The organism is Actinomadura graeca, from assembly GCF_019175365.1.
Lineage (GTDB): Bacteria > Actinomycetota > Actinomycetes > Streptosporangiales > Streptosporangiaceae > Spirillospora > Spirillospora graeca.
In genome coordinates this window covers 3643201-3699201 of the sequence record NZ_CP059572.1, presented here as the reverse complement: position 1 = coordinate 3699201, position 56001 = coordinate 3643201, and the positions used below count along the sequence as shown (strand labels likewise).

At 73.7% G+C, this 56001-nt stretch carries 51 protein-coding genes (2 of these 51 cut by a window edge); 29 read left to right on the top strand and 22 right to left on the bottom strand.

What is annotated here, in order from left to right:
* The 3 genes in view from AGRA3207_RS16230 to AGRA3207_RS16220 are tightly spaced (at most 7 nt apart) and all read left to right on the top strand, a layout consistent with a single transcriptional unit that may run on beyond the window.
* On the top strand, positions 1 to 761 hold the final stretch of the coding sequence (locus AGRA3207_RS16230; protein ID WP_231335472.1) for a phosphotransferase. Its footprint begins 1627 nt before the window's first position; the window shows 761 of its 2388 coding nt (coding positions 1628–2388); its start codon lies off the left edge, out of view; it ends in the stop codon at positions 759 to 761.
* On the top strand, positions 751 to 1572 hold the full coding sequence (locus AGRA3207_RS16225; RefSeq protein WP_231335471.1) for a hypothetical protein: 822 nt from the start codon (positions 751 to 753) through the stop codon (positions 1570 to 1572). Before AGRA3207_RS16230 ends, AGRA3207_RS16225 begins: the two co-directional genes overlap by 11 nt.
* Positions 1573 to 1579: 7 nt before the next feature.
* Positions 1580 to 2245, top strand: coding sequence for a DUF6182 family protein (locus tag AGRA3207_RS16220; protein WP_231335470.1), 666 nt, complete (start codon positions 1580 to 1582; stop codon positions 2243 to 2245).
* Positions 2246 to 2257: 12 nt separating this feature from the next.
* On the opposite strand, the gene AGRA3207_RS16215 is transcribed toward AGRA3207_RS16220, so the two are convergent.
* The 3 genes from AGRA3207_RS16215 to AGRA3207_RS16205 form a co-directional block, all read right to left on the bottom strand.
* A complete protein-coding gene (locus AGRA3207_RS16215; RefSeq protein WP_231335469.1) occupies positions 2258 to 3064 on the bottom strand; it encodes a VOC family protein in 807 nt (268 codons plus the stop codon).
* Positions 3065 to 3195: 131 nt separating this feature from the next.
* The gene (locus AGRA3207_RS16210) at positions 3196 to 3519 is read right to left on the bottom strand and encodes a MerR family transcriptional regulator (RefSeq protein ID WP_231335468.1); all 324 of its coding nucleotides are present in this window, start codon (positions 3517 to 3519) and stop codon (positions 3196 to 3198) included.
* Positions 3520 to 3611: 92 nt separating this feature from the next.
* Positions 3612 to 4052, bottom strand: a complete 441-nt coding sequence (locus AGRA3207_RS16205) for an Hsp20/alpha crystallin family protein (protein ID WP_231335467.1) — start codon at positions 4050 to 4052, stop codon at positions 3612 to 3614.
* A 169-nt stretch (positions 4053 to 4221) separates the two neighbouring features.
* On the opposite strand from AGRA3207_RS16205, the gene AGRA3207_RS16200 reads away from it, so the two are divergent.
* Genes AGRA3207_RS16200 through AGRA3207_RS16190 form a run of 3 tightly spaced genes read left to right on the top strand, consistent with a single transcriptional unit; the run spans position 4222 to position 7681 of the window.
* Positions 4222 to 5040: a carotenoid biosynthesis protein gene (locus AGRA3207_RS16200; protein WP_231335466.1), complete on the top strand. Its 819-nt coding sequence runs from the start codon at positions 4222 to 4224 to the stop codon at positions 5038 to 5040.
* Entirely contained in the window at positions 5028 to 6485 is a 1458-nt protein-coding gene (locus AGRA3207_RS16195) for a phytoene desaturase family protein (protein WP_231335465.1), read from the top strand. Before AGRA3207_RS16200 ends, AGRA3207_RS16195 begins: the two co-directional genes overlap by 13 nt.
* A complete protein-coding gene (locus tag AGRA3207_RS16190) occupies positions 6482 to 7681 on the top strand; it encodes a glycosyltransferase family 2 protein (RefSeq protein WP_231335464.1) in 1200 nt (399 codons plus the stop codon). The genes AGRA3207_RS16195 and AGRA3207_RS16190 overlap by 4 nt, the downstream gene beginning before the upstream one ends.
* On the opposite strand, the gene AGRA3207_RS16185 is transcribed toward AGRA3207_RS16190, so the two are convergent.
* Positions 7572 to 8213 (bottom strand): glycerol-3-phosphate acyltransferase, encoded by a 642-nt coding sequence (locus tag AGRA3207_RS16185; RefSeq protein ID WP_231335463.1) that lies wholly within the window; start codon positions 8211 to 8213, stop codon positions 7572 to 7574. The genes AGRA3207_RS16190 and AGRA3207_RS16185 overlap by 110 nt on opposite strands.
* Between AGRA3207_RS16185 and AGRA3207_RS16180 the strand changes: the two genes are divergently transcribed.
* Complete coding sequence (locus tag AGRA3207_RS16180; RefSeq protein WP_231335462.1) at positions 8170 to 8904, top strand: spheroidene monooxygenase; 735 nt, start codon at positions 8170 to 8172, stop codon at positions 8902 to 8904. The two genes, AGRA3207_RS16185 and AGRA3207_RS16180, sit on opposite strands and share 44 nt — an antisense overlap.
* Before the next feature lie 5 nt (positions 8905 to 8909).
* Here the strand turns inward: AGRA3207_RS16180 and AGRA3207_RS16175 are convergent, their stop codons facing one another.
* The 7 genes from AGRA3207_RS16175 to AGRA3207_RS16145 all read right to left on the bottom strand — a co-directional run bounded on the left by AGRA3207_RS16175 (position 8910) and on the right by AGRA3207_RS16145 (position 17218).
* On the bottom strand, positions 8910 to 9959 hold the full coding sequence (locus tag AGRA3207_RS16175; RefSeq protein ID WP_231335461.1) for a phosphate acyltransferase: 1050 nt from the start codon (positions 9957 to 9959) through the stop codon (positions 8910 to 8912).
* A gap of 46 nt (positions 9960 to 10005) precedes the next feature.
* On the bottom strand, positions 10006 to 10911 hold the full coding sequence (locus tag AGRA3207_RS16170) for a phytoene/squalene synthase family protein (protein WP_231335460.1): 906 nt from the start codon (positions 10909 to 10911) through the stop codon (positions 10006 to 10008).
* Entirely contained in the window at positions 10908 to 12395 is a 1488-nt protein-coding gene (locus AGRA3207_RS16165; protein WP_231335459.1) for a phytoene desaturase family protein, read from the bottom strand. Before AGRA3207_RS16165 ends, AGRA3207_RS16170 begins: the two co-directional genes overlap by 4 nt.
* A gap of 78 nt (positions 12396 to 12473) precedes the next feature.
* Positions 12474 to 13994, bottom strand: coding sequence for an SDR family oxidoreductase (locus tag AGRA3207_RS16160; protein WP_231335458.1), 1521 nt, complete (start codon positions 13992 to 13994; stop codon positions 12474 to 12476).
* Positions 13995 to 14037: 43 nt separating this feature from the next.
* Positions 14038 to 14457 carry an STAS domain-containing protein gene (locus AGRA3207_RS16155; protein ID WP_231335457.1) on the bottom strand — a complete coding sequence of 140 codons (420 nt, stop codon included), beginning with the start codon at positions 14455 to 14457 and terminating at the stop codon, positions 14038 to 14040.
* On the bottom strand, positions 14454 to 15560 hold the full coding sequence (locus AGRA3207_RS16150; RefSeq protein WP_231335456.1) for a cobalamin B12-binding domain-containing protein: 1107 nt from the start codon (positions 15558 to 15560) through the stop codon (positions 14454 to 14456). The genes AGRA3207_RS16155 and AGRA3207_RS16150 overlap by 4 nt, the downstream gene beginning before the upstream one ends.
* On the bottom strand, positions 15557 to 17218 hold the full coding sequence (locus tag AGRA3207_RS16145) for a PP2C family protein-serine/threonine phosphatase (protein WP_231335455.1): 1662 nt from the start codon (positions 17216 to 17218) through the stop codon (positions 15557 to 15559). The genes AGRA3207_RS16150 and AGRA3207_RS16145 overlap by 4 nt, the downstream gene beginning before the upstream one ends.
* A 250-nt stretch (positions 17219 to 17468) precedes the next feature.
* Here AGRA3207_RS16145 and AGRA3207_RS16140 point away from each other — a divergent pair, with 250 nt between their 5' ends.
* Together AGRA3207_RS16140 and AGRA3207_RS16135 are read left to right on the top strand one after the other, a co-directional pair.
* Positions 17469 to 17909, top strand: coding sequence for an STAS domain-containing protein (locus AGRA3207_RS16140; protein ID WP_231335454.1), 441 nt, complete (start codon positions 17469 to 17471; stop codon positions 17907 to 17909).
* A gap of 138 nt (positions 17910 to 18047) precedes the next feature.
* Positions 18048 to 18500, top strand: coding sequence for a hypothetical protein (locus AGRA3207_RS16135; protein ID WP_231335453.1), 453 nt, complete (start codon positions 18048 to 18050; stop codon positions 18498 to 18500).
* Positions 18501 to 18522: 22 nt separating this feature from the next.
* On the opposite strand, the gene AGRA3207_RS16130 is transcribed toward AGRA3207_RS16135, so the two are convergent.
* Positions 18523 to 19293 carry a hypothetical protein gene (locus AGRA3207_RS16130; RefSeq protein WP_231335452.1) on the bottom strand — a complete coding sequence of 257 codons (771 nt, stop codon included), beginning with the start codon at positions 19291 to 19293 and terminating at the stop codon, positions 18523 to 18525.
* A 638-nt stretch (positions 19294 to 19931) separates the two neighbouring features.
* Here AGRA3207_RS16130 and AGRA3207_RS16125 point away from each other — a divergent pair.
* Complete coding sequence (locus AGRA3207_RS16125; protein WP_231335451.1) at positions 19932 to 20789, top strand: hypothetical protein; 858 nt, start codon at positions 19932 to 19934, stop codon at positions 20787 to 20789.
* 10 nt (positions 20790 to 20799) lie between these two features.
* On the opposite strand, the gene AGRA3207_RS16120 is transcribed toward AGRA3207_RS16125, so the two are convergent.
* Complete coding sequence (locus tag AGRA3207_RS16120; protein WP_231335450.1) at positions 20800 to 21882, bottom strand: sensor histidine kinase; 1083 nt, start codon at positions 21880 to 21882, stop codon at positions 20800 to 20802.
* Between the two features lie 13 nt (positions 21883 to 21895).
* Here AGRA3207_RS16120 and AGRA3207_RS16110 point away from each other — a divergent pair, with 13 nt between their 5' ends.
* The 9 genes from AGRA3207_RS16110 (at position 21896) to AGRA3207_RS16070 (ending at position 36279) form a co-directional block, all read left to right on the top strand.
* On the top strand, positions 21896 to 22825 hold the full coding sequence (locus AGRA3207_RS16110; RefSeq protein WP_273700049.1) for a M15 family metallopeptidase: 930 nt from the start codon (positions 21896 to 21898) through the stop codon (positions 22823 to 22825).
* Positions 22822 to 23898 carry an endonuclease/exonuclease/phosphatase family protein gene (locus AGRA3207_RS16105; protein ID WP_231335448.1) on the top strand — a complete coding sequence of 359 codons (1077 nt, stop codon included), beginning with the start codon at positions 22822 to 22824 and terminating at the stop codon, positions 23896 to 23898. The genes AGRA3207_RS16110 and AGRA3207_RS16105 overlap by 4 nt, the downstream gene beginning before the upstream one ends.
* Before the next feature lie 416 nt (positions 23899 to 24314).
* Entirely contained in the window at positions 24315 to 25241 is a 927-nt protein-coding gene (locus AGRA3207_RS16100; protein ID WP_231335447.1) for a pentapeptide repeat-containing protein, read from the top strand.
* Positions 25242 to 25389: 148 nt separating this feature from the next.
* On the top strand, positions 25390 to 26448 hold the full coding sequence (locus tag AGRA3207_RS16095) for a pentapeptide repeat-containing protein (protein WP_231335446.1): 1059 nt from the start codon (positions 25390 to 25392) through the stop codon (positions 26446 to 26448).
* A 1297-nt stretch (positions 26449 to 27745) separates the two neighbouring features.
* Positions 27746 to 30541 (top strand): class IV lanthionine synthetase LanL, encoded by a 2796-nt coding sequence (gene lanL, locus AGRA3207_RS16090; protein WP_231335445.1) that lies wholly within the window; start codon positions 27746 to 27748, stop codon positions 30539 to 30541.
* Positions 30538 to 32412 (top strand): alpha/beta hydrolase family protein, encoded by a 1875-nt coding sequence (locus tag AGRA3207_RS16085; RefSeq protein WP_231335444.1) that lies wholly within the window; start codon positions 30538 to 30540, stop codon positions 32410 to 32412. The genes lanL and AGRA3207_RS16085 overlap by 4 nt, the downstream gene beginning before the upstream one ends.
* Positions 32413 to 32417: 5 nt before the next feature.
* Entirely contained in the window at positions 32418 to 32573 is a 156-nt protein-coding gene (locus AGRA3207_RS16080; RefSeq protein ID WP_231335443.1) for a VenA family class IV lanthipeptide, read from the top strand.
* Between the two features lie 146 nt (positions 32574 to 32719).
* The gene (locus AGRA3207_RS16075; protein ID WP_231335442.1) at positions 32720 to 34564 is read left to right on the top strand and encodes an ABC transporter ATP-binding protein; all 1845 of its coding nucleotides are present in this window, start codon (positions 32720 to 32722) and stop codon (positions 34562 to 34564) included.
* Positions 34561 to 36279, top strand: a complete 1719-nt coding sequence (locus AGRA3207_RS16070) for an ATP-binding cassette domain-containing protein (RefSeq protein ID WP_231335441.1) — start codon at positions 34561 to 34563, stop codon at positions 36277 to 36279. The genes AGRA3207_RS16075 and AGRA3207_RS16070 overlap by 4 nt, the downstream gene beginning before the upstream one ends.
* 43 nt (positions 36280 to 36322) lie before the next feature.
* Here the strand turns inward: AGRA3207_RS16070 and AGRA3207_RS16065 are convergent, their stop codons facing one another.
* Complete coding sequence (locus AGRA3207_RS16065) at positions 36323 to 37234, bottom strand: effector-associated domain 2-containing protein (RefSeq protein WP_231335440.1); 912 nt, start codon at positions 37232 to 37234, stop codon at positions 36323 to 36325.
* Between the two features lie 316 nt (positions 37235 to 37550).
* On the opposite strand from AGRA3207_RS16065, the gene AGRA3207_RS16060 reads away from it, so the two are divergent.
* Positions 37551 to 38456: a helix-turn-helix domain-containing protein gene (locus tag AGRA3207_RS16060; RefSeq protein ID WP_231335439.1), complete on the top strand. Its 906-nt coding sequence runs from the start codon at positions 37551 to 37553 to the stop codon at positions 38454 to 38456.
* A gap of 94 nt (positions 38457 to 38550) precedes the next feature.
* On the opposite strand, the gene AGRA3207_RS16055 is transcribed toward AGRA3207_RS16060, so the two are convergent.
* Positions 38551 to 38784, bottom strand: a complete 234-nt coding sequence (locus AGRA3207_RS16055; RefSeq protein ID WP_231335438.1) for a DUF397 domain-containing protein — start codon at positions 38782 to 38784, stop codon at positions 38551 to 38553.
* Between the two features lie 151 nt (positions 38785 to 38935).
* Between AGRA3207_RS16055 and AGRA3207_RS16050 the strand changes: the two genes are divergently transcribed.
* Genes AGRA3207_RS16050 through AGRA3207_RS16020 form a run of 7 tightly spaced genes read left to right on the top strand, consistent with a single transcriptional unit; the run spans position 38936 to position 46834 of the window.
* Positions 38936 to 40243: an AfsR/SARP family transcriptional regulator gene (locus AGRA3207_RS16050; RefSeq protein ID WP_231335437.1), complete on the top strand. Its 1308-nt coding sequence runs from the start codon at positions 38936 to 38938 to the stop codon at positions 40241 to 40243.
* A 33-nt stretch (positions 40244 to 40276) separates the two neighbouring features.
* Positions 40277 to 42676, top strand: a complete 2400-nt coding sequence (locus AGRA3207_RS16045; protein WP_231335436.1) for a hypothetical protein — start codon at positions 40277 to 40279, stop codon at positions 42674 to 42676.
* A gap of 44 nt (positions 42677 to 42720) precedes the next feature.
* Positions 42721 to 43797: a hypothetical protein gene (locus tag AGRA3207_RS16040; RefSeq protein ID WP_231335435.1), complete on the top strand. Its 1077-nt coding sequence runs from the start codon at positions 42721 to 42723 to the stop codon at positions 43795 to 43797.
* 6 nt (positions 43798 to 43803) lie between these two features.
* Positions 43804 to 44844, top strand: coding sequence for a hypothetical protein (locus tag AGRA3207_RS16035; protein ID WP_231335434.1), 1041 nt, complete (start codon positions 43804 to 43806; stop codon positions 44842 to 44844).
* Complete coding sequence (locus AGRA3207_RS16030; RefSeq protein WP_231335433.1) at positions 44841 to 45827, top strand: protein kinase domain-containing protein; 987 nt, start codon at positions 44841 to 44843, stop codon at positions 45825 to 45827. The genes AGRA3207_RS16035 and AGRA3207_RS16030 overlap by 4 nt, the downstream gene beginning before the upstream one ends.
* Before the next feature lie 39 nt (positions 45828 to 45866).
* Complete coding sequence (locus AGRA3207_RS16025; RefSeq protein WP_231335432.1) at positions 45867 to 46568, top strand: vWA domain-containing protein; 702 nt, start codon at positions 45867 to 45869, stop codon at positions 46566 to 46568.
* On the top strand, positions 46565 to 46834 hold the full coding sequence (locus tag AGRA3207_RS16020) for a hypothetical protein (RefSeq protein ID WP_231335431.1): 270 nt from the start codon (positions 46565 to 46567) through the stop codon (positions 46832 to 46834). Before AGRA3207_RS16025 ends, AGRA3207_RS16020 begins: the two co-directional genes overlap by 4 nt.
* A gap of 727 nt (positions 46835 to 47561) precedes the next feature.
* Here the strand turns inward: AGRA3207_RS16020 and AGRA3207_RS16015 are convergent.
* The 4 genes from AGRA3207_RS16015 to AGRA3207_RS16000 all read right to left on the bottom strand — a co-directional run bounded on the left by AGRA3207_RS16015 (position 47562) and on the right by AGRA3207_RS16000 (position 50215).
* Positions 47562 to 47948: a hypothetical protein gene (locus AGRA3207_RS16015; protein ID WP_231335430.1), complete on the bottom strand. Its 387-nt coding sequence runs from the start codon at positions 47946 to 47948 to the stop codon at positions 47562 to 47564.
* 108 nt (positions 47949 to 48056) lie between these two features.
* Complete coding sequence (locus AGRA3207_RS16010) at positions 48057 to 48566, bottom strand: SRPBCC family protein (protein WP_231335429.1); 510 nt, start codon at positions 48564 to 48566, stop codon at positions 48057 to 48059.
* Positions 48563 to 48922: an ArsR/SmtB family transcription factor gene (locus AGRA3207_RS16005; protein ID WP_231335428.1), complete on the bottom strand. Its 360-nt coding sequence runs from the start codon at positions 48920 to 48922 to the stop codon at positions 48563 to 48565. The genes AGRA3207_RS16010 and AGRA3207_RS16005 overlap by 4 nt, the downstream gene beginning before the upstream one ends.
* Before the next feature lie 42 nt (positions 48923 to 48964).
* On the bottom strand, positions 48965 to 50215 hold the full coding sequence (locus tag AGRA3207_RS16000) for an alpha/beta hydrolase family protein (RefSeq protein WP_231335427.1): 1251 nt from the start codon (positions 50213 to 50215) through the stop codon (positions 48965 to 48967).
* Between the two features lie 166 nt (positions 50216 to 50381).
* Here AGRA3207_RS16000 and AGRA3207_RS15995 point away from each other — a divergent pair, with 166 nt between their 5' ends.
* Both AGRA3207_RS15995 and AGRA3207_RS15990 read left to right on the top strand, forming a co-directional pair.
* Complete coding sequence (locus AGRA3207_RS15995) at positions 50382 to 51944, top strand: alpha/beta hydrolase (RefSeq protein ID WP_231335426.1); 1563 nt, start codon at positions 50382 to 50384, stop codon at positions 51942 to 51944.
* On the top strand, positions 51941 to 53128 hold the full coding sequence (locus AGRA3207_RS15990; protein WP_231335425.1) for a serine hydrolase domain-containing protein: 1188 nt from the start codon (positions 51941 to 51943) through the stop codon (positions 53126 to 53128). The genes AGRA3207_RS15995 and AGRA3207_RS15990 overlap by 4 nt, the downstream gene beginning before the upstream one ends.
* Here AGRA3207_RS15990 and AGRA3207_RS15985 read toward each other — a convergent pair.
* The 3 genes in view from AGRA3207_RS15985 to AGRA3207_RS15975 are tightly spaced (each overlapping or abutting the next) and all read right to left on the bottom strand, a layout consistent with a single transcriptional unit that may run on beyond the window.
* Complete coding sequence (locus AGRA3207_RS15985) at positions 53041 to 54240, bottom strand: LLM class flavin-dependent oxidoreductase (RefSeq protein WP_231335424.1); 1200 nt, start codon at positions 54238 to 54240, stop codon at positions 53041 to 53043. The genes AGRA3207_RS15990 and AGRA3207_RS15985 overlap by 88 nt on opposite strands.
* On the bottom strand, positions 54237 to 55448 hold the full coding sequence (locus AGRA3207_RS15980; RefSeq protein ID WP_231335423.1) for an LLM class flavin-dependent oxidoreductase: 1212 nt from the start codon (positions 55446 to 55448) through the stop codon (positions 54237 to 54239). Before AGRA3207_RS15980 ends, AGRA3207_RS15985 begins: the two co-directional genes overlap by 4 nt.
* On the bottom strand, positions 55445 to 56001 hold the 3' portion of the coding sequence (locus AGRA3207_RS15975; protein WP_231335422.1) for an NtaA/DmoA family FMN-dependent monooxygenase. Its footprint extends 790 nt past the window's final position; the window shows 557 of its 1347 coding nt (coding positions 791–1347); the start codon falls outside the window, past its right edge — the gene reads right to left on this strand; it ends in the stop codon at positions 55445 to 55447. Before AGRA3207_RS15975 ends, AGRA3207_RS15980 begins: the two co-directional genes overlap by 4 nt.

The window sequence follows — 56001 nt, the reverse complement described above, 5'->3', positions numbered from 1 at the left end:
CCGCCCGCGAGGCGTACGTGATCCTGATGGAACGGCTCGGCCCCGACGTGATCCTGATGGACGCCGCCGACCGCCCCGGGCTGTGGCGCGGTGAGCACGTCCGCGCCGCCGTCCGCGGGATCGCCCGCGTCCATGCCGCCTGGCTCGGCCGCGAGGACGAGCTGACCGGCCTCGGCTGGCTCGGCCGCGTCCAGTCCGCCCGGCGGATGGCGGCGATGGGCCCGCTGTGGACGGCGCTGGCCGAGCACAACGCCGCCGAGCACCCCCACTGGATCACCCCGGGCGTCCTGCGCCGCCTCCTGCGGATCATCGGCTCCGCCGGCGACTGGTGGGCGCGCCTCGAACGCCTGCCGCGCACCCTCGTCCACAACGATTTCAACCCGCGCAACATCGCGCTGCGCGCCGCCGACCTCGACCTGGTCGCCTACGACTGGGAGCTGGCGACCCTGCACGTCCCGCAGCGCGACCTGGTCGAGCTGCTCGCCTACGTCCTGCCCGCCGACGCGGGGGAGGACGACGTGGCGGACCTCCTCGACCTGCACCGGGAGGCCGTCCGGGACGCGGGCGCCGCGGTGCCGGGCCGCGCCGCCTGGCGGGAGGGGTACCGGCTGGCGCTCTGGGACTTCTCCATCACCCGGCTCCAGATGTACCTGATGGCGCACACGCACCGCGAGCTGCCGTTCCTGGGGCACCTCGTCCCCGCGGCCCTGCGCCTGCTGGAGCTGGAGGACCGCGCGGAGGAGGCCGTCGGTGCCCGCTGACGTGCTCCGCGCCGCGCTGGTCGGCATCGACGGGTCGGGGAAGTCCACGGTGCTGCGGCTGCTCACCGGCGCGCGGGCGGGACGGCGCGGCGACCGCGCCGCCCTGTCCTGCCTGCGCGCCCACGAGAACCCCGACGGCCCGCTGCACGGCCTGTCCCGGCATCTGGAGTCGCTGTCGCGCGACGCCGACCGGCTCGGCGCGCCCGAGCTGAAGCTCGCCGTCCTCTATCTCCAGATGTGCACCTTCGCCGTGACCGAACGGTTCTTCGTCGGCGAGATGGGCGCGCGGGTCGTCCTGTCCGAGCGGCACCCGGTCGTCGACGGCCTCGCCTACCTCCCGATGTACCGGGACGCCATCGGGCGCGTCACCGGCCCGGACCGCCCGGCGCGGCTCCGCGGGCACCTGGCGTCCCTGGACCCGGCCGACGTCGCGGCGGCCCTCGCCTGGTGCGAGCGGCTCGGGCGGCGGCTCGGCGGCGCGCCCGACCTCACCACCGTCGCCGCCGGCCTCGTCCGGCTCGCCGACCTCCCGGCGGCCGAGCGGCCGGCGGCGCTCGCGGCCCGGCTCGGCGTCTGCCTCCCCGACGTCGTGATCCACCTCGACGTGGACGTGGCGGAGGCGCGGCGGCGCGTCCGCGAGCGCGGCAAGCCCGCCGAGCTGCACGAAAGCCACGACCTGTTGTCGCGGATCCGCGACGGCTACGACTCCGCCCTGACGTCCCTGGAGACGGTGCGCGTGCACCGGGTCCGCGCCGACACGGCCTCCCCCGCCGAGCTGGCGGCGGAGATCGACCGGCTCATCACCGAATGAGGTTTCCATGTTCGATCAGCAGACCCTGCGAGAGGTGCTCGGCGGCCGCGTCGCGCGGGCCCGTGACGCCTGGCCGTCCGGAGACGCCGGCATCGGCGCCGTCGCGGTGCTGCGGGACTTCACCCCCGCGGGCTTCGCCGGCTCGGCGGTGGCGTTCGCCGGCCGGCTGTCGCCGCGGGAGCGCGCCCTCTGGTACGGCAGCTTCACCAGGACGGTCTTCCTCGCCGGCGACCCGCGCAACCTCGCGGAGCGGTTCCGTCCCGCCCATGTGTCCGAGGACGGGGCGATCGCCTGGTACGGGCCGGGGCCGCTGGCGGAGCACGCGACCCTGCGGCGGCTGCTCCGCCCCGTCCGGGGGACCACCGACCCCGGCTGGGCGGGCGCCCTGCACGTCGCGCTGAGCGAGGCGCAGCCCACGAGCGGGAAGGTCGCGCGCCTGCGCGTCGCGGTGCGGGACATGACGCTCCCGGACTACCTCGTCCACGTCAACCACACCCTCGCCGAGGCGGTCCTGGACGGCCTGCTCACCGCCGCGGACGTCCTGGAGATCGAGCACGTGCCGCATCTTCCCGACGACCCCGGCCCGTACGAGGCGCTGCGCGTCTCGTCCGATCCCCTGCGTCCCGGCAGCCTCCGCGCCTATGCCGCCCTCTCCCTGGACACCGCGCCGTGACGGCCCGGCCGGTCAGAGGACGCGGTGCGGGGTGACGAGGGCCAGGCGCGCGCCGACCGGGTCGTTCAGGACGGCGAGGCGGGCGTCGGGGACGCTGGTCGGCGGGATCCGCAGCCGCGCGCCGAGATCGACGGCCCTGGCGGCGGACGCGTCGGTGTCGGCGACCGCGAAGTACGGCATCCAGTGCGTGGGATGGTCGGCCGGCCAGAACTCGTCCATGGGGATCATGCCCGCCACCGGCTGGTCCCCGATCTTCCAGAGGGTGTAGCCGGTGGGGACCTCCTCGCCCCCGGCGCGGTAGTACGGGCGGTCCTCGAACTCCCAGCCGAAGACCTCGCCGTAGAAGCGCCGGGCCACCTCGACGTCCGGGGCGACCAGCTCGACGTAGGCGACCGTGGACGGCTCGTCCCACAGCTCGGCGCCGTGGAACTCGAACGGCTCCCACACGCCGAAGTCGGCACCCCGCGGGTCGGCGAACTGGGCCATCCGTCCGAGCTGGGCGACGTTGCGCGGCTCCGCCTGCTCCTGCCCGCCCGCGGCCAGCACGGTGAACACCGACTCCCGCGCGTCGTCGGTCTTGAAGTAGCAGGTCCAGCTGGGCTCCTCGGTGCTGTCGAGGAGTGTCCGCATCGCCGCGACCTCGGGGCCCTGCAGCCCGCCGAGCGTGAAGATCTCGTAGTCGCCGAAGGTGTCGACGGTGAGCGTGTACGAGGACCAGCCGAACAGCCCGCGGTAGAAGTCCTTGGTCGCCTCGACGTCGGGGCTGGCGAGGTCCACCCAGCAGGGGGCCCCGGCGGAGTAGCGCGTCACCTCGGGCATGGACCCCACGCTACGGACGGACGCGCAATCGCAGCGGCGGCGGGCGTGATCGAATTCCCCAAGATCGCCCAAATCATGACCAAATCGGGCCCGGGGTCCCGGCCCCTCCGAGGGCCCGGGCCCCCCGGCCCTCAGGACGCGGGGCCGGGGGAACGCTCGGTGAGGCGGCGGGCCAGCTCGTCGTACTCGCGGGTGAGTTCGGCGAGCTGGTGCTGGAGTTCGAGGATGCGCCGGATGGCGGGCAGGGTCATGCCCTCGCCCATCATCGTGACGACCTCCTGGACGCGGCCGATCTCGTGGCGGCTGTAGCGCCGCTGCCCGCCCGCGGAACGCCGCGGCGAGACGATCTCGTGATCGTCGATGCGGCGAAGGAACGCCTGCCGCACGTCCAGCATCTGCGCCACCTGGCCCACCGTGAACAGGGCGGCGTGCTCGTCGTCGAAGGGCAGATTCATAGCGTTCTCATCCTGCCTCGTGCCGGCGGCCGGGTGCCAGGGCGAGGACGCCGCGCCCGGGGCGGGGCCCGGGCGCATGCCCTTGCCGCCGCTCAGTTCCGGATCGCCTTGGGTCCGTCACCGGTGTGCTGGATGGCGACCTTGCGCGGCTTGGCCTTCTCCAGCACCGGGATGCGGACCGCGAGGACCCCGTTGTCGTAGGCGGCCTCGATGGCCTCGGCGTCCAGATGCTCCGACAGGTAGACCCGGCGCGTGAAGGTGCCCATCGTCCGCTCGCGGACGAACACCCGCTCGTTCTCGCCGTACTCCTCCTCGCGGCGGGCGGAGACCGACAGCACCCCGCGGTCGACGGTGACCTCGATGGAGCCCGGGTCGGCGCCGGGCAGGTCGAACCGCAGGACGACGTCGTCGGCGCGGCGGATCCCGTCCATGGGCATCCCGGCGCCGCCGTTCTGCCCGTTGAACTGCCGGACCGCCCGGTCGAACTGGCGTTCGAACTCCTGCACGAACGGGTCGATCGACGTCAGCAACATGACCATCACCTCCGAAGACCCTCGGCGCCCCGCCGGCGCCGAACTCACCTGTTCCCCGTACAAGAGGAAACCTACAACTGAAGTTATAAGTAAGCTCCGAGCCGATGTCAAGGGGGTGCGTGGCGGCCGACGGTGCATCCGCGGCGGTGCCCGCGTCCGAAGGGTGTGTATGGGACAGGTGCGGGACGAGCCGGCCCGGCGGCGGGGGACGGCCGCCCGGCGCCGGCCGGGGGTATGGGCGCCGGTGGGGTCCGCGTTCCTGGTCGCGATGGTGGCCGCGCAGGTCGCGTCGGGGCTGCGGCCCGGGTCGATCCGGCTGACCGGGGTGGTCGTGGTGCTGCTGGCGGCGTGCGCGGTGGCGTTCCTCGCGGGCGCGCACGGGCCGAAACCGGCGCTCGGGGCGTTCGGCGGGACGGTGCTCGTGGGGTACGCGGCCGAATGGATCGGCGTCCGGACCGGCGTGCCGTTCGGGGACTACTCCTACACGCCGCTGCTGCGGCCCCAGCCGGGAGGCGTGCCGGTGGTCGTGGCCCTGGCGTGGGGCGGCATGGGGCTGGCCGCGCACGCGGTGGCCTCCGCGATCGTCCCGGCGGGAGGGCTCGCGCGGTGGGCGGCGGGCGCGGCGGCGCTGACGGCGTGGGACCTGTTCCTCGACCCGCAGATGCTCCGGCTCGGGCTGTGGACGTGGGCGGACGGCGGCCCGTACCGGGGCGTGCCGCTCACCAACTTCGCCGGATGGCTGGCGGTGTCGCTGCTGGTGATGGCGGTGGTCGACGCGTGGACCGGGACCGGGACGAGGCCGGGCGCGGCGGCCGCGTCCCGGGGGCTCGTCGTCCTCTACACGGTGATGGCGGCGATGGAGACGCTGGCGTTCGCGGCGGTGTTCGAGCCGCCCGACCGGACGGTGGCGGTGGCCGGAGGGATCGCGATGGCGGCGTTCGCCCTGCCGGCCTGGAGCGCGGTCTGGAGGCGCCGGTGGCCGAGGTGATCGTGGTCGGCGGCGGCGTCGGCGGGATGGTCGCGGCGCTGCTGCTGGCGCGCGAGGGCCACCGGGTGCGGCTGCACGAGCGGCTGGACCGGCTCGGCGGGAAGCTCGCCCAGCACGAGCGCGACGGGTTCGCCTTCTCGATCGGGCCGTCGCTGCTCACGCTGCCCGGCCTGTTCCGCGACCTCGGTGTGGGGCGCGAGCTACTGGCCCTGGACGAGCTGTGCCGGTACCGCTTCGCCGACGGGTCGGAGCTGCGCGCCCCCCGCGACCCCCGGCGGATGGCGGCGGAGGTCGAGCGGCTCGCCCCCGGGCAGGGCACCGCGTGGACGGCCTTTTACGGCTGGGCGGACCGGTGCCTGGCGGCGGCGCGGCGGACGTTCTTCGCCGGGCCGCTGATCCGCAGGCCCGAGGACGCGCGGATCGGCGACCTGCTCGCGGTCGCGCCGGGCCGGACGCTGGACGGGCTCGCGCGGCGGTTCTTCAACGATCCCCGGCTGCGCCAGTACGTCGGCCGGTACGCGACCTACGCGGGGTCGGACCCGTACCGGGCGCCCGCCGCGCTGGGCTGCGTCCCTGCGATCGAGCACGGCGACGGCGGCTGGTACGTCCCCGGCGGCCTGCCCCGGATCGCCGACGACCTGGCCGTGCTGCTCGTCGCCGCGGGCGTCGAGGTGCACACGGGCAGCGCGGTGGCCCGGCTGATCGCCGGCCGCGAGGCGGTGTCGGGCGTGGTGCTGGAGTCGGGCGAGCGGGTGCGCGGCGACGCGGTGGTGGTCAACGCCGACGCCGCGTCGCTGTACGGCCGGCTGCTGCCGGACGGGCGGCGGCTGCGGCGCATCTCCCGCCTCGGCCCGTCCTCGTCGGCGTTCCTGCTGCTCGCCGGGGTGGAGGGGCGGACGGAGGGGCTCGCGCACCACTCGGTCGTCTTCTCCGCCGACTACCGGCGGGAGTTCCGCGACATCTTCGGGCTGCGGGTGCCGCCGCGCGACCCGACCGTCTACATCGGCTGCTCGGCGGTCGACGACCCGTCCCAGGCGCCGCCGGGGACCGAGAACTGGGTGATGCTGGTCAACGTCCCCGCCGGGGACCCGGCGCGGTGGCCGATGACGCCCGATTCCTACCGTGACCTGGTCCTGGAGCGGCTGGCGAAGCGGGGCCACGACCTGTCGGGGCGGCTGCGGTTCGTCGAGACGCTGACGCCCGCGGATCTGCGCGACCGGTACGGCGCGTGGGGCGGCGCGATCTACGGCACCGCGTACCGGGGACGGTTCGCCTCGTTCCGCAGGCCGGGGAACCGGGGGCCGAGGCGCGGGCTGTACCTGGTGGGCGGGTCGGCGCATCCCGGCGGCGGGCTCCCGCTGGTGGCCATGGGCGGGCGGATCGTCGCCTCGCTGGTCGCCGAGGACATGGCGCGGCGGCCCGCCGGGCGCGGGGCGGCGCGATGAGGCCGCTGACCCTGGCCCAGGCGGCGGCAGCGGCGGTGGTCGCGGCGCGGCTGGCGCGGGGCAGGGACCGGCCCGCCCCGCTCGTCCCCGGCACGCCGCCGGGGAACCCCCACACCCCCCGGAGCGGACCGGTTTCGGTGGTCGTCCCGGCGCGGGACGAGGAGCACCGGATCGCGGGCTGCCTGGCGCCGCTGCTCGCCGACCCGGACGTCGGCGAGGTGATCGTCGTGGACGACGAGTCGCGCGACGGGACGGCCGAGGCCGCCGCGCGGCTCGGCGCGACCGTGGTGCGGGGCGCGCCGCTGCCGGACGGATGGGTCGGCAAGCAGTGGGCGTCGCACCAGGGCGTGCGGGCCGCCGCCGGGCCGTACGTGGTGCTGCTGGACGCCGACGCCCGTCCCGCGCCGGGCCTGTGCGGGGCGCTCGTCGCGCTCCTGGACGGCTGTGACCTGGTGTCGGCCGGGCCCCGGTTCGTGTGCGGCGGGCCGGTCGAGCAGGCGCTGCACGCCTCGTTCCTCGCCGGGCTGGTCTACCGTCTCGGGCCGATCGGGCCGGTGCCCGCGTCGCCGGACCGGCTCCTCGTCAACGGGCAGTGCATGGCGTTCCGCAAGGCGCCGATGGTGGAGGCCGACGGGTTCGCCCGCGTCCGCCGTCACCTCACCGACGACGTGGCCCTCGGGCGGCTGCTCGCGCGCGACGGCTGGCGGATCGCCTTCCGCGACGCGGGCGGCCTGCTGGAGGTGGACATGCACGCCTCGGCCGCGGACGTGTGGCGCGAGTGGGGCCGGTCGATCGCGCTGCGGGACGTGACCGGCGTGCCCGCGCTGGCGGGGGACCTGGCCGTCGTCTGGCTGACCATGGCCCTGCCGGTGCTGCGGACGGCGGCGGGACGTCCGAAGCCGCTCGACCTCGCCCTGCTCGCGCAGCGGATGCTGCTGGTGGCGGCGCTGCGCGGCAGCTACACGCGGCCCGGCCCGGGGCTGGCGCTGTCGCCGCTGCTGGACGTGGCGGCCGCGGCGCGCCTGACGTGGTCGGTGCTGCGCCCGGCGCGGACGTGGCGGGGCCGCGTCTACGGCCGCGCGGCGGTCAGGCCCGACGCCCGGCCCGACGCCCGGCCGTCCTTCCGGGCCCCCGCCCGGCCCGCTGCCCGGCCCGCCGCCCGGTCAGGGCGGCCTGGCCGAAGCGCAGCCCGATGAGGCACATCAGCGCGCCCGTCCCCGCCACGTACGCGGCGGGCGCGAAGGCCAGTTGCAGCGCGGGCAGGGAGAACACCGCCACCCGCGTCCCCCACGCGAACGACCGCAGGAGCAGGCTCGTGGCGACCAGCAGCACGACGCCCAGCACGAAGGCCGGGAGGCAGATCACGGCGAACCCGCCCGCGAACGTGAGGATCGAGCGTCCGCCGCGCCCCCCGGCGAACACCGGCCAGGCGTGCCCGATCATCGCCGCCGCCACGGCCGCGTACACCGGGAGGACGTCTCCGCCGCCCGCCGCGAGCCCGGCCAGCCCCGCCGCCGTCCCCTTGAGCATGTCGCCCGCGAAGACGGGCACGGCGGCCTTCCAGCCGAGCCGTTCCCTCACGTTCCAGAAGCCGGGATTGCGGTCGCCGACGTCGCGCGGGTCGAAGCCGTGCGCGCGTCCGACCAGGACCGCGACCGGCACCGAGCCGAGCAGGTAGCCGCCGATGACCGCGACCAGCACGGGGACCATCGCCTCGTTCCACCTCATCAGGTATCCGGGCCGGGACGCCATGCGGTACATGGCGTTCGACCGGCCGGTGCTGCGGGGCACCGGCGGGCTGGCGTTCTGGCGGCTCCTCGGGACGGGCCGCGGTGACTCGATGACCCTCGGCGCCGACCTGCGCCGCTGGGCGCTGTTCGCCGTGTGGGACGGCGAGGACGCGCTGGAAAGGTTCCTCGCGCGCTCGCCGGTCGCGGCGCGGTGGTGGGAGAGGGCCGAGGAGTCATGGCATGTGCGTCTCGTGCCGGTGTCGTCCCGGGGCGCGTGGGGCGGCCGTGATCCGCTGGCCGCGGCGCACGTCCCGCACGCCCGGGCCGCCGGGTCCGCCGGACCCGGCGACGGCCCGGTGGCCGTCCTGACCAGGGCGTCGATCCGCCCGCGGCGGCTGGCCGCGTTCTACCGGTCGATCGCGGACGTCGACCGGGAACTGCGGCGCGGGCCCGGCCGGCTGGCGTCGGTCGGCGCGGGGGAGTGGCCGCTCGCCCGGCAGGCGACGTTCTCGCTGTGGGAGGACGAGGACGCCGCGTCCCGTTTCGCGTACCGGACGGCCGCGCACCGTGGCGTCGTCGCGCGCGTGCGCCGCGAACGCTGGTACGCCGAGGAGATGTTCGCCCGTTTCGTCCCATACGGAAGCCAGGGGACGTGGGACGGGCGGGACCCGCTGCCCGGCCCGGGGTGAGCGCCTCACGGGACCGCCCGCGCCGCCGCCCGGAGGCCCGCCGGACCCGACCCGGCCGCCGGACCGGACCCGGCCGCGGGACCGGACCCGGCCGCGGGACCGGACCCGGCCGCGGGATCGGACGCCGCCAGGCCGGACGCCACGGCGCACGCCCGCGCGATGGCCGCGGGCGTGGACGAGCCGTGCGCGACGACGACCGTCCCCGCCAGCCCGAGCAGCGCCGCGCCGCCGTGGGTGTCCGCCGCGTAGAGCCGCGCGACCTCGTCCAGCCCGCCGGGCCGGGCGGCCCCCGTCCGGGCGACCATCTCCAGCGTGGTCCGGACGCAGCCCTCGATGTTCTTCAGCACGACGTTGCCGGTGAAGCCGTCCGTCACGACCACGTCGACGGTCCCGGCGAGCACGTCGTGGCCCTCGACGTTGCCGTGGTAGCGGACGGGCAGGTCCGGCAGCAGCCCGGCGGCCTCACGGGCGAGCCGGTTGCCCTTCCCCGGCTCGGAGCCGATGGACAGCAGGCCCACCGACGGGTCGTCCACCCCGAGGACGGCCCGCGCGTAGGAGGCGCCCAGCAGCGCGAACTGCGCGAGCATCTCCGCCGTCGGATCGGCGGTGCCCCCGGCGTCGACCAGCACCGTCGCACCGGACGGCGTCGGCAGCGCGACCGCCAGCGCCGGGCGCAGGACCCCGGCGCGCCGTCCGAAGACGCGGACCGCGCACGTCACGACCGCGCCCGTGGAGCCCGCCGAGACGAACGCGCCGCCGTGCCGCCGCGCGGCCTCGCACCCGACCATGAGGCTCGAACCGGCCCGGGCGGCGGCGCCCGCGCCCCGTTCGGCCATCGGGACGACGTCGCCCGCGTCCAGCACGCCGACCTCGCCGTCGCCGCCGTGACGCCGCAGGAGCGGCCGCAGCTCCGCGCTCCGCCCGACGAGGAGCACCGGCACCCCGTGCTCGCGGTGCGCCGCCAAGGCCCCCGGCACCGTCACGGCCGGCCCGCTGTCGCCGCCCATCGCGTCCAGCACCACAAGCCGGTCATGTGCGGCCGCACGACCCCCCACACCCCCCGAACCAGCCCCGTGACTTGTGGGGTCCCCGACACCCATGTCAGGCGGACCCCGACGGCACGCGCCGCTCGGCCCGCCCCGCGGCGGACGCGGCCACCAGGTGCCGCGCGAAGATCGCCGCCCGCCGCCGTCGCGGCACCCGCGCCCGCGCCTCCAGCACCTCGTGCCCGGCCGCCGCGATCCGGCCGAGGATGCCGCCGTACAGCTCGACGGCGGCGCGGATGCACGGCCGGGACGACGGCGCCAGCAGCTCCACCCCGGCGAGCGCGCGGCGGTAGTGGTCGCGGGCGCGGCCCGCCTCAAACGCCACCAGGTCACGCAGCCCGCGGGTGCTGGAGCGGGCGGCGAGGTCGGCCTCGTCCACCCCGAACTTCGCCAGGTCCTCCAGCGGCAGGTAGACGCGGCCGCGGGCGAGGTCCTCGGCGACGTCGCGGAGGAAGTTGGTGAGCTGGAACGCCCGTCCCAGCTCGCGGGCGGGCTCGCGGGCGAGCCGTCCGGCGCCCGGGACGGTCTCCAGCACCGGGAGCATCATCAGGCCGATCGCGGCCGCCGACCCCTCCATGTACGCCAGCAGGTCCTCGTAGGTGTCGTAGCGCGTGACGGTCAGATCGGCGCGCATCGACCCCAGGAACGCGTCGATGTCGTCCCGCTCAACGCCGAACGAGCGGACGGTGTGCGCGAACGCGGGCAGCACGGGGTCCTCGGGGATCTCGCCCGCGAGGCAGGCGTCCAGGCGCGCCGTGATCCCGTCGAGGGCGGCGGCGCGGCCCGCCGCGCCGGTGGACCCGCACTCGTCCACGATGTCGTCGACGTGGCGCGCGAACCCGTACAGCGCGTGCACGTGCCTGCGCTTCCACGCGGGCAGCAGCAGCGTCGCGAGGTAGAAGGAGCGCCCGTGGCGGGCGTTGAGGCGGCGGCAGTGCTCGTAGCTCGCGGTCAGCGTCATCGGCCGTCCTCCATGATCCGGCCGGCGGCCAGCCGCCCGGAGATCAGCGCCGGGGGGACGCCCACGCCGGGGGCGGTGTACATCCCCGCGGCGTGCAGGCCCGGGACCCGGCGGTAGCGGCCCTGTGGCCGGAACCAGCCCGTCTGGCGGAAGCGGTGGTCGAGGGCGAACGGGGTGCCCGCCGAGTGGCCCAGCCGCGCCCAGCCCGGCGGGTCGAACGTGATCCGCGGCGCGGCCGACAGGTCGCCGTAGCCCAGCTCGTCCAGGCGGCCGAGCAGACGCCGCTCCAGCCGCGGCGCGAGGTCGTCCCAGTCGGCTCCGGTCGCGAGGTTGGGCGCGGGTTCCAGCACGCTCAGCGTCGGGTACGCGCCCGCGCCGCCGTCCCCGTCCTCGCTCGCGGCGTCGTCCTCGCCGGGGCAGGTGACCAGCAGGCTCGGGTCGGGTTGCGGGCGCCCGGCCGCCAGCGCGGAGAACGTCGCCTCCCACTCCCGCCCGAAGTGCAGGGTGTGGTGTGCCTGGCCGGGCGGACGCCGGTCGAGCCCGAAATGCAGGACCATGCAGGACGGCGAGTACCGGGGACGGCGCGTCCGCCAGCCGTCCGCCGCGTCCCCGGGCAGCAGCCCGCCGCGCGCCCGCATGAGGTCGGCGGCGACGACCACGTGGCCTGCCCTGAGCCGCTCGCCGGTCTCCAGCCGCACCGCCGTCACGCCCGACGCGTCCGTCTCGATCCGCTCGGCGCGCACCCCGTACCGGAACCCGGCGCCCGCCTTCTCCGCCACGTCGGCGAGGGCGCGCGGAATGGCGCGCATTCCGCCGGACGGGAAGTACACCCCGCCGACGGTGTCCATGTGCGCGACGACGGCGTAGATGGCCAGCGCCTTCGACGGGGCGAGCCCCACGTACAGCGCCTGGAACGTGTGCGCCCGGATCAGCCGCTCGTCGGTCAGATGGCGCGCCACGAACCGGTCGAGCCGCCGGAACCCTCCGGCGGCGGCCAGCTTGAGCAGCGCGTACGGGCGGGCCATGTCGCGCAGCCGCGTCATGTCCGCGTCGATGAACGACGACCACTCCGCCTCGAACATCGCCCCGAGCCGCTCCCGGAACCTCAGGTACCGGGCGGCCTCGCCGGGCCCGCACAGCGCGCGGACGTTGTCGGCCATCCGATGGGCGCCGTCCACGACGTCCAGCCGCGAGCCGTCATGGAAGGCCAGCCGGTAGAAGGGGTCGAGGCGCCGCAGCGGCAGCACGTCCTCCATGTCCACACCGGCGGCGCCGAAGACGGAGCCGAGCGTGCCCGGCATCGTCAGGACGGACGGCCCGGTGTCGAACCGGTAGGGGCCCGCATCGGCCGACCCGCAGCAGCCGCCCGGCTCGTCCCGCGCCTCGACCACCACGACCTCGCGGCCCCGCGCCGCCAGGTGCACCGCCGCCGACAGCCCGGACAGGCCCGCCCCGACCACGACGACCGGGCCGTGGGTCCCCATCAGCCTCCCCCATCGCCGGCGCCGAGTTCCGTCCCGCAGGTTCTCTTCAGGTCTTCGGCGCGCGGATACCGATCGGTTTCACCCGGTCCGGACGACCGCGGGGGGACGGTCCTCCTCGGCGGCGCGGGCGATGCCGCGGCACATCACGCCGAAGATGCGGTCGTGGAACGGGCGGAACGCCCACCAGTACAGGTGGCCCGCCAGCCCCCGGGGGTGGAACAGCGCCCGCTGCGTGAGCACGGCGCGTCCGTCCTCGCGTCCGTCCTCGCGGGACACGCCCAGCTCCAGCCACGCCAGCCCGGGCAGCCGCATCTCCGCGCGCAGCCGCAGCAGCCTCCCGGTCTCCTTCTCCTCGACGCGCCAGAAGTCGACCGTCTCGCCGATGCGCAGCCGCCGCGGGTCCCGGCGCCCGCGCCGCAGCCCCACGCCGCCCACCAGGCGGTCGATGAGGCCGCGCGCCCACCAGGCGACCGGGAAGGAGTACCAGCCCCGCTCGCCGCCGATGCCCTCGACGACGTCCCACAGCCGTTCCGGCGGGGCGTCCGCGCGGCAGGTCCGCTCGTCGGTGTACAGGCTCCCGCCCGCCCAGTCCGGGTCCGTGGGCAGCGGGTCGCTGGGCGCGCCGGGGACGGCGGCCGACGACCAGCGCGTGGCGACGTCCGCGTCGCGGACGCGGCGCAGCGCCAGCGCCACCGACCGGTCGAACCCGATCGGGCCCTCCGGCGGCGGCGGGACGTAGCGGGCGATGTCGTTCTCCGAGCACACCACCTCGTTGCGCAGCGACTCCACCAGCGGCCGCGCGAGCGCGCCGGGGACGGGGGTGATGCCTCCGACCCACAGGCTCGACAGCCACGGGCTCAGCAGCGGCACCGGGACGATCACCCGCCGCTTCAGCCCCGCGACCGCCGCGTACCGGCGCATCATGTCGGCGTAGGTGAGGATGTCGGGGCCGCCGATGTCGAACCCGCGGCTGACCTCGGCGGGCAGGGTCGCCGACGCCACCAGGTAGTGCAGCACGTCCCGGATCGCGATCGGCTGGATGCGGGTGTGCACCCACTTCGGCGTGACCATCACCGGCAGCCGCTCGGTGAGGTAACGCAGCATCTCGAACGACGCCGACCCCGAACCGATGATCACCGCGGCCCGCAGCCACACCGCGGGGACACCGCTGCCCAGCATGATCTGGCCGACTTCGGCGCGGGACCGCAGGTGCGGCGACAGCTCCTCCTCGGGGTCCATGCCGCCGAGGTAGACGAGCCGCCCGACCCCTGCGTCGCGGGCCGCGGCGGCGAACGTGCGCGCGGCCTTGCGGTCGGTGTCGGCGAAGCCGCCGTTCCCCCCGATCGCGTGGATCAGGTAGTAGGCGACGTCCACGCCGTCCATTGCCCGCGCGGTCGCCTCGGGGTCGGTGGCGTCCGCCTCCACGATCTCCACCCGTCCCGCCCACGGGTGGTCGCGCAGCCGCCGGGCCGAACGGACCATGCACCGGACGGTGTGGCCGGCGTCCAGCAGTTCGGGGACGAGGCGCCCGCCGATGTACCCGCTGGCCCCGGTGACCAGGCACAGGAGCCCGCCGTCGTCGTCCGTGCCGCGGTCCATGCGATGCCCCGCCCTCTTGAACGGCCCCGAGATCAGCCGCGTCCTACCCGCCGTCGCGGGTCGCAAGCGGCGTTGACCGTTCCTTGGTCCCGCTGTGGCGCACTTCCTTCCCGTCCTCCGCGTCCGCGGCGGGCTCGCCGGTGAGGTGGCGCAGCGTCCCCGTCAGGTCCAGCATCCGGTCCAGCCGCGCGCTCCGGCCCGTCATCCGGAGCCGGACGCCCGCGGCGTCCGCGCGGCGGCGGACCATGAGCAGCGCCGCCAGCCCGGCCGAGTCGCAGACGCCCAGGCCCGCGCAGTCCAGCTCCAGCTCGTCGGCGCGGCCGTCCAGGTGGGCCTCCACGGCGTCCTGGAGGGAGCCGGCGGTGAAGAAGTCCAGGTCCCCCCGGATCTCGATCCGCAGCGATCCGGACCCGGACGCGGTCGCGACCAGGCGCAGGGGGGTGTCGGGAAAGTGGGCGGTCATCGGGTCCTTCCTGGTCCGGGGGCGTCCGGCGTCGTGAGCCGGAGTGCGTCGTGGGCGCGTGACAGCTGCCCGGCGGCGCGCGGATAGTCGACGAGCTGCTCCGCGAGCATGTCGAGGGCGGGCAGCAGGCTGTGCGCGGGCACGTCCCGCGCGGTCAGGATCCCGGCCGTCCACGTCAGGAAGCCGGTGAACACGTCCGGGTCGTCCAGGTAGAGGGCGGCGCCGAGGAAGTCGACGATGTGCGCGACGTCCTCGGCGGTGTGGCGGCGCTGCTGGTCGGTGTAGGCCGCCATCGCCGGGAAGCGCGACCGGAGACCGTCCAGCACCCGCCGGACCAGCGTCTGCGCGGACCGGGTGACGTGCGTGTACTCCTGGTCGCCCAGGTGGGGCAGGTCGTCGATGGCCTGGTGGACGGGCGGCGGCTTGGGCAGCGGCCCCTCCGCCAGCCGGTCGGCGAGGGTCCGCGCGTCGGCGGCCCACGCGTCCGCGCCCAGCCGGGACGCCTGGCGGCCGCCGGGCCCGTAGGCGGCGCCGCCGACGGCGACCGGGGTGCCGGTCGCCTGGCAGGCCGTGACCGCGGCGTGCGCGGCGGGCAGCCGGGTCGCGATCGACGACGACAGCGCCACCACCGCCGGGCCCGTCCGGTGCAGGTGGGAGATGAGGTGCGGGGTCGGCACCTGGGCGCCGAGGTAGTCGACCTCCCAGCCCCGCAGCCGCAGCACCTCCGCCACGATGCGGGCGGGCAGCGCGTGCCACTCCCCGTCGATGCACGCCACCGCCACGCGCCCGCGCGGCACCTCGCCGCGCCGTTCCCGCTCACGGCGGACGGCCGGGTGGCGTGCCAGCGCGCCGATGACCCGCTCGTTGACGGCGGTCGCGGTGTGCTCCTGCGCGACCGTCAGCCGGTTCGCCGCCCATTCGCTGCCGACCCGCGCCTGGAGCGGCGCGATCACGTCCAGCAGCAGGGACTCGGCGTCCATCCCGTCGTCGAGGGCGGCGACCGCCGCGTCGGTCGCGGCGTACTCGTCTCCCGCGAGGACCGCGTCCCACAGCCCGGGATCGGGCACGCCGTGCGGGGCGGACCGCTCCAAAGCGCCCGTCACGCGGTGAACCTCCCGGGGCCCTGCCCCCCGACGGCGCTCAGGTGGAAACGGCGGGGGGCGGTGATGGCGACCATCGCCATGTCGTCGTGCGGGCCGCCGCCGACCCACTCGGACGCCAGCATGTGCACGCGTTCCACGAGCGCCTCGGGCGGCATCCCGCCGCACCGTCCGAGCTCGGCGTGCAGCCGCTCCTCACCGAACATCTCGTCGCCCAGCGGGCCGCCCATGGCCTCGGTGATGCCGTCGGTGTACAGCAGGCACGTGTCGCCCGGCTCCAGCGCGACCACCGCGGTGACGGAGTCGATCTCGTCCAGCACCCCGATCAGCGAGCCCCGCGTGTCGGCGGCCTCGACCTCGCCGCCGGCCCGCACGATCAGCGGCAGGGTGTGGCCGGCGCTGGTCAGCCGCAGCCGCACCTGCCCGCCCCGCCGCTGGACCGACGCCAGCACCAGCGTGACGAACCGGGTGGACTCGATGCTCAGCAGCGTCCCGTTCAGCAGCTCCAGCACACGCTGGTGGTCACCGGACAGCGGCAGCAGCGCCCGCAGCGTGTTGCGGATCTTGCCGGTGAGGACGGCGGCCTCCAGCCCCTTCCCGCACACGTCCCCGAGGACGACCAGCGACTCCGGGCCCGTGTCCGGCGCGTCGTCCTCCCGGGCGGCCGGATGGAGGTCGTAGAAGTCGCCGCCGATGCGCTCCTCGTCGCCCGACGGGCGGTAGCGGGCGGCGAGCTCGACCCCGTCCAGCTCGCTCGCGCGCGGCGGCAGCAGCTCCCGCATCAGCGTCTCGGTGATGGACGCCTGCTCCGCGTACACCCGGGCGGCCGACATCGCCGCGCCCGCCCGCGCCGCGAACAGCCGCGCGAACATCTCCTCGCCGTCCGAGAACGCCTCCTGCCCGGCGCGCCGCAGCAGCACCAGCGCCCCCGCCGGGACGCCGTGCCCCGGCAGCGCGGTCACCACCATCGCGCCCGGCTCCGCCAGGCCCCGCCGCGCGATCCAGTCGGGCGCGGCCGCGGGGTCGATCCAGCGGGACGGCACGGGCGGGAACCCCTGCATCGCCTCCGCCAGCCCGGGGACCTCCTCCGTGTCCACCAGCAGCTCCTGGTGCTCCACCTCGCCGTCCGGCCCGCAGTAGGCCACCGGGTGGGCGCGCCCGGTGCGAGGGGCGATCACCAGCGCGGCGTCCGCGAGATGACGGGCCGCCAGCCGCACGGTCACCTCCATGCACCGCTCCAGGTTCAGCGACGCCAGCAGCTGGCCGGACGCCTCCGCCAGGAACGCCGTCCGCTCCCGCTCGGCGGCCAGCTCCCGGCCGAGCCGCCGGTTCTCGGTGACGTCGAACAGCCACCACACCGTCCCGCCCGGACCCGCCGGGCCGCCTCCGCCGTCCGGGATCGCATGGGCCTCGAAGAACCGCTCGCCGATCAGGCCGTGCGCGACCGGGCCGCCGGGGACGGCCGGCGCCGGCGACCGGTGCGCCTCCGCCAGCCAGGCGGGCACCGCCTCGGACAGCCGGGCCCCCGGCTCCGCGCCGATCAGCGACCAGGCCGCGCGGTTGAGCCGGGCGAGCCCCCCGGCCGCGTCGACCGCGAACGCCGGATACGGCACGGGCCACGGCACAGGGTCGAGGACGTGCGGTTCTTGGGTGACTTCCATCGCGACAGAGCCCGCGGCGGGACTATCTCCCCTTCTTGAGCGAGGCCGCCATTCGTAGATCTTGCTACTTCCTGCACTGTAGCCGGACGAAACAGACACCCGCGGGGCGCCTCCGGCCCCACGGGTCCCGTCGTCGGTACCCCCTCCGCGCCGAAACATGCCACGCGTCCATGCCGGGCCTCCGGCGGCCAGGTCACAGGAATGAGGCGCCCGATGACGGGTACCCAGGACCGCATCGGGAGGTGAGACCATGACGATGAGCGCGGTGCGGGACGGTGATTCGCTATCGGAGCCGCAGTGGCGCGACCCCCGGGATCGCATCCGAGTCCGAGCCGAACACCGGGACTCCGCCCTTGTCGCCTACGCGGAGGGCGAACTCGACTACCTCGTGTCCGAGCCCTTTCGGGACTACGTACTATCACTGGCCTTTCCACCCTGGCAGATCATCCTCGATCTGGAGAGGGTTAGTTTCTGTGACTCCTCCGGACTGGGGGCGATGGTCGGGATCTGGAAAGCGGTCAGGACCCGGCGCGGAAGGCTGGTGGTGAGCCGTCCCAGCGGGCTTTGCAGGCGCATTCTGCGGCGCACCGGGCTGGACGAGCACTTCACCGTGAGCGCCACCCTCAACCACGCGCTGACCCAGTTCGCCAAGCCCCCCGGCCAGAACGGGATGTCCGTCCGCAGCCGGTGATACATGGGGTCCGGATCGCGTCCACCCCTATATCACCCGACCCTGTGGCCGATGGCGGACATGGTCATCCGCTTGATATGACGGCCTCAAGATCGTTCACTCGATTGAGGTACGTCATATCACCACGGGGAGAAACACATGCAATTACGGGGAACCCATCGCCTGGCCGCGCTCGCGGGGGCCGCGGCGCTCGTCCTCACCACGATGAGCGGCCCGGCGTCCGCCTCCGCCCGCACCACGGAAACCCTCTGCGGTCCCGAGGTCGAACTCAGCGCCGTCGTTTATCAAGCGTGCAGTGACGTCCTCTCGGTAGAGGAAACCCAGTACGGCACGATGCCGTACCTGTACGCGAAGAACCGCGGCATAGGCTCGGTCAGCATCACCGTGACGATCGAACACTGGAACTACGCGACGAGCGCGTGGGTGACCGACTCAACGGGCCCCCGGACGATCGGCGCAAGCTCCGACACCCGCTACTTCGGCCCCTCGCACCTCTGGTCATGCGGCCAGAACGCACGCGAACGCGCCCGCGCCACCAGCACCGTAGGCACCGGCGCCTGGTCCGAAGTCGTAACCCCCGCACCCTGCTGACAGCCCACCTCTGAACTCTCGCTCACCGCCGGGGCGGCACAACCCCGCCGCCCCGGCCACCCAGCATCCGGCTGAGGGCGGCCACCTGCTCCAGCATCCTGCCGCGAGTACGAGATGCCCTGCATGGCTGGACCTGAGCCTCCACCACCAACGTCCCGCTTCCGTCCACGTGCCACTCGAACGGAAGTCTGTGATGAAGGACCGCCTGGCGCAGATCGGCACTCGGCGCGAACGACGCATCACAATCATAAAGGTCGCGGAACAGATCAAGGGGTATAGGGGTGTCCGCGTACTTCCGACGCTGCCGCCGTAGCTCCCGCTTGGTCAACTGGGCGGTCCGAGTGATCGAAACATGGCTCAGGCTCGCCGGAACATGCGTGAACGCTTTCAAGATCAAGGTATCGCTGGACTGGGTGCCCATGACCAAGGTCACCGGTCGTGCGTCGATCGACCCCTTGACGACACACAGCACTCTGGTCGTGACCCTTCCGATGTCGAAGAGGCCACCGGTTCGAAGCTCCGCCACCCCGCCGAGTCCTTTGAAGCACCGCCAGCCCCGCCGCGCCGCCCATGCCATGAGGGCGGCAGACTGCCAGCGAAAGTTCACGAAGTACGTCGGTACTAAACTTGCGAAGGCAATGACCCCGCCCATGATCAGAGCGAAACCGAGACCCGGCTGAGTTCCCTCAACGAAAATACAGAAGCCGTATACGCCGACTAGAACGCCTGCGGCCGCCGCCGCACAGCATGCGGTCACTGTGAGGGCCCATGCGAATGAACGTGCGGCGACCAAGTGAGTCATCCCCTCTCTCGCCTTCGTTGCCGAACCTAGGGCATGGATGTGGAAGGCAGAAGTACAAGGGCTGCGGGACGTTGTCCAGATCCGGCGTTCCCCGCGCGACCTGGTAGAAGATCTCTTCCCTTCTGCCTCCGAAGGCCCGTCGTCCGGTGGCGGCGAAGGCGATCGTGGCGGCGGCGCCGAAGACGCCGACCTCCGGACCGGGGCGTGATCCGGGTCAGGTCGGCGGTGGTGGCGAGCCCGGAGTCGATGATCGTGGGTCTGCACTCTGGTCGGCCAGGGCACGTCGCGTCAGCGCTGCCGCACACATCTCCGTAGCCTCTCAAGCCGAGCCTGCGTACCCTCCGATAGTCCTCGATCTTCGGCGACCGTCGGAGCGGACTTGGACGACACCGAGCCACGTCAGGACGACCGCGGTGGGGCGTGGTCGTCCGCGGCGGACCGGAGTTTCAGATGGCTGCGAAGGCCGGAAATCCGGGGCCCTTGGCGCCGTGGAGAGGCGGTGAGACGCTCGCCGCCCACCGGATTCCGACAGCAGGGTCCGGCAGCGGTGCCTTCCCGGAAAGGAGACCGTTCCGTTGTCTCGACGCTCCCTTGTCAGCCTCCCGGCCCGGCGCCCCCGCCGCCGCGCCATGGCAGCCGCACTCGTGGTGACCGCCGCCGTGACCATTGTTGGCAGCTCGTCCTCCGCCGCCCCCTCCACGGCCGTCCCGGCCTACGGTGTGAGAGTCCCGCACCGCCTGGCCGACCTGGAGATGGTGCGAGGCAGCGGGCAGGTCTTGCCCTCCGAGGCCAGGACCGCCCGCTGTCCCCAGGGAAAGCAGCCGTTGGGAGGCGGCTTCGAACTTCCCGAGGGCCACAGCGTGGCCGCCTCCTTCCCCATCGCCGATTCGGGCTGGCAGGTCAGGGCCCGCTCCGACACCGGCGACACCGCCCCCTTCGACATGACCTGGTACGCCATGTGCGCCACCCCGTCGCCCGGCTACCGCGTCGTCAAGCTGACGGCGACCGTTCCCAACCAGCAAGGCGTCGGCGGCCTGACCTGCTCGACCATCTCGGCCCCGTACGAGTACATGGCGAATGTCGGAGCCGACGCCAAGGGCCCCACCGCGGCGCTGATCAGTAACGACATGTGGACCAACCCGTCCAGCGCGATCACCTACGCCAGCGCGAGCGGCGCCCGGAGCGACGCCGACGCGGTCGAGATCGATCTCTATGCGATCTGCATCAAGGTCTTCGACGGCAGCACCGACTGGTATGGGCAGGCGTGGAGTTCCCATCCGAACGGCGACGGACCCACTTGGACCTGTCCGGCGGGCAAGAGCAGCGTCGGTGTCACGTTCAACGGGAACGGCTACCTGACATCCAGCGAGCCCCATGCCACCAGCAGCGGCAACTGGAGACTCACCGGCGTCAATCCCAGTGGACCCGACTACGGAATAAAGGGGGGCATCGTCTGCGCCCCGCTCAACACGTCTCCCTGGTTCTAGGGTTTGGGGCTTACCAGCGTGGGGCTGTTGTGGGGAGTTCCACGGTGACGCGCATTCCGCCTGCGGGACGGGGGGTGAGGGTGAGTGTTCCGTCGTGTGCCTGGGTGATGGTCTTGACGATCGCCAGGCCGAGGCCGACGCCCGCGTGGTCGGTGTGGATGCGCTCGGTGCCGCGCTGGAATGGTTCGGTGAGCGTCGCGACCAGCTGCGGGGTGAGCTTCTCGCCGGTGTTCTCGACGGTGAGGACGACGGTCCTGGCGCGGACGCTGGTATTCACCCACACGGTGCCGTCCTCGGGCAGGTTGTGGACGATCGCGTTCTGCATGAGGTTCATGTTCAGTTGCAGCAGGAGCGTTCGCGATCCGACGACGGGGGTGATCTCACCGGACGTCTCGATGGTGATGCCGCGCTTCTCCGCCAGCGGGAGGAGCGTCTCGGCGGCTTCTTCCGCCAGGAGGGACAGGTCGACGTTCTCGCGGACGAAGGACCGCTGGTCGGCGCGGCTGAGCAGGAGCAGGGCTTCGGTGAGGTCGATCGCCCGGGTGTTGACGGTGTCGAGGCGTTCGATGACCTCGTCGGTGTCACAGTCCGGGTCGGTGCGCGCCACGTCCAGAAGGGCCTTCGATATCGCCAGCGGTGTGCGCAGTTCGTGAGAGGCGTTGGCCGCGAATCTGCGTTGTTCGGCGACATGCGCTTCGAGTCGTGCGAGCATGCCGTCGAAGTCGTCGGCGAGTTCGCGGAACTCGTCCCTGCGGCCCGGTAGCCGGATCCGGTGGGAGAGCGAGCCGCTCGTGGCCAGGCGCGTGGCGTTCGTGATGCGGTTCAACGGGGCGAGCATCCGGCCGGCGAGGAGCCATCCGCCGCCGAGGCCGACCATCAGCAGGATGAACAGCTCGACGCCCGCGGCCGACGCGAAGTCGTGCATGAGGGTCGAGCGGATCAGCACTCCTCCGGGGACGCCCGTGTACTCGGGCAGGTTGCGCAGGATGAAGACCCAAACCGACGCGAGCAGCATGACGCCGGCGAGCATGAGGAATCCGGCGTAGCTGAGGGTGAGCCGGAGGCGGACGCTCAACCCGGGTGCTCTCTCCACGGTCTTCTCCCTCGTGTCCGGCCTCTGGCCGCGTGCCGATGCGGAGCCGACGCCGGGAACGGTGGCGGCGATCCAGGGGCCGCCGAGACGCTTGCGCAGTGCCGAGGTCGTCATGCGCACGGCGTTGATGAACGGGCCGGCGTTCTCACAACACCCGCATACGATCGATGCTACGGGACGGCGTATATCGTCGGTGTATCGAAAATTCGATACGCGGTGGCAACTTCGCGCGGGCTTGACTGCCAGTATGCCTCAAATACCGGCCTCACCCCGAAAAGCGTCCCGCAAGTTTTACTGGATCTTTGGCGTCGTCCTGATACTCGTCATTGTGATGACCAGTGTGGTCCTTGGCCACCAGTTGCGGAACTCCTCGCCCTCCGCGGCGGCGTCGTGGTCCGTTCCGACCGCATCGCCGCCGAAGGTTCCCCGCAGTGCTCAGCGCGGTGCGCCCGGTGAAAGCGGTCTTCGCGGTGAACGCCGTGGTCCGCTTGGCGAGGCCGACGGTGTCGTCCCCGACGGTGTCACGGTTTTCGACGACGAGGTTCCCGCCGTGGCCAACCTTGATCCCGCCCTCCTGAGGGCCCTCCGCCGGGCCGCGGCGGACGCCGCGAATGACAGAATCACCTTCTATGTCAATAGCGGGTGGCGTTCCCCGGCGTACCAGAACAAGCTTCTCCGCGAAGCGGTCTCCAAGTATGGCTCCAAGGAAGAAGCCGCCCGGTGGGTGTCCACCGCGGCGACCTCGCTGCACGTGAAAGGAAAGGCGGTCGACATCGGCCGCTCCAATGCCACCGAGTGGCTATCGGAACACGGGGCCGAGTACGGGCTGTGCCAGATCTACAGGAACGAGACCTGGCACTACGAACTGCGTCCCGACGCGATCGATCGCGGCTGCCCGCCCATGTACGCCGACCCGACCCAGGACCCGAGGATGCGAAAGTGACCGACACGATGCAAGGACAGGCGCTGGAGGACAGGGCCGAGCCCGGTCAGGGCGACGTCGGCCGCTGGCGTTCGGGCGTCCGCCGGGCGGTCCTGCTCGGCGCCCGGCCGGAGCCCTGGAGGCGCGGCCTGGTGCTCGCGGCGCTGGCACTGCTGCTGGGCCTGCTCCTGCTGCTGCACGCGCTGATCCCGAACCGGATCGGGAACCTCGGCAGCCTGGTGGAGACCTTCCTGCCGTGGTTCGGGCTGGGCGTTCCGGTGCTGCTGGCCGGTGCGCTGTGGCGCCGCTCCGGCTCCGCGGTGGCCGCGCTGATGCTGCCGGCCGTGGTGTGGACGCACCTCTTCGGCGGGCACCTCATCGACAAGTCCCATCCGGGTGCCGACTTCACGGTGGCCAGCCACAACGTCGGCGCCGCCAACCCCGATCCCGCCGGCACCGCCCGCGCCCTGGCCGCCTCGGGGGCGGACGTGCTGGCACTGGAGGAGCTGGTTCCGCAGACCACGGGCACGTACGAGAAGGAATTGGTGAAGACCTACCCCCATCACACGGTGGTGGGCACGGTCGGCCTGTGGAGCAAGCTGCCGCTGTCGGACCCCCAGCCGATCGACATCGTGAACTACGGGCCGCTGGCGAAGATCGCAGCGGCCAAGCAGAAGCTCGCCCCGAACCGGGCACTGCGCACCACGGTGGCCACGGACCACGGGCCATTGACGGTGTATGTGGCCCACCTGGGGTCCGTACGGGTGAACCCAAGGGCGGGCTTCTGGACGGGCTCGCGCAACATCGGCGTGCAGGCGATCGGCAGGGCCATCGCCGCCGAGAAGAACCAGCGGGTGGTGTTGCTCGGCGACCTGAACGGGACCATGGACGACCGGGCGTTCGACGACATCACCTCACGACTGCGCCCGGCCCAGGACGCGGCCGGAGACGGCTTCGGCTTCACCTGGCCGGCGTCCTTCCCCGTGGTCCGGGCCGACGAGATCCTGCTCCGCGGCGTGGAGCCGAAGAGCTCGTGGGTTCTGCCGGCCACCCGCAGCGACCACCGTCCAGTGGCGGCCGGATTCGACTGGTGAAAGCCGTCCCGCGCTGGCATCGGAACCGGCACCCGTCCGTGCTCACGTCGTCTACTACTTGGGCCGGGTGTCGGGAGACTCTCGACCCCAAGCCAGGACGGCTGCGCGCCGCGGACGTGGTGTCGAGTTCCGGTGCGACCGCGTCACCTCCGAGGGGCGCGACTGGATGGGACCGCTAGGCCGTCGGGCCGCACGGAACGCCCGGTTCCGTCCCCGCTTGTTGCGGGGGATCCGGGGCGGTGAAGCGGATCCGCGTCGACGACCGGAGGAGGGGAGGGTTGTCGCTCTCGTTCGTGTCGGCTGGCGTTGGCCGCGTGCGAGTGTCGGCGGGTGATGGCCTGTGTCTCCTGTGCACGGTGACGGCATGGCCTACGGTCGATATGTGCAGGCTCTGACAGCGCGGCAGGCGGCGGCCGGTGGATGAGACCGGGACCGAGATCGCACCCGGCATCATTCGGGATCACATCCACCCTTACGCCGGCCTGCTCGGCGCGAACCTGGCTCAAGCGGATCTGACCCGCGCCAACCTCACCGGCGCGATTCTGACCGATGCGTCCCTGTCAGGCGCCGATCTGACCGGCGCACGCCTGTCCGGCGCGGACCTGACCCGAGCGGACCTGACGGGCGCGAGGCTGGCAGGCGCGAAGCTGATCGGTGCTCACCTGAACAGCGCTGCCCTGGACCGCGCGGACCTGACCGATGCGGATCTGACAGGTGCGATCCTGACTCGCGCGGCCCAGAACGACGTCGACCTGACTGGCTTGACCAGGGCCGTCCGGGACAACCTTTACCCGGGCCCAGCCTTCCGAGATCTGCGCGCCGCGACCCTGACCGGTGCGGACCTGACCGGCGCCAATCTGTCCGGCGCGGACCTGTCCAACGCGGATTTGTCCGACACGCGCCTGACTGCCGCGAATCTTGTGCATGCGGACCTGTCCGGCGCGATGATGAACGGCGCACGCCTGTCCGCCGCGAACCTGACCGCCGCGACGATGTACGGCACGGAGATGACCGGGGCCGACCTGACCGGCGCGAGCTTGGTCGGCGTGGTACTGATCAGCGCGGATCTGGAACGCGCGGACCTTTGCGGTGCGGACCTGACCGACGCGGACTTGAACCCGGCCGACCTGCGGCAGGTGCGCTGGTCGCGGCCCGAGGGGACGACCGGTGGTGAGTCCGGCGACAGGGAGGGCGTCGGAAGCGACCCGGCGGGGAGGCCGACGAGGTGGCCCGTGCTCTGGGAGGTTGTGATCGCGCAACGGTCGGTGAAGATCGCGCCGGGTGTGTACCAGGTCGTCGACGGTTGGGAGGATCGCGGCTTTGCGGCGATTTTTGCCACCTGAACGGGTCGCGTGGCGCGGACGTCCCGCCGGGCCTGACACGTGGGCGGGTCGGCACCGGTCTCCGCCGTACGGGCCGCCGTCGCGTGCATGGTGCCGGTGCGGCTCTACAGTCAGCGTGTGCAGCCGCTAGTGAGGCGACGGGAGTGCGGTGGATGAGGTCGCGCCCGGCATCGGCCGGGACCGTATCCACCCCTACGCCGACCTGGTCGGCGCGAACCTGGTCGGCGCTGACCTGGTCGGCGCGAACTTGGTCGGCGCACATCTGGCAGAGGCGGAGCTCAGCGGCGCGAATCTGAGCGGCGCGAGGTTGAGCAGCGCGGATATGACCGGCGCGTCCTTGGACGATGTGGTCCTGGACGATGCGGTCTTGGCCGGAGCGACCCTGAACGGCGCGGATCTGACCGGCGCGATCCTGGTCCGCGCGGATCTCACCGGTGCGAATCTGACCGAAGTGCCCAGGACCGACACTCGTCTGAGCGCTCGGTACCCCCATCCCACGCGCCTGATCCGCGCGGATCTGACGGACGCCAATCTGAACGGCGCGGACCTGGCCCTCGCGGGACTGCCCGAGGCGACCTTGGCCCGCGCGACACTGAGGGCCGCGGATCTGAGCGCGGCATCCCTCGGAAGCGCGGACCTGAAGGGCGCGGATCTGACCGGCGCGACCCTGGCCCGCGCGTCCCTGAACAGTGCGGACCTGAGCGAGGCGATCCTCTTCGGCGCGGATCTGACCGGCGCCACGATGATCGGTACGACGTTGAGGGGCACGGTACTGACCGGGGCGAACCTATCCGGCGCGTCCCTCATCGACGCGGTGCTGGCCGGTGCGGCGCTGATCGGCGCGGACCTGACCGCCGCCGGCCTGATCGGCACGGACCTGTCCAATGCGACCTTGGCCGACGCGGACCTGTCGAGAGCGAACCTGGTCGGCACGACCCTGGCCGGTACGGTCCTGACCGGCGCGACCCTCACGGAGACGAACCTGGTGGGCATCGACCTGATGAAGGTGCGGTGGGGGCGGGACGAGCCGGCCGACACCGGAATCGGCGACGGGGAGGAGAGCGAGAGCGACCCCGCATGGAAGCCGACGACATGGCCCCAGGGCTGGGACGCCCGGATCCTGCAACGGTCGAGGCGGATCGCGCCGCGCGTGTATGAGGTGGTGGTCGCCGACGACCACGGCCGGACCACGGAACAGGCCACCTGAGCCGATCACGCCGGGCAGGCCCGTCCTGCTGTGCACGTTGGACGACGCCTGACCGCGCCACTCGCCTGAGGCCGGGCCCACTACGACGGATCTCTGAGCGTTATCGCCGGTGAGGCGGAGGTCATCGGTGGCCGACCGGCGACCTCCGTGTGGCCGGTCTGCCTTCTCCGACGACGTCTCCGGTGCGGGTGGACGAGTGGCCCGCCGCCCCTACGGTCACTGCCCCGGCTACCGGTCCCGGGCCCGTCACCGTCGCGGAACTGACGAGCCTGGCCGTCGAAGCGGGCCCGCTGCCATCGAGTGACCCTTGGGAGGGCAGTGGACGAAGGCGCTGTCGGCCTACCGGAACCGGGCGGCGTCGCCAGGCGACACAGGACGGCTGGCTCGCGTGCCTCCGTACCCGGGGGCGAAGAACACGAGCGCGGGTTTCGTCCTGCCGCTCGGCCCATGGCCCAGACCTTGATCACTAGGACGGACGACCCGTCCTCTCGCGGTGACGGACCTTCGGCGTGTGCTGCTGCGCCTGTACGGCCTGGAGGATTCGGTCCCCTGACCGAATAGCCCGCAGGGAGCTCGGTGCGGCCAACCCGGCCGTGCCCGGCGGTGCCGTGCTCGGGCGGGCTGTACCCGGCGAGGCGTGCGGGGGCGGTCGCCTCCTTGAGGGGTGCGCGGGCGGTGAAACGGCGCGGTTCGGGGGGCGTCTCGACTGCCCGGGCTGTCGCCCGCCTAAGCCTTCGCAGTTAATGCGGGGGAGCGGACTGCTCGTTGACTCGTCCTTCCGGCGCTTATCGGATCATCGGCGCGATGGCATCGGTGAGCGAATAGACATTGCAGAAGATTCGGACATACAGGGCAATTGCCTGGTCTGTGCGGGGGTGTTCACGGATTGGGTGGACGGCATTCCAAGGGGGCTGCGGCGGAAGGTTCGTGATCCATTGCGGAGAAGCAGGCAGAGTTCAACGGACCCGGCGAACTAATTTAATTTTCTGTGGTCAAGATCGAAGTTCAGAATGTCCGGGAGTCAAGGGGATAAAGGACCTCATGTGGCCATTTATTTGCAACTGTAGTCACATGGGTCACATGAGTCACAGCGCAAGATCTGTAGCGAATGATTTCCCATCAACTTAGTAGGTTTGGTTGAGAAATTGCCTCTGGATTTTGCGTTGGTTCGTGGTTAGCGTGTCCAACCGAACGAGGCATTGCGGCTCGGATGCGGTGCTCTAGAGGGACGTTTGTTCCGATCTTCTGGAGGGCTCGCCGACGAATGTCGGTGGCGATATGGGAGCGGAGATCGTTCATGGCGGATTTCAATTTCAGTGTCTTCGGCGCGGCGTCGGCCGCGGACTCCGGGGACACGGCCCTCATGGACGTCCTCGCGCACGGGCTCGCCCGCTCCTCGTCCCCGGCGCGGTGGCGGACGGGTCGCTCCGGAGTCTGGCTGTCGGTCGCACCGGAGGACGCGGTACGGCGCCCGCAGGGCTGGAAGCTGCACGTTTCCGCTACTCAGGCGTCCGCGGAGGAGGTGCTCCGCCGGTCCCTGGAGGTGCTGCTGGAGGCCGGCTCGGCGTTCAAGTTCGCCGCCACGCTCGACCACGTCGCGGCGCTCAATGGGCGCAACACCTCACGCGGCCATTCCGGCAAGTTTATAACAATCTATCCGCGCGGTGACGACGAGGCGGTCCGGCTGGCCGCTGAACTGCACCGTGCGACGGCGGGTCTTCCGGGCCCCCGGATCCTTTCCGATCGGCCCTATTCCCGGGACAGTCTCGTCCATTATCGGTACGGTGCCTTTGTCGAAGAGCGCCGGATGACCAATGACGGGTTCTACGCCTGGATGATCCTCGATCCCGACGGGAATCCGGTCGAGGACCGGCGCACGGGAACGTACACGCCTCCCTCGTGGGTGAGGTGTCCCTTTCCTGACAATGGTATGAATGTCGCCCGCCGGAGCGGTGGTGGCGGGGACGAGGTCCTGATCGGGTCACGCTTCGCCGTCAAGGAGGCGATCCGCCACACCAACAAGGGTGGCGTGTACCGGGCGGTGGACGCCGAGACGGGCGACCCGGTGGTGATCAAAGAGGCGCGTCCGCACGTGGCGGCCGATCGCGAGGGACGCGACACCCGGGACCGGCTGCGTGCGGAGTTCAGGGCGCTGGAAATGGTCCAGGAACTGGGGCTGGCCCCCCGTCCGATCAAGCTCTTCACGCAAGGCGGGCATCTTTTCCTCGCGGAGGAGATGATCCCGGGCTCGACCCTGCGGCAATGGGTCGTCGACCTCATCGGCGCCGAGGGCTGGGGCCCGCACCTGGCCCGGGCCTCGGAGATGGCGCGCCGCCTCGCCGGCCTGGTGATCGGCGCGCACGCCGCCGGGCTCGTCGTCCGGGACTTCAACCCCAACAACGTCATGGTGCGTCCCGACGGCACCCCGGTCATGATCGACCTTGAGCTGGCCGTGACCGCCGACGACCCCCGGGACGAGCCGACCGCGGGTGTCGGGACCCTCGGCTTCGGCGCGCCCGAGCAGATGGACGGCGCGCCGCCCCGCGCGACGGCGGACTACTACGGCCTCGGCGCCACCCTGTGCTACGTCCTCACCGGCGGACCGCCCTACTTCCTCGCGGACCGTCCGCCGAACAGGCTCGTGGCGGACCGCCTGGCCGAGTGGCTGACGGCCCGCACCCAGGACGTGGAGCTGCCCGCCTCCCTGACGGCGATGCTCGTGGGGCTGATGGCGGACGAGCCGGAGCGGCGCTGGACCCCGGAGCGGGCGGTCGAGGTGCTGGCACGGTGTACCCCGTCCACCGGGCCGGGGCAAGGCGCGGGCCTCGTGTCCCTGGACGCCGGCGGGGACGAGGACCGTCCCGAGCCCGGGTGGCTGCGCGCGGCGTGCGACCGGGCCATCGAGGGGATCACCGACCAGCTGCTCGCGACCATGCAGCCCGAGTCGGCGCAGACGCTGTGGCCGGCCTCCTGCGCGCATGGCGCCCCCGACCCGTGCAGCCTTCAGCACGGTGCGGCGGGATGCCTGGGGGCGCTGGTGCGCTGCTACCAGCACACCGCCGATCCGCGCCTTCAGGAGGGGATCGGCACGGGCGCGCGCTGGATCCTTGAGCGGCTGGAGACGGACGCCAAGCGTCCGCCGGGGCTGTACTTCGGCACGGCGGGCGCCGTGTGGGCGGTGCTGGAGGCGGGCCTGGCGATCGGCGACAACGGCCTGGTCGACGCCGCCGTCGCCGTGGCGGAGGGCCTGCCGCCCTCGGCGCCCGGCCCCGATGTGACCCACGGGACGGCGGGGCTCGGCATGACCGCGCTGCACCTGTGGGACCGCACCGGGCGGGGGGAGTTCGCCGACCGCGCGGGCGCCGCCGCGGACGCGCTGATCGCCTCGGCCGAGGAGCGGGCCGGCGGGCTCGCGTGGAGGATGCCCGCCGACCAGGACTCCAAGCTGGCCGGCAAGTCCTACTACGGGTTCGCGCACGGCATCTCGGGCGTCGGCTACTTCCTGCTCGCCTACGGTGAGGCGGCCGGACGCCCCGACTGCCGGACCCTGGCCGTCCGCGTCGGGGAGCATCTGCTGGACGAGGCGGTCATCACCCCGCGCTCGGCGATGTGGGGGGCCGGATCCGGCGACGCGCCCACGGCGCCGTACTGGTGCCACGGGTCGTCCGGCATCGGGACGTTCCTGATCCGGCTGGGCAGTGCGACGGGCGCAGCGCGTTTCACGCGGACCGGTGAGATGGCCGCGCGGGCGGTCGCGGGCAACGCGTGGCGGGCGGTGCTGGGGCAGTGCCACGGGCTGTCCGGCAACGGTGACCTGCTGCTCGACGTGGCCGCTTTCACCGGCGACGCCCGGTACCGCGCCGCCGCCTGGCGGTTCGGCCGCATCATCCTCGCCAACCGCGCGCACCGCGACGGGCGCGTCGTCCTCCCCGACGAGCGGGGCGACGTCACGACGACCTGGGGCGACGGCCTCAGCGGCATCCTGGCCTTCCTCGTCCGGCTGCGCCACGGCTCTCCCAGGCTGTGGATGTCCGACGCCGCCCTGCTCGGCACCGCCGCCTCGCTGGCCGGGACCATGGGACGGACGTCATGACGGCGGCCGTGCCCGACCTTCCGGGCATTCCCAGCCGGTTCGGCTTCGCGTTCTCCGGCAACGGACGGTGGGCCACGTGCCTGAGCGCCGTCCAGGAGCAGGTCACGCTGGAGCGATGGGACCTCGCCTCCGCGGAGCCGTCCCGCCGGGCGCTCGGTGACCCCGCGCGCGGGGAAGGGGACGGCGGCGAAGCCGTCGTGGACCGCCGCAGCCGTCCCCTGCCGCTCGACGACGGCCGCGTCCTGGTGGCGCGCGCCGCGCCGGGCGAGGACGGCACGCCGGCCGGGCACGGGACGGTGGTCGCGGCGCGGCCGGACGGCGGCGGGCTGGCCGTCACCCGCTCGTGGCCGGTCCCGTCGATGCTCGCCGGGCACCTGCTGGCGGCCCCGGGAACCTCCGGGACGGTGGTCCTCGTGGTGGTGGAGGACGACCGGCACTCGCGGATCTGGCGGCTGTCGGACGGCCCGCCGTCGCTGGAGCCCGTCCTGCGGATCCCCGGCGTGCTGTCGGGCGGCGTCTGGCTCGACGACGGCCGGACGCTGGCCCTCGACCACACCGGCGCCGGCCACCGGACCGACGCGATCGTGGTGGACCTGCGCGAACGCACCTGGCGGCGGGTCTGGTCGGTCGCCGGGACGACCACGGACCGGATCGTGGCCTACAGCCCGCGGTCGCGCGTCCTGGTGGTGACCACCAGCGCGCCCGGCGACCAGCCGGCGGGCGCCCGGCGCATCGGGCTGTGGTCCCCGGGCGGCGGGCCGGTGCGGTTCCCCGAGTCCCTCAACCGGTCGGCGTGCTCCAGGACGCCGCTGACCTTCGACGAGAGCGGCGACCACCTGCTGATCGGCGAGGTCCGCGGCGCCACGTCCCGCCTCGCGGTCTACACCCCGGCACGCGACCGGCTCGAGCCGATGCCCGGCCCGCCGGGGACGCTGTGGCCGCCCGCCTCCTGGACGGGCGACCGGATCCACCTCCGCTTCTCGGCCCCGCACCAGCCCCCGACGCTCGCGACGGTCCGCCGTCCCGCCTCGGGCTGGTCGATGGCCGGGCGCCCGCCCGGCGCGTCGGCGGGCTGGATCGGCGCCGAGCTCGTCGAGCTGCCCGGACCGGCCGGGCCCATCGAGGCGATCGTCTACGGCGGTCCCGGCTGGCGCCGGAGCCGGCGCCTGGTGATCGCGTTGCACGGCGGCCCGCTGTCGGCGTGGCGGTTCGAGTTCGATCCGCTCCTCCAGCACCTGGCGGCGGCCGGGGTCGCCGTGGTCGCGCCGAACTACCGGGGCAGCACCGGCTACGGCGAGCGGCACCTGCGGGCGGTCATCGGCGACTGGGGCGGCCCGGACCTGGAGGACGTCCTGCATCTCGCGGACGCCATCGCCGGATCCCGCGGCGGCGGGCTGCCGGGCCCGGTCCTGCTCGGGGGCAGCTACGGCGCGTACCTGGCGCTGCTGGCGGCCTGCCACAGCCCGCGGCTGTGGTCGGGGTGCGTGGCGCTGGCGCCGTTCACCTCGGCCGCGAGCCTGCATCGCGCCGCCGCCGCCCCGGTCAGGGAACGGGTGGCACGGCTGAACCGGCTCGACGACGACGAGTCCCGCGCGCGACGCGACGTCCTGCGCCTGTGCGGGTCGCTGGACGCGCCGCTGCTGCTGGCGCACGGCGTCCGGGACAAGGTCATCCCGATCGGGCAGTCCAGGGCGCTGCGGCGGCGCCTCCTCGAACTCCGCGGCACCGGAGGGCCCCGCTTCGACTACGTCGAGGTGGACGACGACCACACGAGCGTGGTCGAGGCATGGCCCCCGGCGCTGCGAACGGCTGTGGTCCGCTTCTGCCTCACGGCGGAGCGGACCGTGGACGACGACCAGGAAGGGAGGTGAACGCAATGAACATCTTCGAAGGTGACCTCGTGGCGGCTCTGCAGGAGCTGCCCGAGACCGACCCCGTCGAGATCGAGGGGATCCAGCTCGGCGAGACGTGTGAGTGCATCGGCCTGCTCACGCTGCTGAACACCATCTGCATCGGCATCTCCTGCGCGTGATGCGGATAGCTCATGCGGACCAGGTATAGGTGACCACCCCCCGGTTCGCAGAATCCCGGTCACGGGCCGGCCAAGAGGCCGGTCCGTGACCGGACCCACTCGTCATTCTAGCGAACGCGCGCCGAGACCGAACGGAGCCGACGAGCGTGGCATCGACCGAGTCCGCCGATGACGACGGCTCCGCCCCCCTCGCCGGACCACGCGCCGCCTCCGCCGCCCAGCGCGCCGGGGGCAGGCGGCTGCTGCGCGCCGCCGCCCGCCGCGCCCGCTACCCGATGGCGCTGCTCGCGGTGCTCACCGCGATCCGCGTCGCGGCGATGCTCGCGACACCGGCGATGCTGGCCCGGGCGGTCGACGCCGTCCGCGAGGACGGGAACGTGGGCGGCGCCATGGCCGGCCTCGCCGTCGCGCTCGCCGTCGCCGCGTCCGCCGACACCGCCAAGGACGTGGTCGGCTCCTACTGCGGCAGCGGCATCACCGCCTGGCTCCGGCACCGCCTGATCGGACGGATCCTGGAACTCGGGGTGCCCGGCCTGCACCGCTTCCCCGCGGGGGACGCCCTGTCCCGGCTCACCGAGAGCGCCGGGGGCCCTGCCGCGTTCCCCGCACTGCTGCTGTCGGTGGTCGCGGCCCTGGGGACGGGACTCGGCGCCGTGACGGCGCTCGCCCTGATCGACTGGACGCTCGCCGCGGCCTTCGCGGTCGGCGTCCCGCCCGCGATCCTCGTGATCCGGCTGTTCGTCGTCCGGGCAAGCGAGCCGTTCGCGCGCTACCAGCGGCTCCAGGCGGCCATCGCGACACGGCTGCTCGACGCGCGGCAGGGCGCCCGCACGATCCGGTCCGCCGGGACCGCCGCCCGTGAGGCCCGCCGGATCCTGCGGCCGCTGCCCGAGCTGCGGCAGGCGGGTCACCTCACCTGGACCGTGCAGGGGCAGGTGAGCTGGCGGCTGTCGCTCCTGGCGCCCGCGATCCAGATCCTGGTGGTCGCCGTCGCCGGGACGCGCCTCGCCACCGGCGCGATCAGCACGGGCGAGCTCGTGGCGGCCGTGTCCTACACGTCGATGGCGCTCGGCGTGGTCGCCCTCTTCGACACCTTCGTCACCCTGCTGAACTGCGAGGTCGGCGCCGGGCGCATCCAGGAGCTCCTCGGCGCCGACCCGGCCGTCCGGCCGCCCCCCTGCCCGATGCGCCTGCCGGACGGCCCCGGCGAGCTGCGGCTGAGGGAGGTCACCGTCCGCGTCGGCGACCGCACCGTCCTCGACCGTCTCGACCTGACGGTGCCCGCGGGGACCTGCGTCGCGGTCGTGGGCGTCTCCGGGACGGGCAAGAGCGTGCTCGTGTCGACGATCGGGCGGCTCCTCGACCCCGCCGGGGGATCCGTCGAGCTCGACGGCGTCCCCGTCACGGACGTGGCGCTCCCGGCTCTGCGCCGCGCCGTCGCCTACGCCTTCGAGCGGCCCGCGCTGCTCGGCGCCACCGTGCACGACACGATCGCCTACGCCCGCCCGGACGCGACCCGCGAGCAGGTGCGCCGCGCCGCCCGCGCCGCGTCCGCCGACGACTTCGTCCGCGCGCTGCCGGCCGGGTACGACACGCCCCTCGACCGCGCGCCCCTGTCCGGTGGCGAGCTGCAACGGCTCGGCCTGGCGCGGGCGGCCCTGACCGACGCCCGGGTCCTCGTCCTCGACGACGCCACCAGCAGCCTCGACACCGCCACGGAGATGAAGGTGACCCGCGCGCTGAGGAGGCTCCTGGCCCACCGCACCAGCCTGGTGGTGGCACGCCGCCCGGCCACCGCCGCCCGCGCCGACCTCGTCGCCTGGCTGGACGCAGGACGGATCCGCGCCCTGGCCCCCCACGCCGACCTGTGGCCCGACCCCGCCTACCAAGCCGTCTTCGCGGTGGACGGGGATGGCGACTTGGGGGCGGGGTCACCTGATTCCGGCGCGGCGACCCGTCCGGACACGGTCGAGCCTCGGACCCGGGCATGAGGCTTCCTCCTGCCGCGCGCCTGCTGCGCCGGCATTTGCGCGGGCAGGGGCCGGCGCTGCGCCGTCTCGCCGCGTGGTCCGTCCTGGAGAGCGTTCCCGCGTTCGCCTCGGGCCTGCTGCTCGCCCAGGCGATCGACCGGGGCTTTCTGGACGGCGAGCCGCTCACCGGGCTGTACTGGCTGGCGGCGCTGGCCGTCCTGCACGTGCTCGGGGCCGTGGGCACCCGGCAGATCTACCCGTGGCTCGCCGCGACCGTCGAGCCGCTGCGCGATTCGCTGGTCACCGGCGTCGTCACCGCCGCCCTGGAGCGGATGGCCGACCAGGCGGGCGACACCGCGGGCGCCGGGGTGTCGCAGCTCACCGAGCAGGCCGAGGCCGTCCGGCTGCTCATGGGCACCGCGTTGCGCAACGCGCGGCAGCTGCTGACCGCCGCGGTCGCCGCGCTCCTCGGCCTGGCCCTGCTGTCACCGCCGCTGGCCCTGGCCATCGCCGTGCCGGTGGCGCTCGCCGTGGCGCTGTTCGCCGCGCTCCTCGGCGTCCAGGTCCGCCGCTACCGCGCCGTCGTGCGGCAGGCCGAACGCATCGGCGAGACCGCCACCTCGATCGTCGAGGGCGTCCGCGACGTCGTCGCCTGCGCCGCCGAGGACCGCGCGGCGCGGACGGTCGGCGAGGCGATCGACGCGCAGGCCGCCGCGCTGCGCGCCTTCGCCCGCTCGCGCCTGGCCCGCCTCCCCGTGATCATGCTCGGGGTGCATCTGCCGCTGCTGGTCCTGCTCGCCCTGTCGCCACGCCTGACCGCGCACGGGCAGCTGACCGCGGGGGAGGTGGCCGGAGGTGCCGGGTACCTCGTCACCGGGCTCCAGCCGGGGATCGTCCTGCTCGTCGACGCGGGCGGCACCCTGCTGCTGAGCCTCGCCGTGATCCTCGGCAGGCTCGCCGAGATCTGCGCCGGGTCCGGCGGGACGTCCCCGGACGCCCCGGCCGCCGTCCCCGCCACGTCCTACGACATCGACGCCGACCATGTGACGTTCGCGTACTCGCCCGGCGCCGAGCCCGTGCTCACCGACCTCACCCTGCACATCCCCGAGGGCACCCACCTGGCCGTGGTCGGCCCCAGCGGCACGGGCAAGTCGACGCTGGCCAACGTGTTCACCGGCCTCGCCCGGCCCCAGAAAGGCGGCGTCACGCTCGGGAAGGTGCCGCTGGACGACGTCGGCGCGGCGCGGCTCCGGTCGACGATCACGCTCATCCCGCAGGAGAGCTACGTCTTCGCCGGGACGCTGCGGGAGAACCTCGCCTACCTGCGGCCCGACGCCACCGTCGCGCAGATGGACGAGGCCGTCGACGCCGTGGGCCTGGCCCCGGCCCTGAGCCGGCTCGGCGGGTACGACGCCGAGGTCCCTCCCGGCGGGGGCGCGCTGTCCCAGGGCGAGCGGCAGCTCATCACCCTGGCCCGCGCGTACCTGTCCCCGGCGCCCGTCATCATCCTCGACGAGGCCACCTGCCACCTGCACCCCGCCGCGGAGGCCCGCGCCGAGCAGGCCCTAGCGGGGCGCGGAGGGACACTGATCGTCATCGCGCACCGCATCAGCTCCGCCCAGCGGGCCCACCAGGTCCTGCTCCTCGACGCCGCGGCCCCGCTCGTCGGCACCCACCACACGCTGCTCTCCCTCAGCCCCCTCTACGCCGAACTGGTAGGCCATTGGCAGCAATGACCGGCGTTAGGCCCTGGGGACGACGCCGGGCGGCCCGGCCGATTCAAGCGAGCCAGGGAAGCGCGGTGAGGGCCTGTTCGAATCGTCCGAGAGGCGTGCCGGGAGAAACGCGCCGTAAAGCGGCGAGGAACGCGGCGGCATCGGCGCTGTTCTCCACGCACGGGCGCAGAATGCAATAGGCGTCCATGATCGGCGCGCTTTCCCGGCGGATACGGCCTGAGAGGCCGTCGGGAAGGCTGCCGACCAGGCTGGTCCGCATGTCCTGAGTGGCGGCGGACGGGAGCCTGAGCAGTTCCTCCGCGAGCGAGAGCACATCGTCGGGGACGACCCCGGGCCGTGCCCGGGTGCTGTCGGGAACGCCGAAGAACCGTACCCAGGCCCAGGTTCTCGTCTCTTTCAGCTCGACCCAGAGCCGCTCGTGGTCCGCCGGGTCCGCCTTCCCGGAGTCCGGCAGGACGACGTCCTCATAAAGGCGGTGGGAAATGATGGTGCCGAGTCGGGCCCCTGATTCGTGCATCCGCCGCTTGAAGCCCGGTGCCTCAAGGAGCCGGAAGGTCTGGACGACGGCCTTTCCGACCACGCCGTAACGGTCCGAGCGCACCGGGCCGACGTTCAGGGCGACGCGCAGCCGCATTCTCGCGCCGGGCCGGGCGATGTCGTTCTGCCTGCGGATCTCCGCGTCCAGGTCCTGGAGCACCGGCGTCACCAGGACGTCCAGGTCCGCGCCGGGCTGGAGCACGAGAAGGAGCCCGTCACCGCGATCTTCGCGGTAGCAGTCGTCGAAAGGGATGCCCGAGCGGCCGAGGGCGCGCCGCACCCGGGAATAGAGCTCCTCCCGCAGGTGCGCCTGAACGTGTTCAGGAGATCGTCCGCCGAAGCCGACGATGTCGCCCGCGACAATAGCGCGGTTGCCGGACGGTGGGGTGCCTTCTCGCGAAATTGTCAAAAGGATCATGTCCTTGTCGCAGGTGCCCCTCGGAGAGGGACCTATTTCCCGGAATCTCGGAAGGAACTAGGGGATCTGTGGCAATCTCGGCGATCGTCGAGGACGCGGGCCGCCGCGTCGGAGACCGTGGCCGCGCCCTCGGGCGGGGCGGGCGGCCGGACGCCGGGGGCGGCCGCGGGCCGGTGGCCACGCGGGGCGGGTGGTCCTTCGAACGCGAACCGCTTGACGCGGGGGCATCATGGTTGGAATCATTCTGGGTCGTATTTAATCATCATGCATCGCGGGGGAGCGCCCCCGTACGGGGATGGGGTCGAGTGGGATGGCCGTGGCCGGCAGCCATGAGGACGAGGCGCGCGGTACACGTGAGCGGCTGGCGTCCGAACTGCGGCGGCTGCGCGCCCTGTCGGGCCTGTCGGGCAGGGACATGGCGGGGCGGCTCGGCATCAGCCAGTCCAAGGTGTCGCGCATCGAGTCGGGTGCGACGATGCCGTCGCTGCCGGAGGTGACCGGGTGGGCGCGGGCGGTCTCCGCGCCGGACGAGACGGTGCGGCGGCTGGTCGACATCACCGAGCAGGCGTTCACGGAGGTGGAGGCGTGGCGCACCGCCATGCGGGACCGGCCCCACCTTCAGGACGAGGTTCAGGAACGTGAGAACAAGACGTGGTGGACGCAGACCTTCCAGCCGTCGGTGGTCCCCGGGCTCCTCCAGACCGCGGAGTACGCGCGCCGCGTCTTCTCGCTCTTCGACGAGGTGCCCTATGGGAAGGAGGAACTGGCGGCGGCCGTGGCTGGCCGCCTGAATCGCCAGCTGGCCCTGTACCAGGAGGACAGGCGTCTCGATTTCCTCATCACCGAGTCCGCGCTGCGCTGGCGGCCGGGATCGCCCCGGCTGCTGCTCGCCCAGCTCGACCGGATCGCCTCGCAGAGCACGCTGGACAATGTGCGGATCGGGGTGATCCCGAGCGACGCCCTGGCCGTCACCTACGCCTCGCACGGATTCGTGATCTTCAATGGCCGGAACTACGGCACGGGCACCGGTGAGGACGCCGAGGACGAGAACGACTCCTACGTCACCGTCGAGACGGTCCACGCCCAGCTGAACGTCACCGGCCCGGACGTGGCGCACTACCGGCGCCGGTGGAGCAGGCTCGCGGAGATGGCGCTGTTCGGCGACGAGGTCAGGGCGTTCATCGCCGAACTGGGCGCCGAGATCAGAGGACGCGGGACGTGAGCGCCGCGGCCGCGTTACGTCCCGCTCCGCGACGGGGGGCGCGGGGAGCGCCGGAGGTCCTGCCACCGGCACTCCCCGTGCCCTGGGGGTGTGATCAGCCGGCCGGGTGCCCGCCGAGCCGGGAGATCTCGAACTCCCCGAGCTTGACGCCGTCCAGGAAGGCGTTCCACTCCGAGGCCGTGAACTCCAGCGGGGGCCTTTCGGGCCGCTTGGAGTCGCGCAGCGCGACGCCCGGCACGAGCGTCACCTCGACGCAGTCCCCGGCTCCTTCGCTCAGCGAGCTCTTGGACCAGCCCGCCTCCTTCGGCGAGTTCTGGGAGGCCCTCATCTTCTTCTCCTTCTTTCGGTTTCGACCGGGCTCCTTGCCCCGTCGACTCCAAGTATGGAAAAGGGGATCGGTAAGCAGAGCGGTAAAAGGCGGGGCGATTTTGAGGTAGAGATTTCGGGAAGTGCACGCGATGTAATTCGGGGAGTGAGGCATGTCGACGATCACGGGGTCTCCCGGTTCCGGCCCGCCGGGCGCGGACGTGGGGTTCCGGCTGCTCGGAAGGGTCGAGGCGGAGGCCGGGGGGCGTCCGATCCGGCTCGGTGCCCCCATGGACCGGCTGGTGCTCAGCGCGCTGCTCCTGGCCCAGGGCCGGACGTTGACCGCGGCGGAGCTGTCCCACCGCCTGTGGGGCGGCGCAGGGCCCATGTCCGAGCCCGGCCTGCTGCGCGACTACCTCAAGAAGGTGCGGCGGCATCTCGAGAACGGTGTCCCGGGCTCGGGCCAGGCGCTGCTCCCGCGGTTCGACGGCGGCTACCGCGCGGTCGTGCACCGGTCCCGGGTGGACGTCCACAGGTTCGACGACGGCGTGACCGAAGCGCGCACCTTCGCCGGGCGGGACGACGCGCGTGCCGTCCCGCTCTTCCGCGGCGCGCTGGCGGAATGGCGGGCCGACGCGTCCGACCCCTGGGGCGTCGAAGCCCTGGCCGGGCTCCCCGGGACCTGGGCCGACTCCCAGCGCGCGGCGCTCCGGGACAGGCGCGCGGCCGCGTTCACCGAATGCGCGGCCGCCGAGCTGCGGCTGGGGGGCCGTGAGCAGCGGCTGATCTCCGAACTCACCCTCCTGCTCGGTGCGGGACGGCCGGACGAGCGCGTCGCGGAACTGCTCGTGCTCGCCTGCGTCCAGGCCGGGCGGTGGGACGAGGCGCGCGACGTCATCGAGCAGACGCACAGGCGCCTGGAGAAGGAAGTGGGCGCCGGCCTCGGTGCGAGGCTCGAACGTCTGCGGCCGCGCGTGCTCAAGAAGGACCCGGCGCTCATCCCGCGCCGACCACACGAACCGCTGTCGATATCTCCAGGAGCAGACATGCCGGACGAGGCCGACCACGACGACCGCCGGGGGGACCTGCGCGACCTGGCGGGCAGGGCGGCATGCCTTGTCGCCGAGACGAGCAGACGGGCCCCGGCCGGATCCGGGACGCCCGAGGGCGAGGAGGGGCCGGGCGGCGACGTCCTGGTCGGGCGGCTCCGGTCGCATTTCGAGAACGACACCGCGGGCGAGGGCGCGCTGGCCTGGGTCGGCAGGGAGCCGGGCAACACCGCCGCGGTGGCGGCGCTCACCGAGGTCCTCCTCCGCGCGCTGCTGCGCGACCGGTCGTTCGCCGAGGACGTGCGCCGCCTCACCGGCCCGCCCCCCGGCCCGGCGGACGGGGACACCTGGTCGATCAACGCGACGACGATCGGCAAGTCCACCGTCTTCAACAAGGCCGTCCAGGTCTCGGGCGACTTCAACATCCACTGATCCGTCGGCGTCCCCCCACGAAGGACAGACACGATGACAGACGACCCTGCCGCCCGCGCCGCGGGCGGCGCGGACGGCGCCGGGCACCGCCACGCGGACGGCCGTCACGCGCCGGATCGGGAGCACGGGCCCGCGGCCCCCGGCGCGGGCCCCGGTGGACCGGAGGCCCAGGATCGGGCGGGCAAGGAACGCGAGGGCAAAGAACGGGAGGGCCGGGACGGGGAGGGAGCCGACAAGGACGCCGCCCGTCCCGATCCCGCCGCCGAGGCCCTGCGGGGGTTACGCGGCTCGGAGGACTCGCTCACCCGCGCCGAGACCGAGCGGTTCGCGGCGATCCTGGAGGGCGCCTGGGGCCGGATGCTCCGGGAGCGCCGCAGCGGGGACGTGCACATCGGGACGCTCACGATGTTCGGCGACGAGGTGAAGGTCGGCGGTGACCTCGGCGTCGGCGGCGCCCGGGCCGGGGGAGGGACCGTCGCGCGGGACACCGTGCCGCTCGACGGCGCCACCCTCAGCGCCCATCGCGACTTCTACGTCCGGCCACCCGGTTACACCGACGCGCTGGGCCTGCTCGGCGAGCACCACCTGCTCGTCCTGGCCGTCCCGGTCGGGACGGGCCGCGACGCCGCCGCCGTCAACCTGCTGACCGACGCGCTGGCCGCGGCCGGCCACGCCGCCGATGCCGCCGCCGACGCCGGCGCGTGCTATCACCTCACCGATCCCGCCGCCGTCGTCATGGGCGACTGGACCCCGGCGGTCACCCGCGCGGGCTACATCGTCGATCTCGACGGCCCGGCGAAGGGCCGCGACCTGGTGGTGTCGTCCGGCCTCGACGAGGGGTGGATCGACATGACGGCGCGGAGGGTCCGCGCCGCCGAAGGGTTCATGGTCGTCCTGACGGGCGCGCCGCGCGGCGCGCTGATGGAGGCCGCCGCCCACTCCCGTCACGTCGTGACCTCCCTCGGCGAGGTCGATCCCGCCGCGGTCATCGCCCGGCGGCTGTTCGGCCCCGACCCGGGGCCGGGGGCGCTGGACGACCTGCGCCGGTCCCTGGCCGAGGCGGGTGCCCTGGACCTGATGGCCCGCCAGCCCGGTCCCCGCATGGCGGTCCGCCTCGCCGCCGCGCTCGGCGAGCACGACGACCCGGCCTCGGCCGTCCAGAGCCTCAGCGATCCGACCACGCAGGTGCACGCGTGGTTCGGCCGGCACCGCGCCCCCGAGACGACCTGCTTCACCCTGGCCACCGCCGCGCTGGAGGGCGCGGGCTATCTGACGGTCTCGGACGCGGCGGTGGAGCTCTACCGCCTCCTCGATCCCACCGCCGCCGATCCGCCCGACCTGCGGTTCCGGGAGCGGCTCGGCACCGACCACCCCTGGATCGAGCTGTCGGACGAGCGGGCCGGGAACGGCGCGGCGGCCCGGTGGGAGCCGGCGCGCGTCCGGTTCACCGACGACCTGCTCCAGCCCGCCGTCCTGACGTACGCGTGGCACCATCTGGACGGCTGCCGGCCGGTCCTCCTGCGGTGGCTGCGCCGGCTGGTCGACCACCGCGACATCGAGGTCCGGGGCCGCGCCGCCGTCACCGTCGGGCTGCTCGCGCGCGGCGACCTCGACTACGCGCTGCACCGGTTCCTGCGCTCCTGGGCGGGGGACGAGTCCCGGACGCAGCGGGAGACCGCGGCGGCGGCGCTCGGGCTCGCCGCGAGCGAGCGCGAGCTGACCGAGCCCGTGTGGCGGCTGCTGGAGTCCTGGGCGGCCGAGGGAGGGACCCCGTTCCAGAACCGGCTCCGGCGCACCGCCGCGGGAGCGGTGGGCGGGCCGCTCGGGAACTGGCAGCCGGAACGTGCCCTGGTGCTGCTCGGCGACGTGCTCGACGACGAGCAGTGGAGCGGCCTGGTCGCCGTCAGCACGAGCGTGCTCCGGCTGGTCGAGCAGGGCCGCGAGACCGAGGTGCTGGGCGCCCTGCTGGAGTGGTCCCGCCCCCAGGACGATTCGGCGCTGGTGGCGCAGGCGCTGTCGGTGTTCGTGTTCGTCGCCCTGTCGCCCGTGCCGTGGAGCCACGTCCCCGGCGGGAGCGCCGGGGCCCCGCTGGTGGTCGCCGACAACGGGCGGCACCGGCGCCAGATGGAGGAGCTGTGGGCGCGGGCGCTGGCCCGCAAGCCCGCCCAGGAGCACGCGCTGGAGGCGTTGCGCGACTTCCTGACCGAGCAGGCGGACAACGATCCGGCCACGCTGGAGGCGGTCCGCGCGATGGTCGTGGGGGTGGCGGCGCGCAGCGACCGGCATCGCCGGCGGCTCGACTGGTACTTCAGCACCTGGGCGGCCGACGAGGAGCGTCCCTGCCGTCCCGCGGCCGTCCTGCGCCGCGCTCTTCCGCGCCCGAGGGGAAGCGATCCGTACGCGTCCTCGACGACGCGTTCCCCCCGCGCCTGACTGATCCACCGGCAACCGACCCCCGGATAACAAGGAACTACGGCATGGATCGCTGGAACTACGGCACGTACGACCCCATCCTGGAGCAGAAGCCGATCCCCGTGTTCAGGCTCCTCAGCCCGTTGCGGGCCCCGGTCCCGGGGACGGCCCTGGTGCTGGTGCCGCGCGAAGGGCATCCGATCACCGTCCGGCATGGCGAACCGGTCCCCGATCCCCGCTACGGGGTGCACCAGTACAGCTGCCTGGTGGACCTGGCCGAGCACCGGCTGGCGTTCGAGCTGCCGCTCGTGAGCCGCGATCCCGGCTTCGTGTTCCGCGCGCGGGTCATGGTCGGCTGCCGGGTCGGCGAGCCCGCCGTCATCGTGGCGCGGGGGATCCGCGACGTCGGCGCGACCCTGTACGAGCCGGTCAAGCAGATGCTGCGGCCGGTCGCCAGGCGCTTCGACATCGCCGAGTTCCACGAGGCCGAGGAGTCGCTCAACCGGGCCCTCGGGCCCTTCGCCGGCGATTCCGCGCTCCGGTTGCGCGGCCCCTCGGTCGAGCTGCTGCTCGACGATGACGAGGTCCGCAAGGCGGCGCGGGAGTTCCGCGACGTCCGCAGGGAGACGCGGCTGAACGCGATGCGCCGCGACCGGCACCTGGAGATGATGCGGCGCGAAGGCGCCGAAGGACTGCTCGCCGAGATCGTCGAGGCGGAGGGGGCCCGCGCGGCCCTGGAGTGGATCGCGCGGGCCGAGGCCGACGAGCGCGTCGAGCTGACCCGGACCCTGGACAAGCTGCTCGCCCGCGGTGGCGTGGACCGCGAGCCGTTCGACCACGTGGACGTCGAACGCGACGTCGTGAACCGGATCATCGGCGGGTCCGACGTGGCCTTCGGAGGGACGAGGTCCAGCCGGGTGCGCGGCGTCCTCCCGCCGGACCCTCCACCCGTCCTCCCGCCTGACGACCCGCCGGGGCCGCCGCAGGACAGCTACCCGGCGGGACCGACGCAGCCCCCCGGCCGGCCGCCCGCCGATGAGCCGCCGGGCGAGCACTCCGAGCACTCCGAGCACTCCCACGGCGTGACCGGGTCGCGGGGCAGCCGGATCCGGGGGATGCGGCGTCCGGACGACGGTGGGTGAACGCCGATGAGGATCGCGTCCACCAGGGAGGCCGGCTCGGACCGGGCCGTCTGGTACCACGAGGGCCGCTCGCTCCTGTCCGTCGGGGTCTGGACCGAGCGGCTGCGGGGCAGGGGCGAGGACGCCGAACCGCTGCTGGTCCACCACGTGCCGACCGGCGAGGGCATCGCGGCGGTCTTCGACGGGTCCGGCGGGTCGGGTTCCGCGGCCGCCCTGGAGCTCCCGGCGGGACGGCCCCGCAGCGGCGCCTGGGTCGGCGCCCGGGTCGCCAGGACCGCCGCCGAGTCCTGGTTCCACGCCACCGTCGCCGAAGCGGGCCGCGGGGGACGGCACGGTCATCCGGCCGCCCTTGAGGAGCGGATGACGGGACTGCTGACCCCGATGAGATCCGGCCGTTCCTCCCGGCTCGTCGGGAACATCCGGAGGGAGCTCCCGACGACCATGGCGGCCGTCCGGTACCGGCGCGGCGAGCGGAGGGTCGGCCTCCGCGCGCTCTGGGCCGGGGACTCCCGCGCCTATGTCCTGTCGCCCTGGGCCGGTCTTCAGGCCCTCACCCGGGACCACACCGCCGAGACGGACGCGCTGGAACAGCTCGTCCAGGACCCGCCGATGACCAACGTGATCTGTGCCGACCGGCCGTTCCGGATCGACGAGGCCGCGGCGGAGTTCGATCTCCCCTGCGTGCTCGTGTGCGCCACCGACGGCTTCTTCGGGTACGTGGACACGCCCGCGCACTTCGAATGGCACGTGCTGCACGCGCTGCGGGAGGCGCGGGACGCCGCCGAATGGGCCGATCTCCTCTGCGCGGCCGTCGCCGCCTACACGGCCGACGACGCGTCACTGGCGGTGGTGGCCCTCGGCTACCGCGGCTTCGAGGACCTGCGAGGCTGCTTCGCCCGCCGCGCCGACACCGTCGCGCGCGCCTACTGGCTGGGCCGCGAACGCCAGGGCGACCCCGGTTTCCGCGAGTGGCGGCATCGGACGTGGCGGGCGTACCGGCCCGACTACGAACGGCGGATCCCCGCGGAACCGAGGATGCCGACGTGAGACACGGCGACGTGGTGCAGGGGTACCGGATCGTCAGCGAGCCGACGAACGAGGGCGGCGGAAAGTGCGTCTGGGCCTTCGCGGAGCGGGCCGGCCGCGAATGCTTCATCAAGCGTTTCCTCGAACCCAAGCGCCCGCGCGAGGGCGGCGGGGGAAGCGAGGCGAGCAGGCGGGCCCGGCTCCGGGAGTGCGCCGAGTTCGAGGACCGGCACCGGGCGATCATGGACAGGCTGCACCCGCGCGCCGCGGGCGGGGGCAACCTGGTGCTCGCCACGGACTTCTTCCACGAGCGGTCGAGCTACTACAAGGTGACCGAGCGGATCGACGCCGTGCCGGGCGTCAGGCCGCACGCCCTCGATCGCCGGCATCGGGCGGTGCTCCTGCGGACCCTCGCGCTCAGCCTCCGGCTGCTGCACGGCCTCGGGATCGTCCACGGAGATCTGAAGCCCGCGAACGTGCTCGTCCAGCGGCGCGCCGCGAACACCTTCCACACGGCCAAGCTCATCGACTTCGACGACGCGTACTTCTCGGGAAGCCCGCCCGCGCCCGCCGTCATCGCGGGCGACTCCCTGTACGGGGCACCCGAATGGCTGCGCTACCTGCGCGAGGACGGCGACACGAGCCCGGCCGAGCTGACCACCTCCGCGGACGTCTTCTCCCTCGGGCTCATGGCGCACCTGTACCTCACCGGGTCCCTCCCCGCCTATGACACCGGCCGGTACGCCTCGCCCGCCGAGGCGGTGGACGCGGACGGCCCCCTGCGCGTCGACGACCGGCTGGCGCCGGAAATGCGGGGACTGATCGAGGCCATGACGGCGGCGGACCCGGGGCGGCGCCCGGCGGCGCGCGCGTTCGTCGAGGCACTGGCGGATCCGGGCACCTGCCGCCTTGACCGCGAGGAGGACGGCGCCCCGCCGCGCTCCTCCTCCAGGATCCGGAGCAAGATCGACGGGCCCGGCGGCGCCGCGCCGTCCGGCCCGTAGGCGGCCAGACCACCATCGGGACGTAGACAAGGAGCAGCCATGACCCGCACCGGCCAAGGGAACCTGCAGTACGCGGTGGACATCGTCCTGTGCATCGATGTGACCGACAGCATGTGGCCGGTCCTCGATACCGTGAAGAAGAGCGCGATGTCCTTCCACCGGCGGCTGGACACCGTCATGGCGGAGAAGGGCAAGGCGATCAGCCAGTTCCGGCTCCGGGTGATCGCGTTCCGGGACTTCGGCGACCACGCCGAAAGCGCGATCGAGCAGACGGGGTTCTTCGTCTTCCCCGATCAGGCGTCCGAGTTCGACGCCTTCGTCCGCGGCCTGCTGCCCCTCGGCGGCGGTGACCTGCCCGAATCCGGCCTGGAGGCGCTGGCGCTGGCCATCCGGTCGCCGTGGGAGCGGGGGCTGGACCGGCGGCGGCACATCATCGTGATGTTCACCGACGCCGCGGCGCATCCTCTGGGCGACCCGCGTTCGAGGGCGGCCCACACCTATCCCCCGGAGATCCCGGCGAGCCTGGACGAGCTCTTCGAGCAGTGGGGCTACGCCAGCAGCCGGGAGGCGCTGATGGAGAACTCCGCCAAGCGGCTCGTGCTCTTCGCGCCCGACATGCGGCCCTGGTCGGACCTCGTGGAGGAGTGGAACCAGACACTGCTGTTCCCGTCCGCCGCGGGCGAGGGACTGGAGGAGTTCGAGATGGACGAGATCATCAACACCATTGTGAACAGCCTGTGATCGGCCGGAACCGGCGGCGCGGCCGGGCAGGGCCGGGACGGGGCCGCGGCTGCGACCCCGTCCCCGACACCGCCGACTGGATCAGCTTCGAGCCCGGCCCGGACACCCGGGCCCTCGTCGACGTCCTGCGGGAGCGCCTGCTCGCCGCGCCCGCCGGCGGCGACGCCGAGGAGGTGGAACCCCATGGCCCTCGCGGAGAACGCGGCGGCGGCGCCCGAGCCGACCTGGCGATGCCTGCGCTGCGACGTCTGGAACGCCCCGAGTGACGATGACTGCCTGGGATGCGACACGGGCCGCGCCGAGGCCACCGACGCGTCCGCGATCGTCCCCCTGCCGCCCCGCCCGCGCGAGGACGGGCCGGGCACCGCGCCCGGTGCCCGGCGCAGGAGGCGGACTGGCGGGGCCGGTGCCGGTCACCGGCCGTCGCGGCCGGCCCCTGCCCCAGGCGGCGCGCGCTATCCGGGGGGACCGCGTTATCCGGCCGCGCCGGGCGCCGGTCACCGGCCATCGAGCGCGCCGCCTCCCAGCGCGCCGCATCCGAGCGCCGCGCCGCGTCCGAGCGCGCCGCGTCCGGGCGCACCGCCTCCTGCCAGGCCGGTCCGTCCGGACGGTGCTGTGCCGTGGGCTACGCCGGGTTCGGGCGACGGCACCGGAGAGGTCTTCTTCCCGGTCGCCGGAGGGCCTCCGGGCGGGGGGTATCCGACGGGGGCGTATCCGGGCAGGGGGCTCCCGCCGGGGCCGTCCGCCGCTGGGCGTCCGGTGGGGTTCCCGACCCCTCCGCCCTACGGGGTGCCGGGGCATCGCGGGCCGTTCGGGCCGGGCCCGCTTCCGCCGAGGCGTCACCCCATGGGCTCGGACATGCCCGTGCCCCGCCGCATCGCCATCGGCTGCGGCATCATAATCGGCCTCTACCTCCTGCTGGGGGCGTGCAGCGCCATCCTCGGCTCGCTCGGCGGGGGCGGCTGACCCTGCGGTCCGCGCTCCCGCGCCGGGTCAGGCGAGGGGCGGGGCGGCGGCCGTGATGGCCCTGGCCTGGCCCGTCGCGTGGGCGGCCCACGCGCCCGACTGGGGGCCCGGGGGGAACTGCGCGGTGTGGTGGAATCCGGGGCCGGTCACGGAGACGGAGACGAAGCCGAGGTAACGGCGCTCCTTCATCAGCAGGAAGAGCAGGCCCAGCAGGCAGAACCAGACGAAGATGATCGTCAGGACGATGGCGACGACGGGGATGCCGTCGGTGACCTGGGTGGAGTCCTGGACGGTCCAGGTGGAGCCGTGGAGCGGGTACCGCCCGTAGGGGAGGATGACGTGCGTGCTCGTCAGGGCCATGTCGCCGATCTGTAGCAGGACAGGTTCGGCGCCGCCTTGAGGAACCGGGTACATCCACTCACCTCTGCTCGAATGAAGACCGTCCGCCCCCCGATGGACAAGCCTCATGCTATTGCCACGCGGGCGGCCGGATGGACTCCCGGCCGTGTCCGGTCGCGGGCTTCAGGGGCGTTCCGGCTCGGGGGCCAGCGACTCGTAGTGGGCGCGCTGGGAGGGGTAGTAGTCGTCGAAGTCCGGCATCGGGGTGCCGGCGACGGCGGCGGCCAGCCGGTCGAGGTAGTACTCCCAGCCGGGGCCGGTGGAGGCCACGTCCGTGCCGGGGTCCAGGTGGTGGACGAACGTCAGCGTCGTCACGCCGTGGGCCTCGTCGAGGCGCGCCTCCAGGTGCCAGCGCCCGTGCTCGTCGACGGTCTCGACCTCCAGCCGCCGCGGCGGCTCGCAGGAGACGATCGTCATGTCGCTCTCCGGCTGGCCCTCCTCGGCCGTCAGGGTGAGCCGCACCGTGGCGCCGGGCCTGCCCTCGCCGCGCCAGTGCGCGAACCACCGCGCGGTGCGCTCCGGCTCGGTGAGGCTCGCCCAGACCTCGTCGATCGTGGCCTTGAACTCGCGTGTCATCTGCAGGTCGGTGCCGGTCGCGGCGGCGATCAGCCGGCCGGTGGGCGTGGGTGTCATCCTGCGCTCCTCGCGTTCTCGGGTGGTTCCTCACCGGCGGCGCGGTCGCGCCGGGTGCGGTGGACCTCGGTGCCCAGGGCGTCGAGACGCTGCTCCCACCTCTGCCCCCGGACGGACGCCAGCCACCGGTCGATCTCCCGCAGCGGGCCGGGGGCGGCCTTGTAGTGCCGCTCGCGGCCCGCGGGCTCGGCCTCGATCAGCCCCGCCTCGCGGAGCACCCGCAGATGGCGGCTGACCGCGGGACGGCTGATCTCGGGGAACGCGGCGGCCACGGCGCCGGCGGTCCGCGGACCGCCGGCGAGCAGCACCACGATGCGGCGGCGCACCGGGTCGGCCACGGCCCCGAAGACGTCCATGGCCTTATATGTAACCGATGTGTTACGCGTTTGTCCAGGGGGCTACTCCAGCGTCCCGAACCAGCGGAGCGTGTCGGGGATGCCCCGGTACATGCTGCGGAAGTGGCCGGTGCCCATCCCGTAGTCGGTCACGGACGGGCGGGCGCCGCGGGCGCGCAGCTCCCGCAGGCAGCTCGTGGTGTTGGCGAACGCGACCTGCTCGTCCCCGGCGGCGGCGAACAGCCTGACCGGGACGCGGGGCCGCCACTGGCAGGTCCCGTCGGCGGAGCGGAGCGCCCGTGCCATCGGCCCGGTCGGATGCAGGAGCCAGTGGACATAACGCGGAGTCAGTAGGTCCCGGACACGTGCGGGCAGCCGCGTGATGACGTCCTCGTCGGCGTGCCGTCCGTCGAAGAGCGCGGGCACGCTCGTGTCGTAGGGCGCCCTGAACACCTCGGAGGGGGAGTCGTAGAGGTGGAAGAGGCGGTTCCACGACACGAAGAGGTAGGAGAGGTAGAACACCGATGCCTTCGGGTCGAGGCCGCCGTCCTCGTCGAGGGACGCCGGGAGCTGGGCGTCCCGCAGGTCGAAGGGCCCGCTGACCGGCGCCAGCGCCGCCGGGCGCAGGTAGGGGTCGGCGCCGCGCTGGAGCTCGCGGCCGAGCGCCATGGCGGCGTGCCCTCCCTGGGAGAACCCGGTCACCAGCACGCCGCGTTCCAGCCGCCGCCTGTGGGACGAGGCGACGCGGCGCGCGGCGCGCAGCAGGTCCAGCGACGCGGCGGCCTCGGTGGCGGCGTGCATGTACGGATGTGGTCCGGGGCCGAGGCCGAGCCCGAGGTAGTCGGGTGCCACGCCCGCGTACCCGGCGCCCGCGTAGAAGGTCGCCGCGACGCGGCTCTGGCCCTCCGCGTCGACCGACCCGGCGATGTTCCTGGCGAGGTGCGTGCCGTGGGCGAAGCTGACGGCACGCACGCCCCCGTGCCCCGCCGGGAGCGTCACCACCCCGGCGGCGGTGGCCGGGGTCCCCTGCGGAGTGACGGTGCGGTAGACGACCCGGTAGGTGTCGACCCCGAAGCGCGGTCCCGGCCGGGCGAGCGCCGGATCGTCGCCGGCGAGGTAGCGCCGCACCTCGCCGGCGGACATGCGGGCGACGCGGTCGGCGGACACGACCGTCCCCCGGGGTGGTGCCGTCTCGGGCCGGGCGACCCCGGCGGCGGTGCCGGCGGACGCGGAGGACGCCGTGGCCGCCAGGCCGAGCGCGATCCCGGTGCCGAGCAGCGCCGCCGTGCTCCGCCGCAATGACATGGTTCCCATGGCCCACGACGCTAGGCCGCGCGGCATCGTCTCCCCAGGGCCCTGGACCCCCGTCCGGGGTGTACCTGGGGACACCGTTCACGCGGCGGGGGTCGGGCTGTCCCCACCCTGCACTCGCGGGCCAGCCGTAATGATCTTCCGGGTGCGAGGCGATGGGATCGGACGCATGACCCTCCCACGCATCGCGACGGCCGTCCTGCTCGGCGCGGCCGGACTCGCCGGCCTGACGGGGACCGCCGCGGCGGCGCCGTCGTCCCCGTCGTCCCCGCCCGGCCCGGCGCGCCTCATCGGGCAGCACCTGGACTGGGGCGCCTGCCCCGCCGAGGCGACCGACCTGGTCGAGGCGGGCGCGCAGTGCACGCGGGTGACCGTGCCCCTCGACCACACGGCGCCGGACGGCCCCACGATCACGCTCGCCCTCTCCCGGATCAGGGCGAAGGACCCGGCGCACCGGCGGGGCATCCTGCTGGCCAATCCGGGCGGCCCGGGCGGGCCGGGCCTGGAGTACGCGGCGCAGCTGAGGGGCGCGATGCAGGACGCCGCGGACCGGTACGACCTGATCGGGTTCGACCCCCGGTTCGTCGGCCGCAGCACCCCGATCTACTGCGGGACGTCCCCGAAGGCGCAACCCACCCACTCCCGGCGGGAGGCGTTCGAGGTGTCGGTGCGGAACGCCCGCGACACCGCGCGCCGCTGCTTCGAGCACGGGAACAACGCCGCGCTGCTGCCGCACGCGTCCAGCCGCAACGTCGCCCGCGACATGGACCTGATCCGCGCCGTCCTCGGCGAGCGCAAGATGTCGTACTTCGGCACGTCCTACGGCGCCGACCTGGGCGCCCTGTACACCCAGATGTTCCCGCGCCGCGCGGACCGCATCGTGATCGACAGCGTCACCGACCCGGCGCTGACGCAGTACGAGAACTTCCAGGTCGCGGGCCCGGTGCAGGAGCGGGGCCTGGACGAATGGGCCGCCTGGACGGCCCGCCGCCAGGCCGAGTACAAGCTCGGCGGCACCCCTCGCGAGGTCCGGGCGAGCGTCGAGCGGCTGGTCTCCACGGTCGACGCGGGTCCGCTCCGTCTCGGCGACTACACCCTCGACGCGGCCTCGCTGGGGCTCATCATCCGCCAGTTCGTCAACATGGAGGAGAACAACGCGACCCTCGCCAAGAGCGTCCGGAACCTGGCCGACGCCGCCGCCGGGCAGGCCGTCCAGCCCATCCCCGAGCTGCGCATGTGGCTGGAGCTGTTCAACACACCGGATCCGGCGCTGGACAACATGTTCAACAGCGGCAACGCTTTCTTCTGCGGTGACAACGGCTGGCCCGCCGGGGGATGGCCGGCCGACCCCGAGCAGTACTGGCGCGCCATCGAGCGTGCGCGCCCCACCCAGCCGGTGTTCGCGGCGACGGCCAACGCCATCTTCCCGTGCCCGTTCTGGAAGACCCGGCCGAGCGGGCCCCGGACCGTGATCGGCAACCACGTTCCGCTGCTGCTCCTCCAGGCCGAACGCGACAACAACGTCCCCTACACCGGTGCGGTCGCCCTGCACCGCCGGCTGAAAGGCTCCCGCATGATCTCGGCGGACATCCGCTCCCACGGCGTGTACGCGCGCGGCATCGACGGCCTGACGCCCGTCCCCTGCGCGGACCGCGTCGTCAACGCCTACCTGCGCACGGGCGTCCTCCCGTCCGCCGACCTGACCTGCGCGCACCCGGGGGAGGGCCGGTGAACAGGCGCGTGATCGGCGTCCTGGCCGCGGGCGTGCTGCTGGCCGGGCTCACACCGGCCGCGGCCGCCGCCCCAGGGCGCTCCTACGGCCAGCGTGAACTGCAACGCGACGTGGACGCGATCCGTGCGACGGGCGCCACCGGCGTCCTCGCCGAGGTGCAGGCGGACCGGGACGTCCACGCCGCGCGTGCCGGGGTCGCCGACCTGAGGACCCGGCGGCCGGTCCCCTGGGACTCCTACTACCGGATCGGCAGCGACACCAAGACCTACACCGCCACCGTCGCGCTGCAACTGGTCGGCGAGGGCAGGCTGCGGCTCACCGACACCGTCGAGCGGTGGCTTCCCGGGCTGGTCACGGGGAAGGGGAACGACGGGCGCAGGGTCACCGTGATGAACCTCCTGCGCCAGACCAGCGGCCTGGCCGACTACATCGCCGTCCAGCTCGGCGACGGCCGCGACCTCACCCCGGAGAAGTACCGCGAAAACCGGTTCCGCCCCTCCACCCCGCGTGAGCAGGTGGCCGTCGCGATGACCAGGCCGCCCGAGTGGGTGCCGGACGCGGCGGACCCGGCCGGGGAGACCCACTGGGGCTACTCCAACACCAACTACGTCCTCGCCGGGCTGATCATCGAGAAGGTCACCGGCCATCCCTGGGAGCAGGAGGTCCACGACCGGATCGTCGAGCCGCTCGGCCTGCGGCACACGATCACGCCGGGCACCTCCGCGTACGTGCCGCAGCCGAGCGCCACCGCCTACATGCGCTTCCCCGGGCGCAAGGAGCTGACCGACGTCTCCATCGCCCCGGGCGGCGGCGCGGACGGCGCGATCATCACCACCGCCCGCGACCACGGGACGTTCCTGCGCGCCCTCATGGGCGGGCGGCTGCTGAAGCCCGCCCAGCTCGCGCAGATGAAGCAGACCGTCAAGGCCGACGACTTCGTCCAGGCTCCCGGGGTGCGGTACGGCCTGGGCCTGGCGTGGCGGCCCGCCGGGGGCTGCGGCGGGGTGTGGTTCCACGGCGGCAGCAGCTTCGGCGTGATCTCCGAATCGGGGGTGAGCCCGGACGGCCGCCGCGCCGCCGCCGTCGCGGTCTCCACCTACCGTCCGGGCGGCGACGGGCAGGAGGCCCAGGACAGGGCCTCCCTCCGGCTCGTCGACGGCGCGGTCTGCGCCGGGACGGCGTAGCGGTCCCACTCCTCGGCGAGCAGCTCGTAGGAGCGGACGCGGTCGGCGTGCTCGTGGGTGATCGTGGTCACCAGCAGCTCGTCCGCCCCGGTGACGCGGCGCAGCGTCTCCAGCTGCGCCGCGACCGTGTGCGGAGAGCCGACGAACTGGGTCTCGATCCGGTCGGCGACCAGGTCGAGCTCCTCGGGGGTCCACTCGTGCGCGTCGGCCTGCGCCGGCGACGGGTACGGGATCGCGGCGAGCCTCGACCGGATGCTGAGCACCCACAGCCCGTACGGTGAGGCGAGCCTGCGGGCCTCCTCGTCGGTGGGCGCCACGACCACGTCGGCCGAGACGACGACGTACGGTTCGTCGAGCGTGCGGGACGGGGTGAACGCCTCCCGGTAGGCGTCCACCGCCTCCAGCACGTTGGACGGGCTGACGTGGTAGTTCGCCGCGAACGGCAGCCCGCGCGCGCCCGCGACCCGCGCGCTCTCCCCGCCGCTGCTGCCGAGGATCCACAGCGCCAGGGCGGCGCCCTCGCCGGGGTTGACGTGCACCTCCTGGCCGTCGTGGCGGAAGGTGCCCTCCAGCAGCGCGGCGATCTGGCCGACCACGTCGTCGAAGCCGGGCGACTCGGCGCCGGGCTGCTGGAGCAGCGCCGCGTGCAGCGCGAACGCGGGCGACCCCGCCAGCCGGGCGAAGTCGAACGGCGGGGGGATGAGCAGCCCGTCCACGACCACGGGATCGCGCGGGGGAGGCGGCGGCGCCGCGGCCCGCCGCGCCGCCTCGGCGCGGCGCTGCCCGGAGCGCCCGAGGCCGAGGTCGATCCGCCCCGGGTACAGGGCGTCGATCGTGCCGAACTGCTCGACGATCGACAGCGGCGTCCAGTGCCCGGTCTGCACCGCGCCGGACCCGACGCGGATCCGGGAGGTGGCGGCGGCCACCGCCGCGATGAGGACCTGCGGCGCCGAACTCGCCACCCCGGGCGCCAGATGGTGCTCGGCGAGCCAGTACCGGTGGTAGCCCGCAGCCTCGGCGCGCCGCGCCAGGTCGAGGGTGTTGCGGACGGCGTCGCGGGCGGTGCCGCCCGCGGGGATCGGCGTGAGGTCGAGGATGGACAGCGGTGTCATGGGCGCCTCCCGGTCGGGACGGAGTAGCGGCCTGCGGGGCGCGGCAGCCCGAGGTGCCCGCGGAGCGTCGCCGCCTCGTAGGCCGTGCGGAACGCGCCGCGCCCCTGGAGGATCGGCACCAGCCCCCGCGTGATGCCGGCGAGGTCGGCGGGCAGCACGCCGGGACGCAGCCGGAACCCGTCCAGGCCCGCCTCGCGCAGGTCGAGCAGGACGTCCGCGAGGTCGCCTGGCGTGCCGGTGAAGATCCGGGCGTCGGACGCCAGCGGGGCGCCGTCGAGGTCGTCCAGCCGGGCCTTGCGGGACGCCGCGGCCCCGGGCGTCTCGTCGAGGAACACCACCAGGTCGGCGAAGATCCTGAGGGGCTCGCCGGTCCGCGCGGCGTCGCGCTCCGCCTCCCGGACCTGCGCGACGGCGGCCTCGGCGTCGGCGCGCGAGTGCGGGGTGACGTACACGACGTCGGCGGCGCGGGCGGCGAACTCGTAGGGGCCGGGGCCGTGCGCGAGCGCGGTGACCAGCGGCTGGCCCTGCGGCGGACGCGGCGTGATCGAGGGCCCGCGGACGCTGAGGTGGTCGCCGTCGAAGTCGATGTAGTGCACCTTCGCGCGGTCGAGGAACCGTCCGGTGGCGGTGTCGCGGATCTCCGCGTCGTCCTCCCAGCTGTCCCACAGCCGCCGGACGATCTCGACGAACTCGGCGGCCTCGGCGAGCAGCCCCAGCGCGAGCAGTTCCCCCTCCGGTGTCGCGAACCATCCCGGCCCGGCCTCGGGGAAGACGCGGCGGCCGAAGTGCGGGGCGTCGGTGAGCCCGGCGCCCGCCACCTGGGGTCTCCAGCCGCCGCGTCCCCGGCTGGCGTGGTCGAGGGAGGCGATGCCGATCGAGACGTGGAACGGCTCGGTGTGGGTGGTGTCGGTGGTCGGGACGAGGCCGATCCGGGACGTCCCGGGCGCGAGCAGCGCCGCGATCAGCACGGCGTCCAGCCGGCCCCGCACCTGGTCGGTCCGGTCGTCGGGCACACCGGGGACGGCCGACTGGAGGCCCAGCGAGTCCTCCACGGTCAGCAGGTCGAGCAGCCCGCGCTCGGCCTCGGCGGCGAGGCCCGTCCAGTAGGCGGCGGTGAACAGCGCGTCCGGGCGGGCGCCGGGGTCGCGCCAGGCGGCCGGATGCCACCCGGCGTCGTTGAGGGCGGCGGCGAGGTGCAGGCCGGTCATGGAGTCTCCTTGGGGGCGCGTGGGCCGCCGATGCCGAGGTGGTCGCGCAGCGTCGGGCCGGTGTAGTCGGCGCGGAACACGCCCTTTTCCTGGAGCAGCGGCACGACGTGCTCGACCAGGTCGTCCAGGCCCCCGGGCGTCAGGTGCGGGACGAACACGAAGCCGTCGGCCGCGTCGCTCTGCACGAACTCGTCGATCTGGCCGGCGACCGAGCGCGGGGTGCCGATGAACGTCTGCCGCCCGGTCGCCTCGATGACCAGCTCGCGGATGCTGAGGCCGCGCTCGGCGGCCAGCGCCCGCCACGTCCTGACGACCTCGCCGCGGTCGCCGCGGAACTGGGCGCGGCCCTTGGAGACGCCCTCGCCGAGGTCGGGTTCGACGTCGGGCAGCGGCCCGTCCGGGTCGTAGCCGGACAGGTCGCGGCCCCAGAACCCCTCCAGGAACACCAGCGCGTTGCGGGGTGTGACCTGGGCGCGGCGGATCTCGGCGGCGCGCTCGGCCGCGTCCTGCTCGGTGTCGCCGAGGACGTAGGTGACGGCGGGCAGGATCTTCA

What these genes read in the sequence shown, in the direction of transcription:
- AGRA3207_RS16220 (WP_231335470.1), top strand. Translation starts at nt 1,580, where the DNA reads ATGTTCGATCAGCAGACCCTGCGAGAGGTGCTCGGCGGCCGCGTCGCG.
- AGRA3207_RS16215 (WP_231335469.1), bottom strand. Translation starts at nt 3,064, where the DNA reads ATGCCCGAGGTGACGCGCTACTCCGCCGGGGCCCCCTGCTGGGTGGAC.
- AGRA3207_RS16210 (WP_231335468.1), bottom strand. Translation starts at nt 3,519, where the DNA reads ATGAATCTGCCCTTCGACGACGAGCACGCCGCCCTGTTCACGGTGGGC.
- AGRA3207_RS16205 (WP_231335467.1), bottom strand. Translation starts at nt 4,052, where the DNA reads ATGTTGCTGACGTCGATCGACCCGTTCGTGCAGGAGTTCGAACGCCAG.
- AGRA3207_RS16200 (WP_231335466.1), top strand. Translation starts at nt 4,222, where the DNA reads ATGGGACAGGTGCGGGACGAGCCGGCCCGGCGGCGGGGGACGGCCGCC.
- AGRA3207_RS16190 (WP_231335464.1), top strand. Translation starts at nt 6,482, where the DNA reads ATGAGGCCGCTGACCCTGGCCCAGGCGGCGGCAGCGGCGGTGGTCGCG.
- AGRA3207_RS16180 (WP_231335462.1), top strand. Translation starts at nt 8,170, where the DNA reads ATGACCGCGACCAGCACGGGGACCATCGCCTCGTTCCACCTCATCAGG.
- AGRA3207_RS16185 (WP_231335463.1), bottom strand. Translation starts at nt 8,213, where the DNA reads ATGAGGTGGAACGAGGCGATGGTCCCCGTGCTGGTCGCGGTCATCGGC.
- AGRA3207_RS16170 (WP_231335460.1), bottom strand. Translation starts at nt 10,911, where the DNA reads ATGACGCTGACCGCGAGCTACGAGCACTGCCGCCGCCTCAACGCCCGC.
- AGRA3207_RS16165 (WP_231335459.1), bottom strand. Translation starts at nt 12,395, where the DNA reads ATGGGGACCCACGGCCCGGTCGTCGTGGTCGGGGCGGGCCTGTCCGGG.
- AGRA3207_RS16160 (WP_231335458.1), bottom strand. Translation starts at nt 13,994, where the DNA reads ATGGACCGCGGCACGGACGACGACGGCGGGCTCCTGTGCCTGGTCACC.
- AGRA3207_RS16155 (WP_231335457.1), bottom strand. Translation starts at nt 14,457, where the DNA reads ATGACCGCCCACTTTCCCGACACCCCCCTGCGCCTGGTCGCGACCGCG.
- AGRA3207_RS16145 (WP_231335455.1), bottom strand. Translation starts at nt 17,218, where the DNA reads ATGGAAGTCACCCAAGAACCGCACGTCCTCGACCCTGTGCCGTGGCCC.
- AGRA3207_RS16140 (WP_231335454.1), top strand. Translation starts at nt 17,469, where the DNA reads ATGACGATGAGCGCGGTGCGGGACGGTGATTCGCTATCGGAGCCGCAG.
- AGRA3207_RS16135 (WP_231335453.1), top strand. Translation starts at nt 18,048, where the DNA reads ATGCAATTACGGGGAACCCATCGCCTGGCCGCGCTCGCGGGGGCCGCG.
- AGRA3207_RS16125 (WP_231335451.1), top strand. Translation starts at nt 19,932, where the DNA reads ATGGCAGCCGCACTCGTGGTGACCGCCGCCGTGACCATTGTTGGCAGC.
- lanL (WP_231335445.1), top strand. Translation starts at nt 27,746, where the DNA reads ATGGCGGATTTCAATTTCAGTGTCTTCGGCGCGGCGTCGGCCGCGGAC.
- AGRA3207_RS16085 (WP_231335444.1), top strand. Translation starts at nt 30,538, where the DNA reads ATGACGGCGGCCGTGCCCGACCTTCCGGGCATTCCCAGCCGGTTCGGC.
- AGRA3207_RS16080 (WP_231335443.1), top strand. Translation starts at nt 32,418, where the DNA reads ATGAACATCTTCGAAGGTGACCTCGTGGCGGCTCTGCAGGAGCTGCCC.
- AGRA3207_RS16070 (WP_231335441.1), top strand. Translation starts at nt 34,561, where the DNA reads ATGAGGCTTCCTCCTGCCGCGCGCCTGCTGCGCCGGCATTTGCGCGGG.
- AGRA3207_RS16065 (WP_231335440.1), bottom strand. Translation starts at nt 37,234, where the DNA reads ATGATCCTTTTGACAATTTCGCGAGAAGGCACCCCACCGTCCGGCAAC.
- AGRA3207_RS16055 (WP_231335438.1), bottom strand. Translation starts at nt 38,784, where the DNA reads ATGAGGGCCTCCCAGAACTCGCCGAAGGAGGCGGGCTGGTCCAAGAGC.
- AGRA3207_RS16050 (WP_231335437.1), top strand. Translation starts at nt 38,936, where the DNA reads ATGTCGACGATCACGGGGTCTCCCGGTTCCGGCCCGCCGGGCGCGGAC.
- AGRA3207_RS16045 (WP_231335436.1), top strand. Translation starts at nt 40,277, where the DNA reads ATGACAGACGACCCTGCCGCCCGCGCCGCGGGCGGCGCGGACGGCGCC.
- AGRA3207_RS16040 (WP_231335435.1), top strand. Translation starts at nt 42,721, where the DNA reads ATGGATCGCTGGAACTACGGCACGTACGACCCCATCCTGGAGCAGAAG.
- AGRA3207_RS16035 (WP_231335434.1), top strand. Translation starts at nt 43,804, where the DNA reads ATGAGGATCGCGTCCACCAGGGAGGCCGGCTCGGACCGGGCCGTCTGG.
- AGRA3207_RS16025 (WP_231335432.1), top strand. Translation starts at nt 45,867, where the DNA reads ATGACCCGCACCGGCCAAGGGAACCTGCAGTACGCGGTGGACATCGTC.
- AGRA3207_RS16015 (WP_231335430.1), bottom strand. Translation starts at nt 47,948, where the DNA reads ATGTACCCGGTTCCTCAAGGCGGCGCCGAACCTGTCCTGCTACAGATC.
- AGRA3207_RS16010 (WP_231335429.1), bottom strand. Translation starts at nt 48,566, where the DNA reads ATGACACCCACGCCCACCGGCCGGCTGATCGCCGCCGCGACCGGCACC.
- AGRA3207_RS16005 (WP_231335428.1), bottom strand. Translation starts at nt 48,922, where the DNA reads ATGGACGTCTTCGGGGCCGTGGCCGACCCGGTGCGCCGCCGCATCGTG.
- AGRA3207_RS16000 (WP_231335427.1), bottom strand. Translation starts at nt 50,215, where the DNA reads ATGGGAACCATGTCATTGCGGCGGAGCACGGCGGCGCTGCTCGGCACC.
- AGRA3207_RS15995 (WP_231335426.1), top strand. Translation starts at nt 50,382, where the DNA reads ATGACCCTCCCACGCATCGCGACGGCCGTCCTGCTCGGCGCGGCCGGA.
- AGRA3207_RS15985 (WP_231335424.1), bottom strand. Translation starts at nt 54,240, where the DNA reads ATGACACCGCTGTCCATCCTCGACCTCACGCCGATCCCCGCGGGCGGC.
- AGRA3207_RS15980 (WP_231335423.1), bottom strand. Translation starts at nt 55,448, where the DNA reads ATGACCGGCCTGCACCTCGCCGCCGCCCTCAACGACGCCGGGTGGCAT.